Source organism: Hymenobacter terrenus (genome assembly GCF_000972495.1).
Classification (GTDB): domain Bacteria; phylum Bacteroidota; class Bacteroidia; order Cytophagales; family Hymenobacteraceae; genus Hymenobacter; species Hymenobacter terrenus.
In genome coordinates, this window is record NZ_LATM01000034.1 from 1 (window position 1) to 44,545 (window position 44,545).

General features: G+C 57.7%; 45 protein-coding genes. 23 read left to right on the forward strand and 22 right to left on the reverse strand.

Annotation, left to right across the window (positions count from 1 at the left end):
* Positions 1 to 103 precede the first annotated feature (103 nt).
* On the reverse strand, positions 104 to 427 hold the full coding sequence (locus WX88_RS23265; protein WP_046246831.1) for a hypothetical protein: 324 nt from the start codon (positions 425 to 427) through the stop codon (positions 104 to 106).
* Between the two features lie 830 nt (positions 428 to 1,257).
* Between WX88_RS23265 and WX88_RS30440 the strand changes: the two genes are divergently transcribed.
* A complete protein-coding gene (locus WX88_RS30440) occupies positions 1,258 to 1,434 on the forward strand; it encodes a hypothetical protein (protein ID WP_156176379.1) in 177 nt (58 codons plus the stop codon).
* Positions 1,435 to 1,592: 158 nt separating this feature from the next.
* On the opposite strand, the gene WX88_RS23270 is transcribed toward WX88_RS30440, so the two are convergent.
* Together WX88_RS23270 and WX88_RS23275 are read right to left on the reverse strand one after the other, a co-directional pair.
* The gene (locus tag WX88_RS23270) at positions 1,593 to 2,090 is read right to left on the reverse strand and encodes a hypothetical protein (RefSeq protein WP_046246863.1); all 498 of its coding nucleotides are present in this window, start codon (positions 2,088 to 2,090) and stop codon (positions 1,593 to 1,595) included.
* A gap of 175 nt (positions 2,091 to 2,265) precedes the next feature.
* Entirely contained in the window at positions 2,266 to 3,750 is a 1,485-nt protein-coding gene (locus tag WX88_RS23275; protein WP_072053089.1) for a DEAD/DEAH box helicase, read from the reverse strand.
* Between the two features lie 301 nt (positions 3,751 to 4,051).
* Between WX88_RS23275 and WX88_RS23280 the strand changes: the two genes are divergently transcribed.
* Positions 4,052 to 4,564 carry an NUDIX domain-containing protein gene (locus WX88_RS23280; protein ID WP_046246864.1) on the forward strand — a complete coding sequence of 171 codons (513 nt, stop codon included), beginning with the start codon at positions 4,052 to 4,054 and terminating at the stop codon, positions 4,562 to 4,564.
* Positions 4,565 to 5,130: 566 nt separating this feature from the next.
* A complete protein-coding gene (locus tag WX88_RS23285; protein WP_046246832.1) occupies positions 5,131 to 5,628 on the forward strand; it encodes an acyltransferase family protein in 498 nt (165 codons plus the stop codon).
* Between the two features lie 16 nt (positions 5,629 to 5,644).
* On the opposite strand, the gene WX88_RS29660 is transcribed toward WX88_RS23285, so the two are convergent.
* Positions 5,645 to 6,793, reverse strand: a complete 1,149-nt coding sequence (locus tag WX88_RS29660; RefSeq protein WP_052733030.1) for a hypothetical protein — start codon at positions 6,791 to 6,793, stop codon at positions 5,645 to 5,647.
* Between the two features lie 661 nt (positions 6,794 to 7,454).
* Positions 7,455 to 8,048 carry a hypothetical protein gene (locus WX88_RS23300; RefSeq protein WP_046246833.1) on the reverse strand — a complete coding sequence of 198 codons (594 nt, stop codon included), beginning with the start codon at positions 8,046 to 8,048 and terminating at the stop codon, positions 7,455 to 7,457.
* Positions 8,049 to 8,281: 233 nt separating this feature from the next.
* On the opposite strand from WX88_RS23300, the gene WX88_RS23305 reads away from it, so the two are divergent.
* From WX88_RS23305 to WX88_RS23325, 5 genes are all read left to right on the forward strand, one after another.
* Entirely contained in the window at positions 8,282 to 8,518 is a 237-nt protein-coding gene (locus WX88_RS23305; RefSeq protein ID WP_046246834.1) for a hypothetical protein, read from the forward strand.
* The gene (locus WX88_RS23310) at positions 8,515 to 9,444 is read left to right on the forward strand and encodes a UDP-2,3-diacylglucosamine diphosphatase (protein WP_082116263.1); all 930 of its coding nucleotides are present in this window, start codon (positions 8,515 to 8,517) and stop codon (positions 9,442 to 9,444) included. The genes WX88_RS23305 and WX88_RS23310 overlap by 4 nt, the downstream gene beginning before the upstream one ends.
* A 106-nt stretch (positions 9,445 to 9,550) precedes the next feature.
* Positions 9,551 to 10,579 carry a glycosyltransferase family protein gene (locus WX88_RS23315; protein WP_046246835.1) on the forward strand — a complete coding sequence of 343 codons (1,029 nt, stop codon included), beginning with the start codon at positions 9,551 to 9,553 and terminating at the stop codon, positions 10,577 to 10,579.
* 228 nt (positions 10,580 to 10,807) lie between these two features.
* Positions 10,808 to 12,271, forward strand: coding sequence for a GH1 family beta-glucosidase (locus WX88_RS23320; RefSeq protein WP_082116264.1), 1,464 nt, complete (start codon positions 10,808 to 10,810; stop codon positions 12,269 to 12,271).
* A gap of 279 nt (positions 12,272 to 12,550) precedes the next feature.
* Positions 12,551 to 14,059: a 3' terminal RNA ribose 2'-O-methyltransferase Hen1 gene (locus WX88_RS23325; protein WP_046246836.1), complete on the forward strand. Its 1,509-nt coding sequence runs from the start codon at positions 12,551 to 12,553 to the stop codon at positions 14,057 to 14,059.
* Here WX88_RS23325 and WX88_RS23330 read toward each other — a convergent pair.
* A complete protein-coding gene (locus WX88_RS23330) occupies positions 14,056 to 15,147 on the reverse strand; it encodes a protein NO VEIN domain-containing protein (RefSeq protein WP_046246837.1) in 1,092 nt (363 codons plus the stop codon). The genes WX88_RS23325 and WX88_RS23330 overlap by 4 nt on opposite strands.
* Before the next feature lie 310 nt (positions 15,148 to 15,457).
* Between WX88_RS23330 and WX88_RS23335 the strand changes: the two genes are divergently transcribed.
* Positions 15,458 to 16,330 carry a hypothetical protein gene (locus tag WX88_RS23335; protein WP_046246838.1) on the forward strand — a complete coding sequence of 291 codons (873 nt, stop codon included), beginning with the start codon at positions 15,458 to 15,460 and terminating at the stop codon, positions 16,328 to 16,330.
* A 198-nt stretch (positions 16,331 to 16,528) separates the two neighbouring features.
* Here the strand turns inward: WX88_RS23335 and WX88_RS23340 are convergent, their stop codons facing one another.
* Together WX88_RS23340 and WX88_RS23345 are read right to left on the reverse strand one after the other, a co-directional pair.
* Positions 16,529 to 17,116 carry a macro domain-containing protein gene (locus WX88_RS23340; protein ID WP_046246839.1) on the reverse strand — a complete coding sequence of 196 codons (588 nt, stop codon included), beginning with the start codon at positions 17,114 to 17,116 and terminating at the stop codon, positions 16,529 to 16,531.
* Between the two features lie 37 nt (positions 17,117 to 17,153).
* Entirely contained in the window at positions 17,154 to 17,717 is a 564-nt protein-coding gene (locus tag WX88_RS23345) for a hypothetical protein (RefSeq protein ID WP_046246840.1), read from the reverse strand.
* A gap of 69 nt (positions 17,718 to 17,786) precedes the next feature.
* On the opposite strand from WX88_RS23345, the gene WX88_RS23350 reads away from it, so the two are divergent.
* Together WX88_RS23350 and WX88_RS23355 are read left to right on the forward strand one after the other, a co-directional pair.
* Complete coding sequence (locus WX88_RS23350) at positions 17,787 to 20,567, forward strand: polynucleotide kinase-phosphatase (RefSeq protein WP_046246841.1); 2,781 nt, start codon at positions 17,787 to 17,789, stop codon at positions 20,565 to 20,567.
* A 133-nt stretch (positions 20,568 to 20,700) separates the two neighbouring features.
* Positions 20,701 to 21,288: a transposase gene (locus tag WX88_RS23355; RefSeq protein WP_046246842.1), complete on the forward strand. Its 588-nt coding sequence runs from the start codon at positions 20,701 to 20,703 to the stop codon at positions 21,286 to 21,288.
* A gap of 35 nt (positions 21,289 to 21,323) precedes the next feature.
* Here the strand turns inward: WX88_RS23355 and WX88_RS23360 are convergent, their stop codons facing one another.
* Positions 21,324 to 21,815: a hypothetical protein gene (locus tag WX88_RS23360; protein ID WP_052733031.1), complete on the reverse strand. Its 492-nt coding sequence runs from the start codon at positions 21,813 to 21,815 to the stop codon at positions 21,324 to 21,326.
* 57 nt (positions 21,816 to 21,872) lie between these two features.
* On the opposite strand from WX88_RS23360, the gene WX88_RS31015 reads away from it, so the two are divergent.
* Both WX88_RS31015 and WX88_RS23365 read left to right on the forward strand, forming a co-directional pair.
* Positions 21,873 to 22,007: a hypothetical protein gene (locus WX88_RS31015; protein ID WP_197076914.1), complete on the forward strand. Its 135-nt coding sequence runs from the start codon at positions 21,873 to 21,875 to the stop codon at positions 22,005 to 22,007.
* Between the two features lie 33 nt (positions 22,008 to 22,040).
* Positions 22,041 to 22,955 carry a hypothetical protein gene (locus WX88_RS23365; protein ID WP_046246843.1) on the forward strand — a complete coding sequence of 305 codons (915 nt, stop codon included), beginning with the start codon at positions 22,041 to 22,043 and terminating at the stop codon, positions 22,953 to 22,955.
* A gap of 21 nt (positions 22,956 to 22,976) precedes the next feature.
* On the opposite strand, the gene WX88_RS23370 is transcribed toward WX88_RS23365, so the two are convergent.
* The 6 genes from WX88_RS23370 to WX88_RS23395 all read right to left on the reverse strand — a co-directional run bounded on the left by WX88_RS23370 (position 22,977) and on the right by WX88_RS23395 (position 28,185).
* On the reverse strand, positions 22,977 to 23,291 hold the full coding sequence (locus tag WX88_RS23370; protein ID WP_046246870.1) for a helix-turn-helix transcriptional regulator: 315 nt from the start codon (positions 23,289 to 23,291) through the stop codon (positions 22,977 to 22,979).
* Between the two features lie 20 nt (positions 23,292 to 23,311).
* Positions 23,312 to 23,617, reverse strand: a complete 306-nt coding sequence (locus tag WX88_RS23375) for a type II toxin-antitoxin system RelE/ParE family toxin (RefSeq protein WP_046246844.1) — start codon at positions 23,615 to 23,617, stop codon at positions 23,312 to 23,314.
* A 95-nt stretch (positions 23,618 to 23,712) separates the two neighbouring features.
* A complete protein-coding gene (locus WX88_RS23380; protein ID WP_046246845.1) occupies positions 23,713 to 25,404 on the reverse strand; it encodes a M28 family metallopeptidase in 1,692 nt (563 codons plus the stop codon).
* 255 nt (positions 25,405 to 25,659) lie between these two features.
* Positions 25,660 to 26,202 (reverse strand): DUF4274 domain-containing protein, encoded by a 543-nt coding sequence (locus tag WX88_RS23385; RefSeq protein WP_046246846.1) that lies wholly within the window; start codon positions 26,200 to 26,202, stop codon positions 25,660 to 25,662.
* A 381-nt stretch (positions 26,203 to 26,583) separates the two neighbouring features.
* A complete protein-coding gene (locus tag WX88_RS23390; protein ID WP_231590778.1) occupies positions 26,584 to 27,642 on the reverse strand; it encodes a DUF6268 family outer membrane beta-barrel protein in 1,059 nt (352 codons plus the stop codon).
* An 87-nt stretch (positions 27,643 to 27,729) separates the two neighbouring features.
* On the reverse strand, positions 27,730 to 28,185 hold the full coding sequence (locus WX88_RS23395; RefSeq protein WP_046246847.1) for a DUF2147 domain-containing protein: 456 nt from the start codon (positions 28,183 to 28,185) through the stop codon (positions 27,730 to 27,732).
* A gap of 394 nt (positions 28,186 to 28,579) precedes the next feature.
* On the opposite strand from WX88_RS23395, the gene WX88_RS23400 reads away from it, so the two are divergent.
* Together WX88_RS23400 and WX88_RS23405 are read left to right on the forward strand one after the other, a co-directional pair.
* The gene (locus tag WX88_RS23400) at positions 28,580 to 29,341 is read left to right on the forward strand and encodes a nucleotidyltransferase domain-containing protein (protein ID WP_046246848.1); all 762 of its coding nucleotides are present in this window, start codon (positions 28,580 to 28,582) and stop codon (positions 29,339 to 29,341) included.
* Between the two features lie 107 nt (positions 29,342 to 29,448).
* On the forward strand, positions 29,449 to 30,537 hold the full coding sequence (locus WX88_RS23405; protein ID WP_046246849.1) for a nucleotidyltransferase domain-containing protein: 1,089 nt from the start codon (positions 29,449 to 29,451) through the stop codon (positions 30,535 to 30,537).
* Positions 30,538 to 30,762: 225 nt separating this feature from the next.
* Here the strand turns inward: WX88_RS23405 and WX88_RS23410 are convergent, their stop codons facing one another.
* Together WX88_RS23410 and WX88_RS23415 are read right to left on the reverse strand one after the other, a co-directional pair.
* Positions 30,763 to 31,401 carry a hypothetical protein gene (locus WX88_RS23410; protein WP_046246850.1) on the reverse strand — a complete coding sequence of 213 codons (639 nt, stop codon included), beginning with the start codon at positions 31,399 to 31,401 and terminating at the stop codon, positions 30,763 to 30,765.
* Positions 31,401 to 32,249 carry a metallophosphoesterase family protein gene (locus WX88_RS23415; RefSeq protein WP_082116265.1) on the reverse strand — a complete coding sequence of 283 codons (849 nt, stop codon included), beginning with the start codon at positions 32,247 to 32,249 and terminating at the stop codon, positions 31,401 to 31,403. Before WX88_RS23415 ends, WX88_RS23410 begins: the two co-directional genes overlap by 1 nt.
* A 1,098-nt stretch (positions 32,250 to 33,347) precedes the next feature.
* On the opposite strand from WX88_RS23415, the gene WX88_RS23420 reads away from it, so the two are divergent.
* The 5 genes from WX88_RS23420 (at position 33,348) to WX88_RS23440 (ending at position 37,759) form a co-directional block, all read left to right on the forward strand.
* Positions 33,348 to 34,310, forward strand: coding sequence for a TIGR01777 family oxidoreductase (locus WX88_RS23420; protein WP_046246852.1), 963 nt, complete (start codon positions 33,348 to 33,350; stop codon positions 34,308 to 34,310).
* Between the two features lie 16 nt (positions 34,311 to 34,326).
* A complete protein-coding gene (locus WX88_RS23425) occupies positions 34,327 to 34,872 on the forward strand; it encodes a GbsR/MarR family transcriptional regulator (protein ID WP_231590779.1) in 546 nt (181 codons plus the stop codon).
* Between the two features lie 63 nt (positions 34,873 to 34,935).
* Positions 34,936 to 36,030, forward strand: coding sequence for an SRPBCC family protein (locus tag WX88_RS23430; RefSeq protein WP_046246853.1), 1,095 nt, complete (start codon positions 34,936 to 34,938; stop codon positions 36,028 to 36,030).
* Positions 36,023 to 36,763, forward strand: coding sequence for a class I SAM-dependent methyltransferase (locus WX88_RS23435; RefSeq protein ID WP_072053090.1), 741 nt, complete (start codon positions 36,023 to 36,025; stop codon positions 36,761 to 36,763). The genes WX88_RS23430 and WX88_RS23435 overlap by 8 nt, the downstream gene beginning before the upstream one ends.
* 12 nt (positions 36,764 to 36,775) lie before the next feature.
* Positions 36,776 to 37,759, forward strand: coding sequence for an ADP-ribosylglycohydrolase family protein (locus WX88_RS23440; protein ID WP_046246855.1), 984 nt, complete (start codon positions 36,776 to 36,778; stop codon positions 37,757 to 37,759).
* A gap of 75 nt (positions 37,760 to 37,834) precedes the next feature.
* On the opposite strand, the gene WX88_RS23445 is transcribed toward WX88_RS23440, so the two are convergent.
* Together WX88_RS23445 and WX88_RS23450 are read right to left on the reverse strand one after the other, a co-directional pair.
* A complete protein-coding gene (locus tag WX88_RS23445) occupies positions 37,835 to 38,299 on the reverse strand; it encodes a hypothetical protein (RefSeq protein ID WP_046246856.1) in 465 nt (154 codons plus the stop codon).
* A gap of 360 nt (positions 38,300 to 38,659) precedes the next feature.
* Positions 38,660 to 38,863: a hypothetical protein gene (locus tag WX88_RS23450; protein WP_046246857.1), complete on the reverse strand. Its 204-nt coding sequence runs from the start codon at positions 38,861 to 38,863 to the stop codon at positions 38,660 to 38,662.
* A gap of 237 nt (positions 38,864 to 39,100) precedes the next feature.
* Here WX88_RS23450 and WX88_RS30455 point away from each other — a divergent pair, with 237 nt between their 5' ends.
* Positions 39,101 to 39,376, forward strand: a complete 276-nt coding sequence (locus tag WX88_RS30455; RefSeq protein WP_156176382.1) for a hypothetical protein — start codon at positions 39,101 to 39,103, stop codon at positions 39,374 to 39,376.
* Positions 39,377 to 39,498: 122 nt separating this feature from the next.
* Here the strand turns inward: WX88_RS30455 and WX88_RS23455 are convergent, their stop codons facing one another.
* Both WX88_RS23455 and WX88_RS23460 read right to left on the reverse strand, forming a co-directional pair.
* The gene (locus tag WX88_RS23455) at positions 39,499 to 39,714 is read right to left on the reverse strand and encodes a hypothetical protein (protein WP_046246858.1); all 216 of its coding nucleotides are present in this window, start codon (positions 39,712 to 39,714) and stop codon (positions 39,499 to 39,501) included.
* Between the two features lie 51 nt (positions 39,715 to 39,765).
* A complete protein-coding gene (locus tag WX88_RS23460; RefSeq protein WP_156176383.1) occupies positions 39,766 to 41,337 on the reverse strand; it encodes a T9SS type A sorting domain-containing protein in 1,572 nt (523 codons plus the stop codon).
* A gap of 963 nt (positions 41,338 to 42,300) precedes the next feature.
* Here WX88_RS23460 and WX88_RS30460 point away from each other — a divergent pair.
* A complete protein-coding gene (locus WX88_RS30460) occupies positions 42,301 to 42,462 on the forward strand; it encodes a hypothetical protein (protein WP_156176384.1) in 162 nt (53 codons plus the stop codon).
* 44 nt (positions 42,463 to 42,506) lie between these two features.
* On the forward strand, positions 42,507 to 42,770 hold the full coding sequence (locus tag WX88_RS32200) for a transposase (protein WP_394331760.1): 264 nt from the start codon (positions 42,507 to 42,509) through the stop codon (positions 42,768 to 42,770).
* A 257-nt stretch (positions 42,771 to 43,027) separates the two neighbouring features.
* On the opposite strand, the gene WX88_RS28245 is transcribed toward WX88_RS32200, so the two are convergent.
* Positions 43,028 to 43,543, reverse strand: coding sequence for a HEAT repeat domain-containing protein (locus WX88_RS28245; RefSeq protein WP_052733034.1), 516 nt, complete (start codon positions 43,541 to 43,543; stop codon positions 43,028 to 43,030).
* Positions 43,544 to 44,545: the final 1,002 nt, after the last annotated feature.

Genomic DNA, 44,545 nt, shown 5'->3' on the forward strand with positions numbered 1-44,545 from the left:
CTTAACCTTTGCTAACTACTGGCTTACCAAATGGGGAAGCGTACAATCGCTGCATCACGGTCACCACCTTTCATGGCATCCCTGTAGAGGAATTCCAGCTGTGTCAGATAATCCTCTCTGCCATTCTCCTCGCGCTCTCCTCGCGCTCTGCTTTGGTGGCTTTCAGATCTTCCCTGTATTGCTTCTGGAGGGCCTTAACATACCTCTGAGTGAGGGTGAATTCTTCCATCATCATTGCCACCCGGTCATGGTATGCCACACCCTTCCCAATCAGCTCTCTGATGTAGTTGTAATACTTCTGCTTCTTCTCCTTGTGTTCCTGTTTAGACAGGTTGTTCATCGCTGCTGCACCCTTGGTGAGCTGAAGAGCTGTTCTTGACTTGATCTGTTCTCTCAGAGCTTCTTCTCTGTTGTTATTGGTATCCATCTGCTACTTATAAGCCAGAGCAGCAGGACCATTCAGACGAAAAAACCCTACCAACAGAGTCAGTAGGGTTTCTATAACTAATGAAGAACAACACTATTCCATTTGAAACGGCTAGCTATTGTCTCTATAATATGCCTGGTAGCCAGTGAGTCATTTACATCAATTCGCTACGGTTCAGGGTGTATCAGATCCATTCACTCTCCTTTACTAACCTGTCTAACCCCTCTCTAACCTTTAAAGAATCTGAAAGAATGTAGAAGAGAAGAGAGAGAGAGAGTCAGTAGTGTACATTATCTGGGTACTTTGTACCGTTGAGACAATGAACTGTATTAGAGGAACTTAGTTACTCTAACCAGTGTTGCACATATAACCACCATTAGTAGTGTTTATATCCGTGCTCTATTAGCGTACCCCATCCAAGGCTTTCACACTAGCAACCCTACTGACTCTGTTGGTAGGGTTTCTTTATGAGGAGGGTAACGATTGTAAACCACCCAATTCAATAGGAAAGAGGCTCGTGGTTGCGCGTATACCGGTTCAGAGTGGTTTCATATGGCCCTCAACTGTGAGCGTGGTGGTGAGCGAATAAGCCATTAATACAATTCAACTCGCTTCTAAACCCTCTTTTACGGATACAAGATTGGCTCTCATGGATACAAGAAGCGGATACAAACGCTCTTATAAGCTCATCCCTATCACTGAGCTATCGCAATATCCCTCACTCAATGGAGAAGTGTAAGTAATTGGGGGATCATCACTTGCAATCCGATCACATGAGAGGAAGCCTGTTGGAAGTTGTTCCAATAAATTCGGGGAGTTACCTTCGCAGCATGAAACTGACCCGCACGAATCTTTGGTTGGCCGCTGCCGCGGCATTGTTCCTGACGGCCTCTTGCTCCCAGGCCCCCGACGCCGAGAAAGACCCTTCTGCTGATGCTGCCTACAAGCGCGCCCATCGTGCCGAAGGCTACCGCGAAGCACAACGCTCCAACGTCACCCGCGAATAATCACTGCGAGGCCGCCCGCTTGGTTTTAAGCGGTGGGCCTGGCCCAGCGTAAATAGAAAAGAAAAGCCCCTGCCAAAATTTTGGCAGGGGCTTTTTGCGTATCGATAGTTAATCGGCGCAGATGCCAGGAGACAGAACTGTTACCTGGCGGCGTTCTGCTAAATACCCGCGGCGGCCTCGATGAGCTCAGGCGTCGGTACCGGTGCGGGGCTGAAGCTGGGCAGCGTGATGCCAGCCAGCAGGTCTTGCTCCAATAGGTCGGCCCAGGTGCGGAGGTAGAGCACTACGTCGTCGCGCTGGTTGTGGCGGAGGGCATCGCGGCGCTCGAAAGGAATGGCGGCCCGGATGGTCGGGTCAGAAATGCGTTCGAGGTGGGTGAGGTCGGCGCGGGAGAAGCCCAGGGCCAGCATCTCATCGATGGTTTGGTCGATGGGCAGGCCGCTGGTGGGACAGTAGTCAATGAGCTGCCGCTCCCAGTCGCCGTAGCGTTGCATGGCCCGGGCGTGAATTTCGGCTTTGGTGAGGCGCGTGACGGTTTGGGCGAGGTGGCCGCAGTTGCAACTGCCCATGTGGCCCCATTGATAAGGCGCTTGGGTGGCGAGGCGCTGCGCCGTGTCGCGCAGGGCTTGGATAACGGGAAGCGTGGGCTGAGCCATAGTAATTGATGAGTAGTCGGTATTTAGGTATGCAGTAGCCAGACTAGAATTACCTGCTTTGTCTTCGCCGCTGCGTTTGCGAAAAAGCGAGTAATCAGCTCTAAAAAGCAAAATGACCCGGAAAAAGTTTTCCGGGTCATTTTGATGAATGCCGCCAGGCTGCTGGGGCGACTGTTTAGAAGGAGCCCCGGCGTGAGCCTCCCGAGTCGCCCCGGGATGGGCGCCGGCCGCCGTCGCGGCCACCACCGCCAGCGCTGTTGCCGCCGACGTTCACGCGAGCACCGCCGCTGCCGAAGCGGCGGTTAGTATCTGACTGGCCGTTGCCGGCCGGCGCGGCCGGGCGGCTGCTGCCACCGGAGCGGCCGTTGTTTGGGCCACCACCCGAGCGGCCGCTGCTTTGGCCACCACCGGCCCGACTACCGTCGCGGCTGGGGCCGGAGCGCGGCGGACGACCAGCCGGGCCTTTGGGTCGGATGATGCGCTCGTTGCCGTGCAGTGATACCGGCCGGACGCGTGGTGAGATGAACGGGTGCTCGTCGTTCTGGTCAATCTGTCGGTTGATGAGCTTCTGAATGTCCTGCAAATAGGCGCGCTCCTCTTCTTCCACAAACGAAAACGCGGTGCCAAAGGCCCCGGCCCGGCCGGTGCGGCCAATGCGGTGCACGTAGGTTTCGGGCTCGTTCGGAATTTCGTAGTTGATGACGTGCGTCAGCTCGTCTACGTCGATGCCGCGGGCGGCAATATCGGTGGCTACCAGCACGCGGGTGGTGCCGGCCTTGAAGTTGGACAACGCCCGCTGGCGATGGTTCTGGCTCTTGTTGCCGTGAATGGCTTCGGCCGGAATCTGATTAGCCGCGAGGGCTTTGACCACCTTATCGGCGCCATGCTTGGTGCGGGTGAAAACCAGCACGCGCTTAATGCCCTTGTCCTGCAGGATGTGGCGCAGCAGGGCCGGCTTATCGGTATTATCGACCAGGAACACCGATTGGGTTACCGTATCAGCGGTGCTGCTGACGGGCGTGACGGCCACGCGCACCGGGTTGGGGCGCAGGATGGTGCTGGCGAGCTCCTGAATCTGGCCGGGCATGGTGGCCGAGAAAAACAGCGTCTGGCGCTTGGTGGGCAGCTTGGGCAGGATGCGCTTGATGTCGTTGATGAAGCCCATGTCGAGCATGCGGTCGGCTTCGTCAAGCACGAATACTTCGATTTGGCGTAGGTCCACAAAGCCCTGGTTCATGAGGTCGAGCAGGCGGCCGGGCGTGGCGATGAGCACTTCCACGCCGCGCTTGAGGGCCGCAACTTGCGGGTTTTGGCCCACGCCCCCGAAAATAACGGTGTGGCGGATTTGCGACAGATGGCGGCCGTAGGCGCCGAAGCTTTCGTTGATTTGAATGGCCAGCTCCCGGGTAGGCGTGAGCACGAGGCAGCGAATGGCGCGCGGCGCGTGCCGCTCCAGCTGAGCCGTGCGGTGCAGCACTTGCAGGATGGGCACGGTGAAGGCAGCGGTTTTGCCGGTGCCGGTTTGGGCCACGCCGAGGAGGTCTTTGCCTTCGAGTACGTGGGGAATGGCTTGCCCCTGAATGGGAGTAGGGGTAGTATATCCTTCCTCTTTGAGGGCTTTAAGGATGGGGTCAATCAGATTTAAATCGTCAAACGTCATGTGGAGAGCTTGGTACGGAGGTACTGTGGTATGGTGCTGGCAGACAGCTGCCCGCGTAATAATTAGTGGCGCCTACCGTGTTGACATAGGCTGGCATGGCCACGCCGAATGATGTCAGGCGTGGGCGGGGTTGGCGGCTCGTCGGAGGCCGTCAGATTCCCTCGATGAAGAGAAGTTGGGATGAAGTGCGCTTACTTCGCGGAGGCAGCCGAGGCGCGGGGCTTTGCCCGGCGCGGCCGGGCAGCGGGCTGCTCCGACGGCGGCCCTGGTTTTTACAAAGGTACAACACAACAACCCGAACATGCAGATTATCGACCGCAGCCGTGTTTTTGACGGCCATTATAAAGTCAACCAGCTCATTGTGCAAGACGGCGACGTGCAACTTAAGCGCGAGCAATTCGCGCCCGGTACGGCCGTCGCCGCCTTGGTCTACGACACCGCCCGGCAGGTGTACGTGCTCACCCGGCAGTTCCGCATTGGCCCGGAAACGGAAATCCTGGAAATAGCCGCTGGCATGATAGACGGCGACGAAGCCCCCGAAACAGCCGTGCGCCGTGAGATTCACGAGGAGCTGGGCTACGAGGTTGATAAGCTGGAGGAAATCGTGCAGATATGGCCCTCCCCGGGCACCAGCTCGGAAGCCATCACCGTTTTCTACGCCGAAGTCAGCCGCAGAACCGGCGCCGGCGGCGGACTGACCGAGGAAAACGAGAAGATTGAGATGGTGGACTTCACGCGGGAAGCGCTGGAGGCGGAGCCACTACAGGATGCCAAGACGGTAATAGCCGTGCAGTGGGTGAGGTTGCGGGGGTAGCCAACGGCTAAGAAGCTGTTTGAATTAATAAAAACGGTCATGCTGAGCTTGCCGAAGCATCTCTACTGCAATAGTAACTGAATCACTCCTGCAGTAGAGATGCTTCGGCAAGCTCAGCATGGCCCTTTCAATAGAATGTTCAACGAACGCAAACACCTTCTAAGTACTTGTGCACTAACGGCGTTTCTACTGCTCGCTGGCGGTGTTCGAAATAGCAGGTGGTGAAGGGCGTCTTTAAATAGCACGCCGCCAGCCTAAGGCTTCCGCCAGCCGGCTATTGCAAAAACGCCCAATTTTGTGACATGGAACCAGAAATACGCAGCAAGCCCATCCGTTACCACGAAATTGACTTGCTGCGTTTCATCGCCGCGCTATCGGTCGTTCTCTATCACTTCACTTACCGAGGATATCATGGCGAGCACGCCAGTCCTGTTGACCCTTGGAAAGGTCTTCAAGTACGGGTATTTGGGCGTCAAGCTTTTCTTCCTGATTAGTGGCTACGTCGTCTTGATGTCGGCCCAGGGCAAAACGCTGGGCCAGTTTTTTACCTCGCGCCCACGCCGTTTGTGCTGCTGTTGTTCCCCCGCTATGCGCCGTTTTTTATGGCGGGCATGGTTTTCTACCTGCTGCAAACCAAACAGGCGGCCCCCTGGAAACTGTATTTGGTGCTACTGGCCAGCTACGGGCTGAGTCTGCGCTCATCGCGCGCCATAATGGATGATATGGTGCCGTTCTTTAAAGAGCCGTTTTCGCTGCCCGTGGTGTGGACCGTGGTAACCGGATTCTTTGTGGCCTTCCTCCTGATTATTAATCGCAAACTCAGGCTAGGCTACGCCCGGCTGCTGACCTGGGCCGGCGCCCTAACCTACCCCATCTATTTGCTGCATCACAACATGGGGTTTGTGATATTACAGCGGTTGGGGGGTAAAGTGGATAAGCATCTGCTGCTCATTACCCTGCTTGCTGCGGTGTTCTTGCTGGCTTACGGCCTACACGTGTTGGTTGAGCGTCGCTATTCCACAGCGCTGGGGCAAAAACTACAGCAACTGCTGGCGAAGGCATAGCTGTGCGGTGGGCGGCCTAATGGTCCGCAAGGGCCGCGGGTAGCAACAGCCGCCACGGCGTCATGGTCTCCGCATGCAGCAGTAGGGCTTCGGCCAGTGGGCTGACGGGCAAATTCACGAAGCGGACGCCGTAATGGATTTCCTGCGCGGTTTCCTCCTCCCGACTGCCGATGGCGATGACCCGGCGCAGGCGTTGGGCGTTGCGCCAGTCCTGCTGGGCCACGGCATCGCCGAAGGCAAAGGCATTGGCCGGAATGCTGAAGCCCAATAGCAACGGGCCACTGTCGATGTCGCCGGTAGTAGTGGCCCAACTACCGGCTCGTTCCTTATATAGCCGCACGATGCCCAGGTTGGTGCTACAGTGCTGTTGGTAAAGCCGGTATTGTTCGGCGGCGTAAGTGGGGGCGAAGCGGTAGAGGAAAAAGATGCTCCAGCCGAGCATGGAGCCGCGGGGCTCTTCGGCGGGAGTGGCAGCAGTGCCCGGCCGCGAAACGAGCAGACCAGTGCGGCGGTCGGTGAGGTGCTGGCGGGCGTAGGCTAGCCACTGCTGGCAGTACTGACCATAGGAGCTGCCGGTAAGCTGGCTGTGTAAATTCAGCGAGGCCAGGGCCACCGTATTGTCGGGCACCCACGTTAGGCCGGGGTAGGATTGGAGGCAGTGGGAGGGCGCGCGCCGGTAGCGGCCATACAATATCCGGGAGAGGGTGTCGTGCAAGGCGGCGTAGCGCGAGGCGGGATTCAGCAGCCGGTGGCAGCCCAGCATCAGGTTCAGGTGGCCCAGGTAGAGCACGGAGCCTGCCGTGTCGAGTCCGGAGGGGGGCGAGTCGGCGGTGCGGGCAAACCAGCTAATCTCTTCGGTTAGCGTTTCTTGGATGGCTAGTTCGGTATAGCGGGCGGCTTCGGCCCGGAAGGTGGTGTCCCGCGCGGCCATGTTGGTGAAGGCGTACACCGAAAATGATAAGGAAAACAGTGCCCATTCCGGGCTTAGCTCGCTCACCTTGGCAAGGGCGGAAGAGTCGCTGGAGGGCATGCGAATCACCCGCTCCAGGTAGTGCGCTTTCTTGCGCAGCTCGGCCGGCGCCGGGTAGCGGTACGATTGGAAGCTAAGAGCCGTGAGTAGCGCCAGCAATAATATCACGGAAACGGCGGCAACTCTGCGCTTCATGCTGCTGCAACCGCCGGGGCAGTAGGTTGGGAATGAATAGTGCTGTGAATTTGCCTTTTACTCATACTGTTGTTGGGAATCACGAGGCTGAAAAGCCGCACGCTGGGCTAAGGATTGCATTGAATTGTGGAAAAATTCTCTACATTTGTACCTGTAAAAAACGCGTATAAAAAATAAGGGGCCGGGCACACGGCCCAACCCCTTACCCACTACTTGAGGTAGTGAGAGAGTAGTAGAAGAATAACATCCTTCGCCACTCCACTCGCAAACCCCAGCAAAATCGGTTTCCACCAATCTTGCAGTAGTTGTTTCGCACGTTCCCGTTTCATCTTGCTAAGAAGTAAGGGTGTACGTTCCACCCACTTCTTGAAGCCCCGGTTGTTCCACCAGCCGGGGCTTCGCCTTTTTACGGGCGACGCTTTGGCGGGAGACTACCGTGCGATATACCAAAGATAATAGCTTACGTCGGTGGTTTTGCTAATTTTATTAGTTATTCGCTCGTTATTTTTTAGCCGGCCGGCTGCGCATAAGCGCTTATTCTATTATCTAAATAAAAATGGTTAAGCCGACGCTAAGCCGACCTAACCATTTCTAAGAAGCTGAAAATCTATAGTATGCCAGCGGCTGTGCGGAGGCCTGGCCCCGGGCTAGTAAGTCGCTGCTACTGGGCGGCGGGCAGCGTGAGGGTGTAGTCGAACGTCTGGTAGAGCTTCGCATCGCGGATGCTCACGTTCAGTTCCTGCGGGTCCGTTTTGGGGAAGGGGATGGCGCGCTGGGCCTGGTAGAGGTCGCGGCCGAAGAAGCGGCCGGTACCGGGGGCCAGGGTTTGGGTGAAGACTTCCTTGCCGTCTTTGGATGTGACGGTGACGGTGAGATTGCCCAAATCGGTATTCTTCTGGCCCTGGCGGTGGATGGTAACGAGCAGCGCGCCGCCGGGCGGAATGGCGGCCAGGCGGCGCTGGTAGGTGGTGTCGGCCCAGTTGTGCAGCTTTTTGAGGGCTTCGATTTCGGTGAGCATGTCTTTGTAGGAGCGGTAGCCGAGGCGGGTGAAGGAGCCGTCGACTTCCTGCTCTTCGTCGGTGTTTTTGGTTACGTTTTGCACGTAGGGCGACTCCGAGTCGCGCTGAGAGAAGGTATAGCGCTTCCGGCCTTTGGCGGCTTTGCCGGTGGGCTGGGCCAGGGCGGTGCCGGCAGCAAACAGGCTCAGGAGAGCCAGGGTGAGGAAATGGCGAACCAAATGGGAAGAAGTGGGCATAGGGGAGTACAAATAGAAATAGGGAAATGAAAATTGGTGAACGCTTTTAACTAATTGAACCTGCAAATAAACGCCATGCCGCGCGAAACCCGACGGTAGGTAGCCGACAAGTGATAAAAATCATGCTCTCAGCTGGAGGCTTGATTTAAGCATAATGCGGCCTTAATCACGGCTTCATAGTAGTAGGAGAACTTTGAGAGCAAGATTTCCACAACCTTTTCATCCTATCTGCCATGTACTTTCCAGCTTTGTTTTCCGGGCTGCGCCGTTTGGGGCGCTGGCTTGTGTATGAGTTATTTCAGCTGGCGCTGTGGTTCGCCTTTTGGCTGCACACGCTAGCAAGCCTGCGCTCCGCCTTTGGCGGTGGGGGCGAGCTGGGAGCTGACCGCCGTCCGGGGCCGGCCATTCGACCACGCCGGTCGGCCGGACCTAGCCGGGGCGGCCGTTTCGCCCAACCCGCCACCGCATGAGCATAGCCCCCTCTCCGTTGTCCGACTCCGAAAACCTACTTCCCGCCGGCATTTCCAAGCCCAAAGGCCGCCGCAAGCGCCGGGTGCAGGTAGCAGTCATTAGCGACGTGCACCTGGGCACCTACGGCTGCCACGCCAAGGAACTGCTGCGCTACCTCAAAAGCATTCGGCCGCAGGTGCTGGTGCTCAACGGCGACATTGTCGACATCTGGCAGTTTAGCAAGAACTACTGGCCGCCGGCCCACATGCGGGTGGTGCGCTACCTGGCGGGGCTGGCCGCCAAGGGTACCAAAATTCATTACCTTACCGGCAACCACGACGAGCTGCTGCGCAAGTTCGCGGGCCTGAAGCTGGGCCAGTTCCGGCTCGACAACAAGCTGGTGCTTGACCTGCCCCACGGCCGCACCTGGCTGTTTCACGGCGATGTATTCGACGTGACCATGCGGCACTCGCGCTGGCTGGCCAAGCTCGGCGGGCACGGCTACGACTTATTGATTTTAATAAACCGGTTCGTGAACTACGGGCTGGAGAAGCTCGGCCGGCCCCGCGTGGCGCTCTCGAAGCTGGTGAAGGAGCGGGTGAAAACGGCCGTGGCGGCGGTGAGCAACTTCGAGGAAACGGCCGCGGCCATTGCCGCCGACGAAGGCTACCGCTACGTAGCTTGCGGGCACATTCACCAACCGGAAATTAAGGCCTTGTCCACTGCGAAAGGGGAAGTCATCTACCTGAATTCCGGCGACTGGGTAGAAAACCTGACGGCGTTGGAGTACACGCCCGAAGCGGGCTGGCAGCTTTACTACTATAATGAGGACCCGGTGATGCAGCAAATCAGTGAAGACCACGCGGCTGACGCGGCGGAGGAACTGGCTGATGCCAACCCGGCGGCTTTATTAGAAGGGCTGCTGGCCGAGTTTAAGATTAAATAAATGACCTGTTGGCCCGTGGCGCGGAGCGGTGGCTCCGCGTTTTCGGGCTTCGGTGTCGGTGTGACGCAGCAAAGGCTGCGTCCTACGGCTCACCATTACGCTTTTTATGCCCCGCATTCTTTACGCTATCCAGGGTACTGGCAACGGCCACCTGAGCCGGGCCCTCGACGTGGTTCCGCTGCTGCAAGCCCGCTGCTCCCAGCTCGATGTGTTGGTGAGTGGCCCGCCCGCCGACTTACCGCTGCCGTTTGAGGTGAACTACCGCGTGCAGGGCATGGGCTTTTTATTCGGCAAGAAGGGCGGCATCAACTTCGTAAAAACCTTCTGGCAATTCAACTCGGCCAAGTTTCTGCACGAAATCCGGAATTTGCCGGTAGAGAGCTATGATTTGGTGATTAGCGACTTCGAGCCGGTGAGTAGCTGGGCCTGCAAGCTGCGCGAAGTGCCCTGCGTGGCCCTCAGCCACCAGTCTGCGGTGCTGCACCCCGCCTCCCCGCGGCCCGATAAGGAGGACCCGGCCGGGCGTGGGGTGCTGAAGCATTACGCCCCGAGCACGGCCCAGTACGGCTTCCACTTCCGGTCGTATGCGCCCGGGATGTACACGCCCGTTATCCGCCAGCAGGTGCGCGAGCTGAGCCCGACCAACGAGGGGCACTACACGGTGTATCTGCCGGCGTATGAGGAGGAAATTCTGGTGGAGCGGCTGCAACACCTGAGCCGCACGATTCGCTGGGAGGTATTCAGCAAGCACAGCTCCGTGCCCGCCGTATATGGCAACGTGCGGGTGTGGCCGGTGAGTGGCGCGGCCTTTCTCGACAGCCTGGCCCGCTCGGCCGGGGTGCTGTGCGGGGCCGGTTTCGAAACTCCGGCCGAGGCCCTGTTTCTGGGCAAGAAGCTGCTAGTGATGCCCATGAAACAGCAGTACGAGCAGCAGTGCAATGCGGCGGCCCTGGCCAAAATGGGCGTGCCGGTCATCAAAAATTTCAAAGACAAAAACCTGGACCGGGTCGACCAATGGCTGCACCGGCACGAAACGGTGCCCGTGGACTACCCCGACCAGACGGCCGCCGTAATAGACCAGCTGCTGCGTGAGCAATTACACCGTGAAGGCATTAGGAAAGTATTACCATTGTAGAAAAAATACTTCGCATAACACCACTCGACTATAGCTGCAACTATCTTAGGCCGTCGTGTTGAGCCGGGCATCTTACCCGCCTTCCGCAACGATTGAGTTGCTGGGCCCCCGCGAGCAGCTGCGCTCAGCCTGCTGCTCGGCCCAACGTTTCACGTCTTGGCTGAGCCCGAAAGTTTCGGCTCAGGATGACGTTCTATACTTACCCATTTGATTTTCCGTGCTCCCCGCATGCTCAAACTACCCCCTCGCTACGACGAGCCGCTCCCGGCGGCCTTTTTTCCGGCCTCAACTCCGCTGCCTTTTTCCCGCGCCGATTTCGGGGCGAATTTTTACTGGGGCGCCTCCGCCGCGGCCTACCAGACGGAAGGGGCGTGGCAGCACCAGGGCAAAGGCCCCAGCATCTGGGATGACTTTACACGCCGCAAGGGCGTAATCCGGCGCAACGAGCACGGCCGCGTGGCCACTGATTTCTACAATCGGTACGAAGAAGACCTGGACCTGGCCCGGGGCCTGGGCCTCACCGATTTCCGCTTTTCCGTGGCCTGGCCGCGGGTGCTGCCCGAAGGCATTGGCGCCGTGAACCGCCGCGGCCTCGACTACTACGACCGGCTGGTGGATGCCTGTCTGGAGCGCGACCTGCGCCCCATGCTCACGCTCTACCACTGGGATTTGCCCAGCGCCCTGCAGGCCCGGGGCGGCTGGACCAACCGCAACATCGTGGGCTGGTTTTCGGAGTACGCCCAAATCATGGCTCGTCGCCTCGGCGACCGGGTGCCGCACTGGGCGGTAATCAACGAGCCCATGGTGTTTGTGGGCGCCGGGCACCTGCTGGGCGTGCACGCGCCCGGCCGCCGGCACCTGGGAGCCTTCCTGTCGGCGGCCCACCACGCCACGCTGGCCCAGGCCGAGGGCGGCCGCGCCCTGCGCGCCCTGCTGCCCGACACGGCCCAGATTGGCACCACGTTTTCCTGTTCCTATCTCACGCCCTTCCGGCCCGGCAATAGCTACGATCAAGCCGCCACCCGCCGCGCCGATGCCTTGCTGAACCGCTTTTTCGTGGAGCCAACCCTCGGCCTGGGCTACCCCGTGGCCGAGCTACCGGCCCTGCGCTGGCTGCTCGACCGCTACCAAAAGTCCGGCGATGAGCAGCGCATGAAGTTCAATTTCGACTTCTGGGGCGTTCAGAACTACACCCGCGAAATGGTGCGCTTCTCGCCCTGGCTGCCCTTGCAATGGGCTTCGCTGGTGCCGGCCAAGCAGCGCGGCGTGCCCTACACCGACATGGGCTGGGAGGTTTTCCCGGAGTCGCTTTACCACATGCTAAAGCAGTTTGGGGCGTATCCCAACGCGCCGCAGCTCATCGTGACCGAAAGCGGCTCGGCCTTTCCCGACGAGCGCCAGGGCAAGCGCGTGGCCGACCCCGCCCGCCGCGCCTTCCTGCAAGCCGCCATCGGCCAGGTGCTGCGGGCCAAGCGCGAAGGCGTGGACGTGGGCGGCTACTTCTCCTGGAGCCTAACCGACAACTTCGAATGGGCCGAAGGCTACGGCCCCCGCTTCGGCCTGATTCATATTGACTACGAAACCCAGCAACGCACCGTAAAAGATTCGGGACGCTGGTACAAGTCTTTCCTGAAAGGTGAAACCCTGGAGGCCACTGAAGCCAACCCGGCCCAGCAAGCGGTGAACCGATAGCTAAATGCTGTGGGGTTGCGAGTAAAAAAATGGAGGAACCCCACAGTCGTTGTGGGGTTCTTCAAAAAAAAAGCCGATGACCCCACAAATTCTGTGGGGTGCCTTGGAAAAAAAGCTAACAACCCCACAGCGGATGTGGGGTTGTCGAATAAAAAGCAACACGACCCCACAGCTCGCGGCCTTGTGGCCCACCGGGGGAGCCGGTGGGCCACTGCGAGGCAGGCCCGTGGTGCGGGGAAGAAGGGCGTCGCGTAGCTTTGGGACCTCACGGCTCTGCGTATGCTCCTCACCATCTCCACCACCTATCAGCCGGCGACGGACCTCGGCTACCTGCTCCATAAAAACCCGGCTCGCCTGCAAAGCGTGGAAATTACCGGGGGCCAGGCCCACGTTTTTTACCCCGAGGCCACGGCCGAGCGCTGCACCGCCGCCCTGCTGCTCGACCTCGATCCGGTGGGCCTCGTGCGCGGCCGGGGCAACGGCGGCCAGGACGGCTTCACGCTGGAGCAGTACGTGAACGACCGGCCCTACGTGGCCTCGTCTTTCCTGAGCGTGGCGCTGAGCAAGGCCTTCGGCACGGCCATGAATGGCACCTGCAAAGACCGGCCAACCCTGCCCGCGCAGCCCCTGCCGCTGGTGGCGAAGGTGGCGGTTGTGTCCGCGCCCGGCCCCGACTGGCCGCGCCGCCTCTTCGAGCCGCTGGGCTACGCCGTGGAAGTCGAAACCACGCTGCTCGACCCCACCATGCCCGAGTGGGGCAACAGCAGCTATTACACCCTCACGCTGCGCCACGAGGCCATCCGGTTGAGCGAGTTGCTCACCCATCTCTACGTGCTGCTGCCGGTGCTCGACAACGACAAGCACTACTACATCGACCAGCAGGAAGCCGAAAAGCTGCTGCACCGCGGCGGCGACTGGCTGCCCCAGCACCCCGAGCGCGGGTTTATTACGCGGCGGTACCTGCGGTATTTGGCCGGCATCGTGAACCCAACGCTGGCTCGGTTGCTGGAGGGGGATGAACTCAACGACCCGGCCGACGAAACCCCACCCCCTGACCCCCTCTCCAAAAAAGAGGGGGCACCTGACGATTCCGCCAGGAGCATATCCGGTGCCCCCTCTTTTTTGGAGAGGGGGCTGGCCCCGGAGGGGTCCCGTGAGGTGAACGCGGAGGGCGACCGCAGGCTCAGCCTCCACGACCAGCGCCTCCAACAAGTAGCCCACGAAATATATCAGCTTGCCCCCAAGCGCGTGCTCGACCTGGGCTGCGGCGAAGGCAAGCTGCTACGCCTGCTCCTGCGCCAGCCCAAAATCGAGTATATCCTGGGCATGGATGTGTCGCACCAAGCCCTGAGCCGTGCCGCCCAACGCCTGCACCTAGATGAAATGCCCCCGCGCCAGCGCACCCGCATCGACCTTATTCAGGGCTCGCTGCTCTACCGCGACGACCGCCTCGCCGGCTTCGACGCGGCGGCGCTGGTCGAAGTCATCGAACACCTGGATGAAAACCGCCTCGCTGCCCTCGAAGCCGTGGTGTTTGGCCAGGCCCGCCCGGCACACGTCTTCGTCACCAGCCCCAACGCCGACTACAACCAGCTCTTCGAAAAGCTCAACGCCGGCGAATTCCGCCACGACGACCACCGCTTCGAATGGTCCCGCGCCGAGTTTGCCGCCTGGGCCGCGGGCTTGGCGGAGCGGCACGGGTATCAGGTGCGGCTGGTGGGGATGGGGGAGGAGGTAGAAGGCGTGGGTGCGCCTTCGCAGATGGCGGTGTTTGTGTTATCTGACTAGGTTGAGGCAACTGTCATAGCAATGCGCTTAGCTTGTAAGTGCTCCTCTTCAAGTGAATATGGTAACAAATTACCGGATTCCAATGAAGTTATTAGGTTTATAAACTGTGTGAATTTTGGCTGGTCAAAACAGTTCTGAACGAAGTAGAGCTCGTATTTTGAACCATGTTTTAGAGCAAGTCGCCATTCGTTCGCTGTCAAATAGAAAGTAGGCTTATTACCTGGCGTGCCTTTGCACTCGATATAGAGTAATGGCTCGTTACTATCAAAGTCAATAATTTCAAAATCGTGGTCACCACCTGCTTCTACAGGGTCATTTAACCAGTGTACTTTATCACCGTACTTCTGGCCTAGATGATGAAAGAGTGCCTTTTCGCTTGCGACTCTTATACGCTCATTGAGTTGTTCGTCCTCAAGCGCACTAATTGTATCAGAGGGGGAAGATTTGATTTGAGTAATAGACTCATTTAATAAGCGCTTTAACTCAAATAATTGTGTTTTTGCGTCAATGGCTATAGATTCAAATGATACGCCTTGGGGTAATAGAATATTAGTAAATATACCCCCAGCAGAGTCAGCGGCTATCTTGGCTTTATTGCCAAGTGTCGAATCAAGTCCTAAGCCTATAATATGAACTTTGCAGAAACCTTCCTGCCCGATTTTTTTGAGTTGTTCCACATAATTTCCATCACCAGTTTCTTCTCCATCAGTAATGATAAGTAGTATTTTATTATGGTCAGAATGGACTGATAATCTCTTAATGGCCTCTAAAATACCAGCAGATATTGGTGTGCCACCAGCAGCGGGAAGGCTAATATGCATTATAGCTTGCACTATTTGCTTTTCATCATAGTCACTCTCTTGAATAAATTCCCCTTTATAATCTATTCCCTTTGAATCACTTTTAAAAGTTTGAATGATTACTATGTCTGAACCGACAAGACTCGGAACAATCTGAGTCCTTAGAATCTCTTGAGCTAACTCCATTCTTGTTCGCTTACCAACAAGATATTTTTGAAGATGTTCCTGTTTATGGTCACGGCCCATACTTCCGGAATGGTCAATTAGAATGCTTACTGCTTTTTTCATCTTTGAGATGTTTCCTGTGAGATTACTAGTGCAAATTGCATCGAATTGATTTAACACAGATAATTATGTCCTAAGATATCCTCAAGGTCCCCGAACTCTCCCTTATCCTTCTCATTGGCAGCACTGGGCCGTCTAAGTCCACGCTCGCGCGGCACTTGTTCCAGCCCACAAAACTGCGTTGTGGGATGTCTGCCGGGGCCTGGTGAACAAATGCTGTCAGGGGTTTAAATAAATGCTGCAACGGCTAGGCGTTGAGCGCTTACTTTTATTGTCTCCTGGCAAACATTCACTCTGTTCTTTTCCAACCCGCGTGAAATACCTTTTCCTATTCGCTCTGAGTAGCTGCCTGCTGGCGAGTTGCCAACCCAAGGCCAAAGCATCCGGGGCGTCCACTGCGGCCGCAACGTCCAGCGATGAGGACACCACGTACACCAAAGCCGAAGAGCAGGCCTTTATGCTGGCCGACAGCCTGCGCCGGGCGGCCCCGCTGCGCCTGCCGCTTCTCAGCGCCACCGACACGCTCACGCCCGCCGCGCGCGAGCTGCTGCGCAGCCACGACCTGGCGCCACTCTGGGCCAATGGCGAGCAAGACGCGCTGAGCCCCCGCGCCATCGAGGGTTTCTACGGCCCTGACCATTACCGCATTTCTTTTTATTTCGACGAGGTGCAGCGCGACTCGCTGCGGCCCGAGCTGTATTGGGTGCGGGGCCGCAACCGCTACCGCAAGGTCATCACGCCGTTTGCCGGTGCCATCACGGTGCGGGCCGTGGTGTTCAACGCCCGCCTCGATGTCGACAACAGCTACCAGCCCACCGACTCGGTGGCGACCTTCGTGGTGCGCGCCAACTACGAGCTGCGCGAGGACCCGACCACCAAAGGCGCGGGCGTGTACCGCGGCGAGGCCCTGCTCGACCTCTACGAAAACCGCCACGGCGTGCTTCGCCTGGCCGATATCTGGGGCACGAGCTACAACCCCACGGCCGGGGGCGGCTTGCTGTTTCGGGGCGACTGGACTGACAACCGCACCGGCCGGCACCGCCCGGCGGCCTGGGCCAACGTCCTCGACGCCGTAACTCCCGCTCCGGTGATGCAGGAGCAGCAGGCGGGGGGCCGTATCGGCGACGTCGACCCGGTGTTGGCCAAGCTGGGCTGGAACGAGTATTGGGAAAACGACGAGTGGTAGGCCATCCCTAAAGGTTCCACCTCCCAGCTTTAGCAGCAAATCACGCTACATGCCACGATTAGTACTGCTTCGAATGGTCCCGCGCCGAGTTTGCCGCCTGGGCCACCGCCGTGGCGGAGCGGCACAGGTATCAGGTGCGGCTGGTGGGGATGGGGGAGGAGGTGGAAGGCGTCGGCGCGCCCGTGCAGATGGCGGTGTTTAATAATTCATGATGCTTCTGTGCCTTGCGGCTGCAGAGGGCCAGTTTATGATCTGAGGCGGGTTTTTATAGTATCGATAAGCTACTTCCATCTGCCTAGCGGCTTCTTCAAATGGAACCCTTCCGGTAGCGGTGCCCAATCCAGGGCAAACAACGGTTTTTATTCTTTCGTCTTCAGCATTAAAAGATTTTACTGCTTGAAGCATGGCCTTCATTGCTTGATAAACATTGTCGGTATTATCAATCGGCATCGGCACTCGCATCGTCGGCGTGTGTGCTAAGAAAGGATGGTCAGGATGGTTAGTTTCGACAATAAAACTTGTTCCCACCGGTTGCTCGCCGTTGTAATTGTCAATAATTGTTCGTTGAACCTGCAATTGAAGCGAATTGCCGAAATAATTCCTTATTGCCAGGTCTACTCCACCGTCCATCAAACCAAACGAGTTTGCCGCGCTGACCATACAGTCAAATTGTTGGATGTTCTCAAACCTTCCGTAAAAGATTTCAACCTCTGAGTAACATTCGAAAGCTACTCGCCAAGCTTGGCACAATTCCTCTTTAGGGTCGGCGAGTATCAATTGCATCATACCGGAAATAGATGTTGATTAGTCAACTGGAAATATTTTATTCCTCCGCAATTTTTTGAGCGATGATTCGCCGATTAGATTTTCTATTTCGCTTTTGCGTTTCGGATTTCTCCCAAGGAGCGCACCAACTTTTATCTGTGTCAAATGGCATGCTTCTTCTGCAATAAGCTAATGGATAAGTCAAGCCAGAACCTTGCCTAATCATCAGCCCATTGAGTTCACAAGTCTCATAGCCACATAGGTGCTTCGAATAGGTGCCAAAACTGCGATGATTCAGCTTTTTGCTTTTCAGTATCCGTTGCTGGTTGTGCCGAATATCTTCCCAAGCCTGGTTCTCATTGGCTTTGGTTAGTGTTTCGCCCAGCGTTGTCACTTCGAAATATGTCACCGGGTCCTTCAATTGCAGAAATTCAAACGTCTTAGTAAAAGTAGCAACCGCAACTTTCCGCAACTTAAGTTTCTCTTCGAGGGTCAGCTTCGTGGTTTCTACAATGGAGCGGAATAGCCCCAGCGTGTTGAAATCCGTGAACTTCTTGTGGTTCTCAATCAGGTGCAGATACTCCCCGTAAGTGAGCGTGTTGAATTGCTTGCCAACTTTCATGATAATGAGTCAATAGTGGGTGGTTGTGCCTAATCTTGTATTCGGCAACGCTACACCGTATCCATTCCAATGCCCCAAGATACCCTCAAGGTCCCCGAACTCTCCCTCATCCTCCTCCTCGGCAGCACGGGCGCGGGCAAGTCCACGTTTGCGCGGCGCTTGTTCAAACCCACGGAAATCGTGTCGTCGGATGCCTGCCGGGGCTTGGTGGCCGACGATGAAAACGACCAATCGGCCAGCAAAGACGCTTTTGAGCTGCTGCACTACCTGGTGGCCAAGCGCCTGAAGCGCGGGCTGCTCACCGTGGTCGATGCCACCAACGTGCAGGCCGAAGGCCGCAAGCCCCTCGTGGCCCTGGCCCGCCAATACCACGTGCTGCCCGTGGCCATCGTGCTCGACGTGCCCGAATCGGTGGCCCAGCAGCGCAACGCCCAGCGCCCCGACCGCCGCCACCTGGGCCGGCACGTCATCGCCCGGCACCGCCAGGACCTGCGCCGCAGCCTGCGCAGTCTGAAACAGGAGGGCTTCCGCCACATCCACCACCTGCGCAGCGCGGAGGAAATCGACGCCGTTCAGCACATTCACCGCGACCGCCTCTACAACAACCGCCAGGAGGAAACCGGTCCCTTCGACATCATCGGCGACATCCACGGCTGCTACGAGGAGCTGCGCACGCTGCTGGAGAAACTGGGGTATCAGATTACGGAGGAGCCGATTACGGACGTGCGGGATTTGGGCGTGCGGGTGGTGGCGCCGTTGGCCGTTCAGGCGGGGGCCTCACCCCCTGACCCCCTCTCCGATGGAGAGGGAGCACCGGTCCTGCGCGGTCAAGAATCGTCTGGCTCCCCCTTCTCCACCGGAGAAGGGGGCCGGGGGGATGAGGCCCCCACCCGAACGACCCGCAAAGCCATCTTCCTCGGCGACCTCGTAGACCGCGGCCCCGCCTCCCCGCAAGTTCTGCGCCTCGTGATGAGCATGGTGCGCGACGGCAGCGCCCTCTGCGTGCCCGGCAACCACGACATCAAGCTCCTGCGCCACCTCAACGGCAAAAACGTCACCATCAATCACGGCTTGGCCGAAACCCTGGCCCAGCTCGAACCCGAGCCCGAAGCCTTCAAAAGCGAGGTGCGCCGCTTCCTCGACGGCCTGGTGAGCCACTACGTGCTCGACGGCGGCAAGCTGGTGGTGGCCCACGCCGGTCTCACCGAGGAGATGCAGGGGCGCGGCTCGGGCGCCGTGCGGGCCTTCGCGCTGTTTGGCGAAAGCACCGGCGAGATTGACGAATTCGGCCTGCCCGTGCGCTACGAATGGGCCCGCGAGTACCGGGGCCGCGCCATGGTCGCCTTCGGCCACACGCCCGTGCCCGATGCCGAATGGCTCAACAACACCATCGACCTCGACACCGGCTGCGTGTTCGGTGGCCGCCTCACCGCCCTGCGCTACCCCGAGCGCGAGCTCGTGGCAGTGCCCGCCGCGCAGGTTTACTGCGAGCCCGTGCGCCCGCTCAATTACCGCGCCCTCCAACGGCAAGCCGCTCGCCAAAACGAACCGAAAACCAGTACCGAGCAACCAGAAGCCAACCTTTCGGCCCAGCACCAGCAGGACGACCTGCTCGACATCCGCGACGTCACCGGCAAGCAGTTCATCGAAACCCGGCTGATGCGCGGCGTCACCATCCGCGAAGACAACGCCGTGGCCGCCCTGGAGGTGATGTCGCGCTTCGCCCTGCACCCCAAGTGGCTGCTGTACCTGCCGCCCACCATGTCGCCCACCGAAACTTCGGCCCTGCCCGACCTGCTCGAACACCCCGCCGAAGCCTTCGACTACTACAAGCGCCTCGGCGTGGAGCGCGTGGTGTGTGAAGAAAAGCACATGGGCAGCCGTGTGGTCGTGGTGCTGGGCCGCGATGAAGCCGCCATCCAGCGCCGCCTCGGCCTCGTGGGCGAGGGCATCGGCAAGTGCTACACCCGCACCGGCCGCAACTTCTTCACCGACGCCGCCCTCGAAACCGCCTTCCTCGCCCGCCTGCGCGACGCCCTGAGCACGGCCGGTTTCTGGGAGAAATTCGACACCGACTGGGTTTGCCTCGATGCCGAGCTGCTGCCCTGGTCGGCCAAAGCCCAGGAGCTGGTCAAAAACCAGTACGCCGCCGTGGCCGCTGCCGCCCTCGCCGCGCTGCCCCAGGTCGAAGCCGTCCTCACCGAAGCCGCCGCCCGCAACCTCGACGGCGCCGAAGCCCTGCTGGCCCGCACCACCGCCCGCCACCAGGCCGCCGCCCACTACGCCGACGCCTACCGCCGCTACTGCTGGCCCGTGCACTCCCTCGACGACCTCAAGCTGGCGCCCTTTCATTTATTAGCCACCGAAGGCAAGACCTATTTCGACCGCGACCACGCCTGGCACATGGAAACCCTGCGCACCCTTGCCCAGGCCGACCCTGTTCTGCTCCGCGCCACGCCCTACCGCGTCGTCCCCCTCCACGACCTTGCCGAAGTAGAAGCCGCTATCCAGTGGTGGACCGACTTGACGGCTGCAGGGGGAGAAGGCATGGTGGTAAAGCCCTACGATTTCGTGCCCGAAGGCCGGGGCGGCCTGCTCCAGCCCGCCCTCAAGTGCCGCGGCCGCGAGTACCTGCGCATCATCTACGGCCCCGACTACCTGCTCCCCGGCAACCTCGACCGCCTCCGCCAGCGCAACGTGAAAGCCAAGCGCAACCTCGCCCTGCGCGAGTTCGCCCTCGGCGTCGAAGGCATCGAACGCTTCGTGGCCGGCCAGCCCCTGCGCCGCGTGCACCAGTGCGTCTTCGGCGTATTAGCGCTGGAAAGCGAGGCGGTGGACCCGCGGTTGTAGAAATCAGAGCGATTGTAGAGACGCGACACTTCGCGTCTCCTCGTTGAACGACCCGGTATAGAATTACTCTGTACCTTCCCAAATCATCGTTCAAGCGCCGAGACGCGAAGTGTCGCGTCTCTACATTCCCACCATGCAGGAACCGCCACTTTACCAGGATAAATACCGGATTCCATCTACCCGCTTGCCGGGCTATGACTACGGGCAGACAGGTATGTATTTCATTACCATTTGCACCAAAAACCGGCAGCCTTACTTTGGAAACATTGAGGTGCCAGATAGTGATTGGAACGCAGCTTCTTTACAGCCAACTGCACTAGGTAAAAAGGCTGCCGAATGTTGGGTTGCTATTCCGCATTTCGCTCCATTTGTGCAGCTGGACGCTTTTGTGCTAATGCCCGACCATCTGCACGGGGTCTTACTTTTTGATAAGAACAGTTCTAGCGGCCATAACGAGGAGACGCGAAGTGTCGCGTCTCTACACGCATACGAAAACCGATTTGGTCCTCAAGCGCAGAATCTAGCATCGGTACTGCGGGGATTCAAATCGGCGGTAACAACTTATGCGCGCTATCACGAAATCGAATTTCAATGGCAGGCTCGTTTTCATGAAAGGATAGTGCGAAGCCAAAACGAGCTGAAACGCATCCAGACGTATATTTTGACCAATCCTAGCCGCTGGGAGGCGGAAAACGATAACGGCGAAGGTTTGTATCGATAACATGTAGAGACGCGGCACTTCGCGTCTCCTCGTTGCTAATCTTCCGCACCCTCATCAAAATCCACCCTCGTAATGCTAATATAGTTTCCAAATATCGTGTCTTCCAGATCTGCTACTATAACTCTTCTAGCAATTTCAAAGTCTACTACAGTTACACTTACATCCATTTTCCCAAAGCCGTATCCGTGACCATCTAATGCTCCTAATCCAGTATATCCAACCAAATAGTCAAGGTGGTCGCCCAACCGATGGAGCTTTTTTAGTTTGTTAGCAGTCATATTCTCAGCCTCGTACTCAATGACGAGAATATCTTCTGCTACAGCTTCTGCAAATCCGCTCTCCCGTTTCTCGTTGATCCTCTCTTGAATCAGCGCTTCGAACTCTGATTTATTTTTTGCTCTTATAGTTTCCTTCGAGCCTTTTTCACCGACAATTCCCCAGTTGATGAACCCGCTTTTAGAGTTTTTATTCCAGGTTTGCCAATAGTGTAGAATATGGTCCTCCTTTTTGTAGAGTTTGAGCAACATTGTTTGGCCAGGTTTTATGAATTATTCTTTTTGTAAAAGAGTAGAACTACGAATGTCTTGATTCAGCAACTCCGCGCTGAAGTGGAAACTTACGTTCAGAGCCTTCTTGATGGCCAGCTCCTGCGCCGGTTACATCAATGCGTCTTCGGCGTGCTCGCGCTGGAAAGCGAGGCGGTGGACCCGCGTCTGTAGTACAATAATTAGCTGATTTATAATTTATAAACCATGAAAAGATTGTACCTCTGGATATTGTTGCTTTTTATAGGTCTCACTTCCCATGCCCAGAAGGTTAGGGAAATTTATATCAAAGACTTGCTTGTCATTCAAGAAAAGTATGGCTCAGATTCAGTAGGTGTATTGATACACGATACCCCTATTTGGCTAGTAAATCAGCGGGTAGCGTTAGAACTCCTAAATCGGGCTCCTGACAAGTTTGCGCAAAGTAGTTGGGGGCGTCGCTATTTGCAGAATATGGGCAAGGCTATTCAAACACCTGAATTAGCCCAAGTGCTTGAACAAGTAATGGATAAAGACATTACAGACGCAGAGCAGGTGAATTCAGAGCGCATATTTGTATTGGGCGCAGATGAGGACCTCATGTTGGCATATTTACATCAAGAAGCTGCGAATGCGGAAGCTGTCTTTGAAAGGCAATTAGAGCGCTACTCGTCAGTTAAGCGCAAACTATTAGCAATGCCCCGAGTTAGCTTTTTCAAACGGTTTTTTAAGGGCGACCCATTATTACGGACTGAAAAATCGGTTGATGAGACAATCTACAAAATTCTTTTAGTGCTGAATAAACTGGATGCGGCTAAATATTCTCAACAGCAGCTTGATGAACAGCGTATCTTATTAGACCCTTGGTACACAGTTAATAACTTAAAGCATTTTCCGGATGATAGAAAGTATAGCTATAAATCCGAACGTATGCTCTTTGAAAAAAATTTAGTTGATGGTCTGGTAATTCCCAAACAATGCGTAAGCGAGAACTATGCCGCTTGTGCAATTACAAAAATAGTTGAGTCAGAGCAACATTATTTTGTTGAAGAATCATGCCTATGTGGTCGAGGAAATACTTACTTGGTAAGAGTAGATGGAGAAGCTGTTGACCTAACCTATGTAAATGGTTGGATTAGCTGATAGCGAGTTTTAATCGAATTGCTATTGAATTACTGGCAAGCTCTGATTCAGTAGCTCCACGCTGAAATTGACCTTCGCATTCAGCGCCTTAAATACCTTCATCACCGTTTCAAAACGCGCATCGGTCAGGCTGTTTTCCAGCTTAGAAATCTGGGCTTTTTGCACGCCCACCAAGTCCCCAAGCTGCTGCTGGGTAAGGTTGCGTTGCAGGCGGGCTTCTTTGATGGCTTTGCCCAGCAAATCAAGGCGTAGCTCTTCCTCAAAGGCATCGCGCTTGGGCGTACCAATGGGGCCGACGTGTTCATCAATAACTTCGTCTAGCGAATAAAACTTCATTTTATCGTCAGCTTTCATGGTTATTTAATTTTCTGTTCAAAATAGATTTTACGAATTCGTTCGGCTTTTTCGAGGTCGGCTTGCGGCGTTTTACCAGTCTTTTTGATGATGCCGTGTGTAGTCAAAACCAGTGTATCAATCGGGCCTGACTTATCCCAGAAAGCAAAAATTCGATAGAGAGTCCGGTTAAACAGGGTTCTGAACTCCCATATGTCATCGGTAAGCTTCTTGAAAAGCTCATTATCATTGACAAGCTGTGCTTTGCGGATGTTGTACAGAATTTTCTCCCGGTCCTTTTCATCCAGTAGCCGGAGAAAGGCACGCACTTCGTCGGAAAGCTGAACCTGAAACTTTTCTTCACAAGCTACAACTTTATCAAAGGTAAAGTTTCTTAATTAGGAAACTGAGTAATGCTTATTCCCTACTTCCCCGCCATCTTATCCCTCGCGCCCTTAAACTCCGAGTCTTCGCGCCACTTCGGAAACGTGGTTTCGCTGGCTAGGCGCTGGCCGACGCGGAAGTAGAGCTGCGCATCTTCGGCCACGCCGGTGAGGTCCCAGGTGGGGTCCAGCTGGTCGGCGGGCTTGTGGTACATGTTGGTGGTGTAGTTCTGGCGCTTTTCGGCGATGTAGGCCTTGCCCTGGGTGCGGTGCTCGAAGCCGCCGCTGGCGTAGAGCGAGGGCACGCCGACATGGGCAAAGTTGAAGTGGTCGGAGCGGTAGAACATGCCGGTTTCGGGCGTTTGGTCGGGGAGAACGTACCGGTCCTGCTCCTTGGCGGCGGCGCGGGCGTAGTCTTCCAACTCCGACTGCCCGTAGCCGATGACGGTGAGGTCCTTCATGCGGCCGTAGGGCCAGAGCATATCCATATTGAGGTCGGCCACCGTTTTGGCCAGCGGAAACACCGGGTGCTGGGCGTAGTAGGCCGAGCCCAGCAGGCCCTGCTCTTCGCCCGTCACGGCCAGAAACACGATGCTGCGGTCGGGCTTTTCCCGGGCCGTCTGGAAGGCTTTGGCAATGCTGAGCAGGGCGGCCAGGCCGGTGCCGTCGTCCACGGCGCCGTTGTAGATGGAGTCGCCGGCAATGGCTTTGCCCACGCCGAAATGGTCCCAGTGGGCTGAGTAGATAATGTATTCACTGGCGCGGGTAGTACCGGGCAGCACGGCCAGCACGTTTTTGGACGTCTGGCGGCGCAGCTTGTTTTGCAGGCTGGTGCTCATGCTGAGGCCCAGGGCCCGGGGCCGGAAGCCGCGCTGATTGGCCGCCGCGTAAAGGGCCTCGTATTTTTGGCCGGCGGCGGTGAAGAGGCGTTTGGCGGCGTCGAGCGTGAGCCAGCCTTCCATGGCGCACTTGCTGGCGCCGCGGTCGGGCGTTTGGGCGCGCAGCTTGGGGCCCACGGCGCCGCTTAGCACCACGCTCCAGGGGTAGGCGGCTGGCTTGGTGTCGTGCACGATGAGAATGCCGGCGGCGCCGTGGCGGGCGGCTTCCTCGTATTTGTAGTTCCAACGGCCGTAGTAGGTCATGGCGCGGCCCTTAAAAAGGGTAGAGTCCTGGCTAGCGTTGCCGGGGTCATTCACCAGCACCACCACGGTTTTGCCCTTCACATCGAGGTCGGCGTAGTCGTCCCAGCCGTATTCGGGCGCCACCACGCCGTGGCCGGCAAATACCAGCGGCGAATTGGTAACCGCCACGCTGGGCTGCTCGCGCTGCGTAAACACCACGTAATCGGTCTTGTACTGCAAGCTCAGCTTCTGGCCCTTGCCCGTAATCTGCATCGTCGGAGCGGGCGTGACGCTGATTTCCACCAGTGGCACCGACTGGAAGTAGTTGCCGCTGGGCCCCGGCTGCAAACCCAGCTGCTTAAACTGGGCCGCGAGGTAGGTCGTGATGCGCTCTTCACCCACCGTAAACGGCTTGCGCCCCTGCATCTCATCCGCGGACACTGCTTGGAGGTAATTCCCTAACTCTCCCGCCTGAATAGCGCCTGGTGAGGACGAGGAGCCTTTCGCAGCATCCGCAACAGCCGTGGTCTTGGAAGTAGAATTGGATTGGCAGCTGAAGAGGGATAGGGCCAATACCCCAGCTGGCAACAGCCGTGACGTGAAGGAACGCATAGAAATAGCGAGAAGATGAGTAATTGAGCTAGTTGCCGGAGCCGCTCTAACTGGCTCAAGGTACTCGACATTCGTTAATGTCCAACTCGCGCCATTTCCCCTTAATAGGCGTGGTTGCTCGCCGCTCAATCAATCCGTTTTGAAAATTGGCCGCTATGGCAAGCCAGAACCTTATCTGTTAGTAGCTCAGTCACCCCAGTCCCGCAGTTCCTTCGGAGCATTCGGGCTCTGTAAATGAGATGGTTGCCGCTCGCCTCACTCGTCGTAGTATTCGTCTCTGAGGGCCTCCAGCTGCTGGTAGAGGGGCTCGGGTAAGCCTTCGGTGAAGCCAACGGGTGGCTCTACGATTTCGCCGCTGAGCTTTTGAAACAGCAAAGGTGGAATCTCCCGCACGGCGGGCTTATCGGCGTATTCCCTGGTCCAGTCATAGCCGTTGGAGTCGTGCGCCGGGTCGAAGGAAAATTGGCTATTGGTGAAATAGCCGGCGCAGTACCGCTGTTCCAGCGCCTCACTGAAATCGAAGGATTTGAGTGAAATAAACACGGATCTGGAAGCCTGGGCAGCGGCACGGTCCGCCACCTGCTTGAACCAGCGGGGGCCGCCCATCCAGTACATCATGAGGGCCGTGGCACGGTCGGTAGAAGGGTTGTTTAGCAGCCATTCGAAGAAGTATAAGCCACTGTCCCAGTTCCAGTCCATGACCATCTGGTGCCAGATGCGCGGGGATGCGGAAGCCGCATATTCCAGCACAAGAGCATCACATTTGGCCTCAAACTCCTCTTCGGTCAGGTCTTCCATTATTGCGGATAAAAAGCGGAAATACGGCGCCCGCGCATTGGGCAAGCAGCCGCAAAATCAGTAAAAATTTCGATAAATATCCCTTCCTCTTGTAGGTAACTATTACAGCCTGTAGCGGGGCTAGCGGTTTCGATAACCTGGTCGCATTAGCCCGAAGCGAGATGCTGAACGCTCGGTATAGCCCGTGCCCGACTACGCCGTTTGGCATCTCCTGCAAGGTCCGCTCAACGCGTCTATCCATACGGGGCCGCATCAGCTCCACAGTCACGTAGATGCCGATTTTGAACGAGCTTTATTCCTGTACAGTAAAATTTTGATGCAAAAAAGGAGCTTCCAGCCAGGAAGCTCCTTTCTGTCGTGAGTATAAAGCCGACGGCCGAATTATGGGCTTACCAGATTTAGGCTGACATTAAAGTAAAGCGGGTTGGTCAGCTCGTTTTTGAATAAGGACGGCTCCGACCCCAGCAGACTTTCTTTTTTGCCGGTGGGATTTTGATTGCGGAAGGCATCGTTGCGGTAGTTGTAGCGTAAGCCCGCCTGGGCCGATACCCAGATAAAACCTGTCAGCTGCTGCTCATAAGTGAAGCGGGGCTTTAGTTCGCCGCGCCGCAGGTACACGTCATCGGCCCCCACTTTGCCCAGGTAATAGGTATTGCCCTCCAACTCGTAGCCGAATTTGAGAAGCGCGGTAGTGCCGAAGTTGCGGCGCAGCTCGGCGCGGGCCGGGAACACCACTTCGCAGCCCCACTTGGGCGAGAAGGTGCGGTTGTAGAGCAGCACCGGAATGTAGAGCAATTGGCCTGCGCGGTAGGTGCGGGTCAGGCCCAGGCCCCACTGCAGGTTGTCGTTGGGCTTCCAGCCGAAGATGCCGGTGCCGCTGTAGGTCAGCTGCTTGCCCGAAATATCATCAAAACCGCGGTAGTTTCCGTTAAGGTCGGCGTTTGCCTGAACCAGCAGAAAGTGCTTGTTGTCGAAGGGCTTGAAGACGGTGCCGTTCAGGCCGGTGGTACGCAGCCCGTCGTTCAGCCGGTTGAAGTAGGGGGAGCGCCCGGGGTTGTCCAGGCGGAGACTGGTGTTCCAGTACGTAAGGCCCAGGTTGAAAACGAAGTTGTTACGCGAAATAAGCGGGGCGTTGAAGGCCAGCCGGATACCGCGGGCACTGCTGATGCGGGTCTCGGCCGTGGTGGTACCGGGGGTGGGGCCCGTCGACGTTAGGTCATACGGCAGTTGAACCTCGTAGCCCACCGAAATCAGCTTGGTGGGTGAGATATAGAGCACCTTTTGCGTATTGTAGGTGCCGCCGCCGGCCGATGCATCGCCGAATTCATCGAAGTTTTCGTCGGTGGCTGGCGTAGCGGTGCGGGTCGTGTCGGTGACTTGCGCCACGGCGGGCGCGGCCGTAAGTAGCCAGCCAGCCAGTACTAAGTAGGAGTATTTCATGCAGTGAGCACTAAAGATAAAATGGCCTGAAAATAAATTATCCCGAGCCGCGGTCTGCGGCTCGGGAAATAGTTACGGGGAGCGGGGTTATTTCTTAACCTGACGCTTCCACACATCGGTCCGGCCAAAGAGCGACACCCCGATAAAGCCCCGAACTTCCAGAGTGTTAGGGTCGGTCAGTGTCATTTCGCAACTGTAGTCATTGCCGTTCTTAGGGTCATAAATTTTACCATTTCCCCACTTGCTGTCACCGGTATAGGTGAAGTCGCGCATGTTGACGAGGCCCTTGAGTGGCGTTTTACGCTTGCTTTCGTCGGGGTTGTTCACGTCGGTACGGGGCGTGCCATCGGGGTTGTTGGGGACTTTCAGCCACACCAAGCGCCCAAAGTATTTGTCACCCTGCTTAAAAATCTGAATCATGCCGGTGCCCTCCCCGTTTTTCCATACCCCCAGGGCTGCGTCGGGGTCGCCGGCGGCCATGGCCGTAAAAGTTGTCAGCACAAGGCCGAGGAGCAGGGCGAATCCGAAAAAACGTTTGGTCATGGTGGGGTGGGTTTAAATGAATTGTAGAAAATGTTAAAAGCAAATGTAACCGGCTCCTCTAAGAATTCCGATAGCCAAATGATGCATGCCGCATATTATTCATTGAGGTGGGTAAAGACCGTTGCCATAAGCATAGTACAAGAGCAATGCCAGCTTTGGAGAAGCCAGATTAAGCGGCGGTTGGCCGATGGTGAAGGCTAGGGTGCATCAAGCTTAGGCAAAAACAATTTTATTCAGTCCCAACTCGAGAACGGTGGCCAAAAACGGCAGGGATGCTGAGGCATTGCGCAGCCCAATGCTCTTGAAAAGAGGCGAGCCCGGGAAAACAGGTCTATGCTGCTGTTCGTGCTACTTTCGCCGGGCCGCCTAGAGCCATTGCTCCTGTGCTTACTTTATGCTTATCCGCATCCAAACCGCTCTCAACCAACTCGAAGCCACGCACGGCATTCGCATCCTCTACGCCTGCGAGTCGGGCAGCCGGGCCTGGGGCTTTCCCTCACCTGATTCCGACTACGACGTGCGCTTCATCTACTGCCACCGTCCCGACTGGTACCTGACGTTGGACGAAGGCCCCGACACGCTCAATTTTCCCGTGGACGACGAGCTGGACCTGGCCGGCTGGGAGCTGCGCAAAGCCCTGCGCCTGCTGCGCGGCTCCAACGCCGCCTTGTTTGAGTGGCTGCAATCGCCGGTGGTGTACCAGGAGGCGCCGGATTTCCGGGCTCGGTTGGCCCCGTTCTTGCCCGCCGCCTTCAACCTGAAAGCTGGCTTGCACCACTACCTTGGCCAGCTCCGGCGCGGCGTGGAAGAAGATTTGGCGGGGGAGGAGGTCCGGCTGAAAAGGCTTTTCTATGCCCTGCGCTCAGCCCTGGCCGCCCGCTGGATTCGTGTGCGTAGTACCCTGCCCCCGATGGAATTCACACCGTTGCGGGAGGTGCTGCCCACCACGCTGGCAGCGGCGGTAGATGGCTTGCTAGCCCGCAAAGCCACTGCCAATGAAAAAACCATGGTGCTCGTACCTCCGGCGCTGGTAGCGTTTCTGCGGGAAGAATTCGTGGCGGGCCAACTGGCCCGGGAAACCTTGCTGGCACCACGAGCCGGCACCGTGGCAGCAGACCTGGATACCTTATTTCGGGCGTTATTGGCCGAATCATAGGCAAGTAGCTACGGCTTCGCATGCCGGTCGCACTAGTTGCGCTGTTCTTTTAAGACTACTATCTAGCATCCAATAACGTACAAAGCTGAAGCTTCGCGCTACCGCCCATGCTCACTATTGCCGACCTGCGCCGCCAGAACCTTATTCTCTTCGAAGCCATCAGCGGCAGCCGGGCCTACGGGACCAATCTGCCGCATTCCGACACCGACCTCAAAGGTGTATTCATCCTGCCGAAAGACTACTTCTTTGGCCTTGGCTACGTGCCACAGGTGGCTAATGAAACCAACGATGAGGTATTCTATGAGCTGCGTCGCTTCGTGGAATTATTGTTGAAAAACAACCCCACCGTACTGGAATTACTGGGCACGCCAGCTGACTGCATTATCCACCAACATCCGCTGTTCGAGCAGTTCCAAGCCACGGATTTCCTCTCGAAGCTTTGCCGCCAAAGCTTTGCCGAATACGCCGTGGCGCAAATTCGCAAAGCCAAGGGCCTGAACAAGAAAATTAACCACCCGGAGCCCCCGGCCCGCAAATCGGTGCTGGACTTTTGCTACGTGACGGTAGGGGCGGGTGCCCAGCCAATTGCGGCCTGGCTGGCCCGCAACGGCTACGAAGCACCGCAGTGCGGCCTGACCAACGTGCCGCATCTCACCGATTTGTACGCGCTGTTTGTGGATGTCACGCCCGAGCGTCGCCACGGCTACCGCGGCCTCGTGCGCGACCCCGAAACCTCGCAGGACGTCCTGCTTTCCGCCGTGCCGAAAGGGGAGGAGCCCGTGGCCTATCTGTCCTTCAACCGCAACGGCTACAGCACCTATTGTCGCGCGTTTCGGGAGTACTGGGAGTGGGTGGAAAAGCGCAATGCCGAGCGCTACCAGAACACTGTGCAGCACGGCAAAAACTACGACGCCAAAAATATGCTGCACGTCTTCCGCCTGCTACAAATGGCCGAGGAAATTGCCGAAACCGGCCACTTACACGTGCGCCGCCCCAACCGCGAATTTCTCCTGCAAATCCGGCGCGGCGAATTCGAATACGAGGAGCTGGTAGCTGAAGCCGAGCAGCTGGTGGAACGGGTAGAAACAGCTTTTGCGGCTTCCAACCTGCCCGCCACCCCGAATAAAGAGGCAGGTGAGGAACTTCTGCGTCAGGTGCGACAAGCGTTCTATAGTAGTAGCTCAGCGCATTCCTAAATTAGCCCAGCGCATTACTGCCGAAGGCTGAACACTTCTCAGATATACTTTAAAACAAGACGGAGTTGCAGCGCGTGCAGCGTGTCCGGTCATGGCCCATAACGGCAAAATGGTGGGTTTTCACATCGTCGTGCCCAGCCGCCGCAAGGCGCCACGTTAGTAGTAGGCCGAGCACTGAAAAGCACGTTTTGGGAAGCCAGGAGCTGTTCTGAACTACTGGGGACATCACAGATCCAGCTTGACCCCTATTCCCAGCGTAGCCACATCGAGCAGCGACAGTGCCCTCGGATTGCTCCACCAGCTGACCAGGTATAATTCGTTGGAGCCAAACTCGTAGTAAACCGAAGCTTGTCGGCGGGGGTGAGTGGGCCGACGAGAAGGCAGTGCGTAGGCAATACGTCCCCCCATAAAGACTCCCAAGCGGAAGTGCGCCGACCACCAGTAGTAGCCAGCAGGGTACTTGTCGTCCCAGGTGGCATTCAGTCCCCGGCTGGCGGTATAGTTGACGAAGCCCCCGAGCGCCAGCGGACGCACGGCCCAGCCGTGGTGTCCGAGTGGAACCGTCCAGGGCATGTAAGTGGCTTTAGCGGTGAAAATACCCATGGCGGTGATGCTGTATTTGCGGGGCACATAGCCCGCCAGCAGGTCCAGTTCCAGTCGGTTGCGATTCAGCCCGTACCCGGCGCCGATCGTGGCCAGGCCTTGCCCCCCTGCGAACTGACCCACCACGTGGTGCGGCACATACCAAGGACGGTGCGGTAACGTGTCGGACGGTGCGGGAAAAGCCGATTGGGCCACCGCGGCGTGGGGCCCCACGCTCAGGGCACAGCCTAGCAGTACCCAGCAAGAGAGGGAATAACGCATCAGTACCGCACGGTATTAAGTCGAAAGCCCTTCGTGCCCCAGATGGTGAGCACCACATACTGGCGCTTTTCGAAGCTGTACGAATCGATAAAGGGCAGATTCAGTTCGTACGGCTGGGAGATGCCAAAGCTGTGGCGGTGGCCGTTGAGTGCAAACACCAATTTGGGAGCGTCTCCCAGCGCCTGCACGTAGGGGACCTCAAGCTGCCGGTCAAAATCATTGTCCATGGGGGGCACGTGGCTCATCACGACCTGCCGCTGGACTTCTGCCGAATCGGCCAGTTGGGCGCGCACCCAGTCCACATCGGGCACGCGGCCGTTGAAGCCATATTCCCGGCCGTTGGTATCGACGCAGATGAAGCGCGTGCCGGCATAGGTAAAGCTGTAGTTAAGCGGGCCGTACACCTGCTGGTAAGCCTTGCGGCCGTTGGCTACCAGGTCGTGGTTGCCGATGACAGTCAGGTAGGGCACGTTCAGGTCCTTGAGTCGGTCGTGTACCCAGCGCATTTCGCGCACCAGCCCGAAATCGGAAATATCCCCCCCCACGGCCACAAAGGCCACGTTTGGCTGCTGGTTAACACTCTCCACAAATGCCTCTGCCTCGTCGTAGAAGCGCTGTGAGTCGCTGATGAACACGAACCGCAGGCTGTCGTCGCCCCAGGGATTGGGGCGGGCTTGCAGGGCCGTCAGGTTCTTGCTGGTTAAGTCACGGTACGCTTCCGGCGTGCGTATTTCGTTGGGACTAAACTCGAACAGGTCGCAACCCGTCAATAAGACTGTGGCGGCTATAGAGGCGGACCAGCCAAACCACCGGGCCAGCACCGCTTGCATCGGATAAGCGTATCTCATAACCAAGATAGAGCAGGTGCGTGAAGAATTGCGCACACAGGGGCTGCCGTAAAGGCTGCTTGGGAGCGCTGAGTAAAAGTTGAATCAAGTGCAGTTCCACCAGTTCGGTAGCTGAAAGCCGAATGGTGAATTGCCGCTTTACCCAAAGCACCCCCTCCATAAAATCGAAGATGGGCCAGCCCAAAGTCAGGCTGGGGTGTTTCCGTCGGCGGGTTGCCTGCCGCACATGACGGGAGCAGGTGCTGCCAAGTAGTATTTTTCATAGGAGCGAACGGTGAAAGAGTGGAGGTGCGTACTAAGCAGCTGATAATGGAAAAGTTGCCAGTGAATAGAACAGCAACGCAAGGCGCGGTAAGCAGACAGGAGTCATTAGCGAAGGAAGTAGGCCCGAACAGGGTTGATACCAGGTTAACTATCCTTCGACCAGGGAATACATGGTGCGAAGAACTACCTGCATCCTGGTTGGCTCCCAGCAAAAAAGAGTGAAGCGCTGCCCCAAGTCCATGAAGCGTCGAATAAAGGCAGTGAACCAACGGCAAGGTGAAGGGGATGGTTACTTGAGGCATTGCGCACACTTCCATGGACTAGATGTGGGCCCGCACAACCTGACTGGCCGGCGTCGGAGCCCCCCGGAGCGCCCGGGGACGTATTGAGGATGCTTTGCGTGGCGACGACCCAGGGCCACGGTAGCCCCCGGCAGGATTGTTCCATCGATGCCACGCACAAGGCCGCTAAGGGCGTGCCGTGTCTGCCCCCGCCCTGTGGAGGACCAGCACCCCCCATAGGGTGCCGATGATAGCGGCCCAGTAATTTGCTATTCATAACTGCTGGCATGTGTATTTGCTTCGTAGACGTGAAATCATCTATAATACCTTACACAATAGAAAAATGCCGGGCGCTCAATCACTGGCAGTGCTCTAACTGAGCATAATAATTCAAGCAATAGCATAGCCTTTACTTACTATGCAGAATGCCCAGTCATAAAATAAATGTATCACAAGTTTCAATAATTATTGAAACTTGTGATACATTTGACCCAGCTAATGGGAACAAGCCGGAACAGGCCGGCCTGCTGTCACCCAAATAGGGCAGGAGTGTATGAGCAAGCCAAAAATTGTCATCGCTGGCGGCAACGGGTTTCTGGGTAGCCGCCTCAACCGGCATTTCACTCAGTTGGGCTACCGGGTGGTCATCATTAGCCGGGGCACTGTGGCGGGGCCTGATAACCTTCGCTGGGACGCTAGCACGCTGGGCCCCTGGACTACAGAGCTGGATGGTGCCGACATCCTCATCAATATGGCCGGCCGCACCGTCGATTGCCGCTATAGTAAAGCCAATAAGCGTGAAATAATTGCCAGCCGCGTAGATAGCACCCACGTGCTGGGCCAAGCTGTGGCGGCCTGCGCCAAGCCGCCGAAAGTGTGGCTCAACTCATCTACGGCCACCATTTACACGGATACTCCAGGCGACCAGCCGGCCAATACCGAAGCCGCGGGTGTTATTGGGGACGGCTTTTCGGTGGGAGTGGCGACGGCCTGGGAAGAAGCGTTTGCCGCCTGCGCGACGCCCGGCACGCGCCAGGTCGCGCTGCGCACGTCCATCGTACTGGGCCGGGACGGCGGAGCTTTTCCGGTGATGGCGAAGCTGGCCAAGCTTGGGCTGTGCACGCCCCAGGGCAATGGGCGGCAGTGGGTGAGCTGGCTGCACGTAGAGGATTTTTGCCGCATCGTGGAGTTTCTGGCTACGAAAACCGACGAAGCTGGCGCCTTCAACGTGTGCGCCCCGCACCCGCTGCCGAATAAGGAGTTCAACGCGCTGCTCGGCCGCCAGCTGCGCCCGCTTCTCCGGTTGCCCCAGCCGGAATGGCTGCTCGAAATCGGAGCTTTTCTTCTGCGGACGGAAACCGAATTAATCCTCAAAANCGGAGCTTTTCTTCTGCGGACGGAAACCGAATTAATCCTCAAAAGCCGCAAAGTGTACCCGCAGCGCCTGCTAGAGCTGGGTTTTGAGTTCCAATACCCGACCTGTGAGCAGGCAGTGGCAAACCTACTCAGTGCCTAATCCAAGCTACTTTCTCGTGAATCCGACCGATAATAATACTAATACTACGCCCGCGTTGACGCTGGCCGAGGCCAAAGCCCAGTTCATTCACACCTGGGGCGTGTCTGGCGCGAGCTGGGGCGTGAGCAAAACTCTGGCCCAGGTGCACGCGCTGCTGCTGGTGAGCCCCGGCGCCCTAAGCACCGAAGACCTCATGGAGCAGCTGAAAATATCGCGCGGCAATGCCAGCATGACCGTGCGCGACCTGCTCGATTGGGGCCTGATTTACAAAGAGCTGCGGCCCGGTGAGCGCCGTGAGTATTTCGTGGCCGAAAAGGATATGCTGCAAGTCACGCGCTGCATCATCCGCGCCCGTAAGCGCCGGGAGCTCGACCAGATGAAACGCAGCCTCGACCAGTTGGCCAACCTGCCCGGCGACCCGGCCGATGCCGAGTACCGTGCCTTCCACACGGCCCTCACCGACATCCAGCAGCTGGCCAACGTGTCGGAAAAATTGCTCAACCGGCTCATGCAGGCCGAAAAAAGCTGGTTCTGGGACAAGTTCATGAAGCTGTTTATGTAGCAGTTGCCCGGCGGTCGGCTCGGCCGTTCTTTTTATTGTGCAGGTACTTTATCAACCTTACTCATGGAGCCTTTTCCGCAGCATCCCGCCTCGGACGACCCGACGCCCCGCCCCACAGCCTCTCTGCCACCCGAAGAACCGGCCCCCGGCCCGATAGAACGCCTTTCCGCCTGGGAGGAGCTGCGCCGCAGCCCCGGGGCATGCGCGGTGCTGGCCATTGTGGGGACCGGGGCGCTGGGTTGCGGGCTGATGTGGCTGTCGGTGGGCGTTTATCAATCGTACGGGGCAGTAGTCTTTTGCTTGTCGCCGGGCATCAGCAGCTTCTTTGCGGTCATCCTGCACCAGTGGGCGCGGCCGGCGGCGGGCCGGCGCATTTGGCCCGTTGCCGGGACGGTGGTCGGCGTGATGGCCGTGCTAATGTCGATGGCCATGCTGCTTGGCTCCGCAGGTGAAGGCCTTATCTGTCTGCTGATGGCCCTGCCATTTGCCATTGTTATCGCTCTGATTGGGGCCGCCTTGGGGCAGGTGCTGGTGAGTGTAGTTGGCCCGGCCCGGCCCTTGCCCATGCTCACGATGGTGCTGCTGCTGTATCCGGCCGCCCAGGAATACGAGGTGCGCAACCCCGCGCCGGTGGTGCCGCGGCTCATCACCACGCAGCTCACCGTGAATGCGCCGCCCGCGGCCGTGTGGGCGGCGCTGCTGCGGCCGGTGGAGTATCCGGCGGCCACGGGCTGGTTTCGGGCCGGGGTGGTGTATCCCACCCGCACGGCTTTCGCGCTGGACAGCGCTACGGGGCGCCACACCCTCGTGTGCAAGTATTCGCAGGGAACGGCTCGCCTGCCGGTGGTGGGCTGGGAGCCGGGCCGCTCGCTCACCTTTGCCGTGCCCGCGCTCGATATGCCGGCTCCCATGCGGGAGCTGAGCCCCTACCCCCAGATTCACGCGCCGCACTTGCACGGCTATTTTGAGGTCGATAGCGGTACGTTCCGGCTGCGGCCCCTGCCGGGCGGCCGCACGCTGCTGGAGGCCCGCACCGTGTACCGCCACTCCATTGGCCCTCGCGCTTACTGGGAGCTATGGTCTGATTACCTGCTCGATGCCATGCACGCTCGCGTGCTGGCCACCATCAAAGCAAAAGCCGAGAATACCCATGAGTAGCCCGGTCGTAGTCTCCCCAGTTCCGGTCCGTTATCGGCCGGCCCAGGTGCGGGCGTTATTTGATAAAATGGCCGAAACTTACGGCTGGTCCCGGTGGCTGTCAGGGGGCCAACTCGGGCGCTGGCGGCACCAGTTGGCCCACGCCCTGCGCCAGCCCATCACCGGCCCTGCCCACGTAGTCGATTTGATGGCGGGTGGGGCCGACCTCTGGCCGGCCCTCCATCACCGCTTCGGCGCCGGGCTGCACGTTACGGCCGTCGACTTTTCGGCGCCCATGCTGGCTCGCGCCGCAGCCCTTGCAGCAGGCTCCCAACTCGCATTGTACCAAGCCAATGCCCTGGCTACGGCGCTCCCGGCCGGGCAGGCTACGGCCGTCACCTGCGCCTTCGGTCTGAAGACATTGCGACCGGCCGAGTACCCGGCTCTGGCGGCCGAGGCCGCCCGTCTCTTGCGTCCCGGCGGCGAAGTGGCGCTGGTAGAGTTTGTGCTGCCCGACTCTGGCTGGCGTCGGCAGGTGATGCTGCACTACCTGGCCCTGCTCGTTCCCTGCCTGGGCTGGTTGCAGCCGACGGCCAATGTCCACGCCGAACTAGCCCGGTACGCCAGCGTCGGCCCCGATTTCTCGGCCCTGCGGCAGGCTCTGGAACAAGCGGGCTTCACCCAGGTGCGGCAGCGGAGACTATGGCCGGGCTACGCCGTGCTGCTAACGGCTGTGGCAAAGCCGGCTAATTAGTACGTTTGCGCCATGACCAAGCCACAGTCCTTTGTTTCTGCATCCCGGGCTGCCCTGTTAGGTGTAGCGGTCGGCGATGCCCTGGGCGTCCCCGTTGAGTTCGAAAGCCGCCAGGTCCGGGCTGCCGACCCCGTCACCGGCATGCGGGCTTATGGCACGCACCGCCAGCCCGCCGGAACATGGTCGGATGATTCCTCACTGACCTTCTGCTTGGCCGAAACCCTCGCCCGCCGCGATGGACTATCAGTCTCACCGGACTTAGCTGATTTTGGCCGTCGCTGCATCAATTGGTTGGATAATGGGTATTGGACCGCGACCGGCGAAACCTTTGACGTGGGAGGCGCCACGCACACTGCCATCAACAAGCTGAGACGCGGTGTAGCACCTGAACTGGCCGGGCCGCGCTCGGAGTTTGATAATGGTAACGAGGCCCTAATGCGGATTTTACCCCTGGTTTTTCATCAAACCTGGCAGGTGGAGGCGCTGGACCTGAATGCCGCTTGGGCCTTGACGAGCGCCGTGGCGACGGTAACGCATGGGCATCCCCGGTCCACGCTGGGGTGCTTCTTCTACCTGTTGATGGCGCGTCAGCTTGTGCGTGGCGAGGCTCCCATGGTCGCCTATGAGCAGTCGGCGGCGCTGGTCAATTCCTGGTTGCATAAACAAGCCAGTGAGCTTGTTTTCCACGAAATACCTCATTATAACGCGGTGTTAAGAGGAGATTTACCTGCTTTATCGGAGCAGCAAATAAGCTCTTCCGGCTACGTGGTACACACCCTGGAAGCCGCTCTGTGGTGCTTGTTGCGGCACGATACCTATCCCGCCACGGTGTTAGCCGCCGTAAACCTGGGTGAGGATACCGATACTACCGCTGCCGTAGCTGGCGGCTTGGCTGGTCTGGCTTATGGCGAAGCCAGCATCCCGGCCGCCTGGCTGACCGTACTGGCGCGACGCACCGACATAGAAGTGCTGGCGCAGCGCCTGACCACGCGGTAGCGCTTGTTGCTTGCAGCCGATAAACCCGCGTTGCAGCTAACGCAAGCAGGAGTTATGGGCTAACGACACCCACAATTACCGCAGCGGCACCAGTTTCACCCCCGTGTAGAGCCTGGGATTATTTACGGAGGCAATGGGCTCGACGCTCAGCCGCTTATCGTACCGGCTGACGTTGGCCAACCGGAGCAGCGTGGCGTAGTCAGGCGTAAGGCCGTGCCTGGTTTTGATGAAGAAGCTGTTGACGCGCAGGGTGGTAGGATCGTAGCTAACGGCCAGGGCCATCGTGTCGCGCCAGTAGGTATAGAGGGCTTCGGTAGAGCCTGAAGGCAGGGTGCGGGGCGTCAGGTCATGGTCGGGCCGAATGGATTGACCGGTTAAAGGCTGGGCAATCTGGTCGGCGTTCATGCCCACCAGCGCGGGCACGTCGAACGCCTTGCTGACGTTCAGGGCCTTGGTCAGGCCCGGCGTTTCGATGGCGGGTTGGTCGGTAGTGGCGCAGCCCAGTAGCAGGGCCAGCGGCAGGAGATAGATGTAGCGCATCAGTAGCTAAGTAAAGGTAGAATTATCCCTTTACGGCGCCGCCGCAGAAGCGGCGAAACTTTAGTTTCCTAAGCGCCCTATTTGGCGAAATATTCCTCTCCGTTCCGGAAGCTATCGGCAAGACCTTCCATCGGCGGTAATTGGCGTGGTCGGGAGAACCTCCCGCGACTCCTACGTGGCCCCATTCGGTGCTGCTGATAAAAAGAGGGCTGGCCCGCGCAGAGAAGAAGCTCGTCATCCATTATATTACCCAAGCTGAGCGAACCAGACCAATTAAACAGCTGGTTCTACCCACTGCTCCGGTGAGTTGAGTGCCGCTCAAGCTGCGAAAAAGCCCCAGTGATTGCTAGCAGATGGGCGCTATTGTTTCGCCCACCGCTCCGTAAACTGCTGCTTGCTATAATACATCCACAACTTGGAGACGGGGTTGACGATAACCACCTCGGCCGGGCGCTCGTCATCGGCGTCCGTCATGCCCACCTCCAATTCGTACTCTTTGCCGTGGCGGAACCCGGCAAAACCATCCATGCCGCGAAACGTGTATTTCCTTTTCTGAAACTCCATGCGGCAAAGGTAGGAGAGGAGTGAAAGACGTTCTCCTAAATGGTCACAATCATGAAACGAGCCTTTACTTGCATCGGAGTCCGACTTCCTTGTTGCACTGCCCACCTTTTCTTATGTTTCGCGCCACGTACGCTCAAAAAACCGCGGTTAAACTCTATTACGCGGCTAAAACGCCCGCTGAGGTGGCGCAAATGCTCCTGGAAGAAGGACCTGGAAGAAGGAGCTCCCCCCGAACAAGTGGACGCGTTAGCCCGCGCCTACTATGACGATTACCAGACGGTTCGACTAGCCGCGGCACGCGCCCAGCGGAAACGGGCGGACCTGTTCCTCGCCGTCGGCGCTGTGCTGGTGGCAGCAAGCGTGTTCCTTTCCTGTATGACCTACCTGATGAGTGACAACGAAGAAGGGTTGTTTGTGGGATTTTATGGATTGCTGGGCCTGGGGCTGTTTGCGCTCCTGAAAGGTACCGTAGACAAGCACCGAGCGAAAACGGAATTGCAACGGGTTCCCTGATTGGGTCACTAGGGCGTAAGGCCAGTGGCTAAATTATACCCTCGATTATCTATACGTTAGGCAAATTGGTGTAAACGCGACCATTTCGTTCATTCAAACGGTCGAAAAAGCGAAACAAGCCGTTATCGCACACTCGGAATTAACGCCTGCAACGCTTGGCTTGCGGCCAGGGCCTGTGCCCGGTCCGGGTCGGGCCCCGCACATGCTTGCTGCTCGGCCGGGGCGTAAAAGCGTACGACCCGGATGGCCTGTTTGTCGAGCAGGTAAAACACGTGCTCGTCCCCGTCGTCGACCATGCAGCCCCCCAGCGCATCGGGCCGGTCGTCGTCGCCGAGCACCGCCCAAAACCGGGCGGGGTGCAGCTGCTGCCAGGCTCAGTAGGCCCGGCGCTATCTGGTCAGCACAACACGGGCCTGTAGGGGCTTTCGGGCACCAGCTACCCGCAGCACGTACACGCCAGTCTTAACACTTTCGGGTAATAATAATCGAAAGTCCTGCTGCGCGGCAGAGGGCTGCACGGCTTTGCTTAGTACCGTTCGGCCCTGGGCATCGAGTAGCTCCACTTGTAGTTGCTGCCCTGCTCCACCGGCCACGGTTACCATGAGACCATCCGAAACCTGCGTCGGATTGGGCGCCACCCATAGCTGTATATCTACGGGAGGAGTGGCCGTAACCAGCGCTACGTGGCTGTAATGGCTTGCCCCGTCAGTGTCAAGTTGCCGAAGGCGATAGTATAGAGGTGTATTGGCAAGGGCCGAGGCATCCGAAAAAGCATAGGTGCGGGGCATGGACGTGGTACCAGCCGCAGCCACGGTGCTCAGCAGCTCAAAATCGACTCCATTGAAAGAGCGCTGCACTTCAAATTTGTTGGAATTTAGCTCTGTGGCTGTACTCCAGTTTAGCTGAACATTGGGGCCCCTACGCCGCGCCGTGAAATTTGTAAGCTGCACTGGCAGCGGTATGTTGCGCACGTTAGAATGAAAGACATTGACCTGTTTGGTGGCTGCATTGTAGGATGAGCTGTCTGCACCCGTCACCCGAATATTGGTGATAGCACCGGGCGAGTCAACCAATAGGGTCAGGTTCTGGAAGCGAATATTGGCCCCCACCCTGGAGTAGTTCAGGTCTACGGTCAGGGTCTTACCGCTTAGACTTTCAGACTTAACTACTTCTTTGCTCACGCGGCGGTACTCTTCTAATTCGCGCAAGGTCGTGACCCACAACCGGTCTTTGGCAATGGATTGGGTGTAATTCATCCAATCGCGCAGCACGTTAAAATTTATGCCGTGCGCAAAAACCCGTTGCACGTATACGTCCGAAGCCGAGCTTCCGCTGGCCATTAGCGCGTCGCTGAGGTCCTTCAATCGGGCCAACCACGCCTTGGATGATTCACCACTGATGACATCGGCGTTGTAGCGCCGAAACACAAAGGGCGTGGTAGGAGACGGCAGCGAACTCAGTAGCACGCGATTATTGTTGTGTGGGTTTACCATCGGCAAGTTGTCGCCCTGACTGGCGCTGGACACTGCCACGTAACCGGCTTTGAAGGCTGCCTTTGGGTAGCCCGGAAAGTTAGTGGGCACAATGTGTACGGCAGGCTTGTACTCCTTCAGCCGGTTGGCTATCAAACGGTCCAGCGCGGCCAACTGCTGGGCGGGTTTGGTGGCGGTGTGCAGGTAAGAGTGGTTTTCAATATCCCAGCCGTGGTTGAGCAGATGTTGCGCCTCCGCCCAAACCAGCTTGCTGGGGTCATGCTCAGGACCGGGGTCCAGCCACACCGAATTATTGAAGGTGTTGCGGCCATTGATTGCTACGGCCCCCACGTAGGCTCGGGCGTTGCCACAGCCATCGGTATAACGCAAACCGGGCAAGACTTGTCCGTTGCTGGCAGTACCCCCATGAAATAACGGGAATACCTCCGTAAAAATGGCCCGGGGCGAATCGTCTTCTTCAAAATTCAAAACCCGCGTCTTGTTGTATAAGGTAGGGGCTAGCCGCGTCGTTGCAGAAAAGGGCGCCGCAGCAAAGGTGATGGTCACACGCACACTGCCACCCGAGGCGAACCGCGCAGCACTGTCTGCAGGTTGGGGGGTATTAACAGAGTGAGAAACTGACTGGAGCGAGGTTTGAGCTGGAACGACCGGGTGAACCAAAAACACCAATTGGCTGGCGAGCGTCAACAGAGGAAGAAAGCAGCAGGTCAAGCACACGGACTGTTAAAGTATAATTTCATGGAAAGAAAGGAAGTTCACTATGTGAGCAATAAGTTCATCAACTAGTTAGATTTATACTATTTATGGGTAACAGGCAGTAATGTGTTTGAGTTCGGTTTACATTTTCAGCTGATCATCTTTGTTTTTATGAGGGGTTCACTACTATGATTCGAGACCAGTCGCAGAATCCTGCTAGTAGAGTGTGAACCATTATCGTATCCAGTCAAGAAGTGCTAATAAGTAGGTCATTGCGAGAAAGACGCTGGCCGTTTGCTCGTAGCAAGTAGAACGTGTTGCGGCCGCCTGCCAGCAGCCCGGCCACATCATCGGGGCGGTGGCGGCGCAGTTGAACGTGTCGGTTTCCTTCGTCGAGAAGCTCTTGCAGCGCCAGCGTCGGAGCGGTTCGCTGGCGCCTCTGCCCGTGCGCGGCGGGCCTGACCCGTGTCTGGACGCGTCCGCCCGCGCCGACTTGGGGGCCTGCCTGCGCCAGCAGCCCGAGGCCACCCTGGACGAGTTGCGCGTGTGGGCGGCCTCGGGCTGGGCGGACCCACCGTGAGCCTAGCCACGATGGGGCGGGCCGTGCAGGCGCTGGACTGGCGGCGAAAAATAAAGAGCGTCCACGCCGCCGAACGCGATACCGAGCGGGTGAGGGTCTTGCGAAATTATTCATTTAGTCTCTGAAAAACAGAAAGTTAATATATTTTTAAGTTCATGGACGAGACGAGCACGAACCTGACCTATTGCCGGCGCTACGCCTGGGCCGAAGGCGGCCAGCGGGCTCACCAGGCCACGCCCCTGTATAGCGGGCCCAACGTCACGCTGGTGGCCGCCCTCACCTCGCAGGGGCTGCAAGCGGCAAACACCTGTCCGTGAGCGGCGTCGTCAACGGACAGGTGTTTGCCGTTTACCTCCAGCAGGTGCTCGGCCCGACGCTGGTGCCCGACGACGTGGTTGTCCTCGACAACCTACCGGCCCATAACGCGGTCGGCCTGGTCGCACTCGTCGAAGCGCGTGGCGCCTGCCTGCTGTACTTGCCGCCCTACTCGCCCGATTTTAACCCCATCGAAAAGCGTGTCAAGCATTTGGGACGCCTTCAGCAAGCGCAACACCTGGCTGCGTACGGCGCAGGCGCACCCGCGAGGCCCTGGAAACCGTCATCCAGGCCGCCACCGAGTGGATAACGGAACGCGACGCCAAAAATTGGTTTGACCATTATGGATACCACGTACACTGACTGCGAAACCGCTCTAAGCGGGTGTTTTTGCTGCGTTTTTTTGAGCATACGTGGCGCGAAGCATGAGAAAAGAGGGCAGTGCAACAAGGAAGTCGGACTCCGATGCAAGTAAAGGCCCGATTGTCTATCGTTAGGCAGATTGGTGCAAACGCGACCATTTCGTTCATTCAAACGGTCGGACGAGCAAAGGCGGGTGCCGTGGTGCTATTCTTCTAGATAAGCAAGAAACCCACCAACGGTTTGCTGGATCTGCTCTTGCCACACCTCGTACTCGGGGCATTGCTCGGGGTGTTGTTGCACGTCCTCCCACTTTGCTTGGATGGTGTACAGGTCATTGGCATTAAAATCAAATGCTTGGCTATCAAGGACACTCATCGCGCCCATTTTAACTTCCTGGTTGCCGTAGAAAAGCAAGTCAAAGAGCGGGACCAACTGTTGCGAACAATCCAAGGTGTGCAGGGCGTATACCAAGGTCCCGCGATGGTTTTCGTTCTCCTTTTTGAAGATGGCTTGCAGCAGGGGCGCGAGGGCTCGGTTGTCCGCCAAGTCACGCAAGGCAATGGCGGCGCTGTTCCGCAACTGCACATCCGTGCCCGTCAGGAAGGAAACCAGAAAGGCCAGTACTTCCTCGCCTCCCCGATTGACGAGTGCATCCAAAGCAGGCGCGGCGATGGCCCGATCGCAGGAGACAAAGTTTGCTTTCAGGGAGGCTATATCCATGACTGTTTGGGTGCGCTGGACAAGAAATACGAGTGCTTTACTTTAATGGTGGGTTCTGCAAGAGCAACGAGCCTTTCACTGGATGCCCAATCAATCCTTGTAGTGCGCTTCGCTGGTCGGTACGTTTGGCTAGAGGTACTTGTCGCGCAGGGTACAGTAATGATGGGGGTCGAATTCCATAACCATGCACCCCTGGGTTTCACTTCGCCGCGTTTGGCTTGTTTGGTCAATTTCGGGTTCGCCACGAGGCCGTAAACGATGAGAATCATGCGGTCTCGGTGGTTACCGACGCAGGCCGGAGCCGGTCCGGACGTAAGGGCAGGGCTGCGCCCGACGTTGCGTTTCCGCGGCCCCTGCGGCCGGCTAAAGGCGCCAGAAGCGGCCGTGTCCTTCACGGCTTCCGCGCTCGTGGCGGGCGCGGATTGCGCCATGCCTGCATAGGACCTGAACAGCAATCCACCGCTGAGTAAAAGCATTTTCATACCGGTAAAGTAACTTTATTTGAGGGCGCAAATCCCTTGTTTGACTAAATTGGTGCCGGCCGCTCATCGGGTGGCGCGGCTACTCCAAGAGGGGGCGCAAGAGAGCCACAAGAAGAAGCTACAGGTTTCTAACAAGTAAGCCCTAAAATGCGTGAAGGAAAACGGTCCGAAGGTAATCAGGGCAATTCAGTTTAAAGAGGGTTAGTTTGTCCAGACGGACAGTACCGCAGACTACATAAATGCCGCCGGTGCCCATTCGGCGGTCCTGGCTTAGCGTTTCCACGTAATAGCACGCCGATCCATCGGGCAGCAGGCAAGCGGCCGAGTGAACACGTACCTAGTGGCGTTGTTTTCGAATGTGCCAGCCGCCCGCTGGCGCAAGGCCCGCAGTTCCGGGGAGGCGTTGGGGGGCACCAGGCAGGCCGCGTCTACCCCGGCCAGAAAGGCCGCGCGCAAATTTGCTTTAGCCTATCAACTAAGTAGTCAGGCAAAAGTAATGCGGTAGTCTGTGGTGCCGATT

Bases quoted from the DNA above. Each gene is read 5' to 3' on its own strand.
- WX88_RS23265 (WP_046246831.1), bottom strand. From the start codon at position 427: ATGGATACCAATAACAACAGAGAAGAAGCTCTGAGAGAACAGATCAAG.
- WX88_RS30440 (WP_156176379.1), top strand. From the start codon at position 1,258: ATGAAACTGACCCGCACGAATCTTTGGTTGGCCGCTGCCGCGGCATTG.
- WX88_RS23270 (WP_046246863.1), bottom strand. From the start codon at position 2,090: ATGGCTCAGCCCACGCTTCCCGTTATCCAAGCCCTGCGCGACACGGCG.
- WX88_RS23275 (WP_072053089.1), bottom strand. From the start codon at position 3,750: ATGACGTTTGACGATTTAAATCTGATTGACCCCATCCTTAAAGCCCTC.
- WX88_RS23280 (WP_046246864.1), top strand. From the start codon at position 4,052: ATGCAGATTATCGACCGCAGCCGTGTTTTTGACGGCCATTATAAAGTC.
- WX88_RS29660 (WP_052733030.1), bottom strand. From the start codon at position 6,793: ATGAAGCGCAGAGTTGCCGCCGTTTCCGTGATATTATTGCTGGCGCTA.
- WX88_RS23300 (WP_046246833.1), bottom strand. From the start codon at position 8,048: ATGCCCACTTCTTCCCATTTGGTTCGCCATTTCCTCACCCTGGCTCTC.
- WX88_RS23305 (WP_046246834.1), top strand. From the start codon at position 8,282: ATGTACTTTCCAGCTTTGTTTTCCGGGCTGCGCCGTTTGGGGCGCTGG.
- WX88_RS23310 (WP_082116263.1), top strand. From the start codon at position 8,515: ATGAGCATAGCCCCCTCTCCGTTGTCCGACTCCGAAAACCTACTTCCC.
- WX88_RS23315 (WP_046246835.1), top strand. From the start codon at position 9,551: ATGCCCCGCATTCTTTACGCTATCCAGGGTACTGGCAACGGCCACCTG.
- WX88_RS23320 (WP_082116264.1), top strand. From the start codon at position 10,808: ATGCTCAAACTACCCCCTCGCTACGACGAGCCGCTCCCGGCGGCCTTT.
- WX88_RS23325 (WP_046246836.1), top strand. From the start codon at position 12,551: ATGCTCCTCACCATCTCCACCACCTATCAGCCGGCGACGGACCTCGGC.
- WX88_RS23330 (WP_046246837.1), bottom strand. From the start codon at position 15,147: ATGAAAAAAGCAGTAAGCATTCTAATTGACCATTCCGGAAGTATGGGC.
- WX88_RS23340 (WP_046246839.1), bottom strand. From the start codon at position 17,116: ATGATGCAATTGATACTCGCCGACCCTAAAGAGGAATTGTGCCAAGCT.
- WX88_RS23345 (WP_046246840.1), bottom strand. From the start codon at position 17,717: ATGAAAGTTGGCAAGCAATTCAACACGCTCACTTACGGGGAGTATCTG.
- WX88_RS23350 (WP_046246841.1), top strand. From the start codon at position 17,787: ATGCCCCAAGATACCCTCAAGGTCCCCGAACTCTCCCTCATCCTCCTC.
- WX88_RS23355 (WP_046246842.1), top strand. From the start codon at position 20,701: ATGCAGGAACCGCCACTTTACCAGGATAAATACCGGATTCCATCTACC.
- WX88_RS23360 (WP_052733031.1), bottom strand. From the start codon at position 21,815: ATGTTGCTCAAACTCTACAAAAAGGAGGACCATATTCTACACTATTGG.
- WX88_RS23365 (WP_046246843.1), top strand. From the start codon at position 22,041: ATGAAAAGATTGTACCTCTGGATATTGTTGCTTTTTATAGGTCTCACT.
- WX88_RS23370 (WP_046246870.1), bottom strand. From the start codon at position 23,291: ATGAAGTTTTATTCGCTAGACGAAGTTATTGATGAACACGTCGGCCCC.
- WX88_RS23380 (WP_046246845.1), bottom strand. From the start codon at position 25,404: ATGCGTTCCTTCACGTCACGGCTGTTGCCAGCTGGGGTATTGGCCCTA.
- WX88_RS23385 (WP_046246846.1), bottom strand. From the start codon at position 26,202: ATGGAAGACCTGACCGAAGAGGAGTTTGAGGCCAAATGTGATGCTCTT.
- WX88_RS23390 (WP_231590778.1), bottom strand. From the start codon at position 27,642: ATGAAATACTCCTACTTAGTACTGGCTGGCTGGCTACTTACGGCCGCG.
- WX88_RS23395 (WP_046246847.1), bottom strand. From the start codon at position 28,185: ATGACCAAACGTTTTTTCGGATTCGCCCTGCTCCTCGGCCTTGTGCTG.
- WX88_RS23400 (WP_046246848.1), top strand. From the start codon at position 28,580: ATGCTTATCCGCATCCAAACCGCTCTCAACCAACTCGAAGCCACGCAC.
- WX88_RS23405 (WP_046246849.1), top strand. From the start codon at position 29,449: ATGCTCACTATTGCCGACCTGCGCCGCCAGAACCTTATTCTCTTCGAA.
- WX88_RS23410 (WP_046246850.1), bottom strand. From the start codon at position 31,401: ATGCGTTATTCCCTCTCTTGCTGGGTACTGCTAGGCTGTGCCCTGAGC.
- WX88_RS23415 (WP_082116265.1), bottom strand. From the start codon at position 32,249: ATGAGATACGCTTATCCGATGCAAGCGGTGCTGGCCCGGTGGTTTGGC.
- WX88_RS23430 (WP_046246853.1), top strand. From the start codon at position 34,936: ATGGAGCCTTTTCCGCAGCATCCCGCCTCGGACGACCCGACGCCCCGC.
- WX88_RS23435 (WP_072053090.1), top strand. From the start codon at position 36,023: ATGAGTAGCCCGGTCGTAGTCTCCCCAGTTCCGGTCCGTTATCGGCCG.
- WX88_RS23440 (WP_046246855.1), top strand. From the start codon at position 36,776: ATGACCAAGCCACAGTCCTTTGTTTCTGCATCCCGGGCTGCCCTGTTA.
- WX88_RS23445 (WP_046246856.1), bottom strand. From the start codon at position 38,299: ATGCGCTACATCTATCTCCTGCCGCTGGCCCTGCTACTGGGCTGCGCC.
- WX88_RS23450 (WP_046246857.1), bottom strand. From the start codon at position 38,863: ATGGAGTTTCAGAAAAGGAAATACACGTTTCGCGGCATGGATGGTTTT.
- WX88_RS30460 (WP_156176384.1), top strand. From the start codon at position 42,301: ATGGACGAGACGAGCACGAACCTGACCTATTGCCGGCGCTACGCCTGG.
- WX88_RS28245 (WP_052733034.1), bottom strand. From the start codon at position 43,543: ATGGATATAGCCTCCCTGAAAGCAAACTTTGTCTCCTGCGATCGGGCC.